This window comes from Glaesserella sp. (assembly GCF_041814905.1).
Classification (GTDB): domain Bacteria; phylum Pseudomonadota; class Gammaproteobacteria; order Enterobacterales; family Pasteurellaceae; genus Glaesserella.
The window spans coordinates 1-57671 of record NZ_JBGXYA010000021.1; the positions used below are offsets into that span (position 1 = coordinate 1).

Genomic DNA, 57671 nt, shown 5'->3' on the forward strand with positions numbered 1-57671 from the left:
CAAACTTAACCGTATTGGCAACTGCCATTACGAATACGACAACGCCGGGCGTTTAACTGAAAAAACCGAATACCGCGACGGCTTCCGCCACAAAACCACTTATTTCCACTGGAACGGCAACAATCAGCTGGAAAGTGTGACCAACGCACAGGGCGAAGTGTGGTACTATAAATACGACGCCCTCGGCAGACGAATTGAAAAAGCCTGCCCTGAACGCCATACGCGAACCGGTTACGTATGGGACGGCGACCAAATCGCTTACCAATACACGGAAAAGCAAGGTAAACGGGAAAGCCACCGCCACAGCGTGTTTAACGGTTGGGAGCTGATAGCCCAACAAGACGGTTACTTCAAACACGACCTGCGCACCAACGAAAAAACCTGGACGGAAGAAACCCATTACGCGGTCAGTCAGCCAAACGGACAAGTGCTGGCGCTATTTAACCCGCAGGGCAAACGCACCTGGCGCAAACAACCGACCAGCTTGTGGGGATTGCCGTTACTCAATCATTGGGAACGCAAACAAAGCGAGCCGATTAACCCGAATCTGCTGTTTGCGGGGCAATATTATGACGAAGAATCGAACCTAGCGTATAATCGTTTTCGTTATTACGACCCGCAGAGTGGAAACTACCTCACGTCAGACCCAATTGGGCTGAATGGGGGTGAAACGCCTTACGGGTATGTGCATAATCCGATGGGATGGGTGGATCCGTTTGGGTTGGCAAAATGTCCTTCTAAGTATAGTCATTTAACCAGAGAACAACGTCAAGCTAGAATCAATGAATTAGCGGAAGCCAATGCTCATAGACGATTACAAGAAATGCAAGCACAAAATCCAAGATCACATTTCTTAGATAGGCATGGTGCTCAGACCACATTGCAACAACAGCAAGTGAGAGCTCAAACGGGGCTTAATCCTGAAGGTAGTCAAGGTCGAGTACCTCCAGCAGCAACTAGATTCTTATCTCATAGAGATCAACTGAATGCTATTCAGAGAGCTCAGACTATTTATAGACAAACTGGTAAACCTGCTCCAAGTGTTCGTTTTACATCAGTTGTTGGTGAAGGCTATAGAGGTACGCAGTATTTTCAAACCCAACAGGCTAAAGTAGTCTTTAGAGGAAGTGAAAATGATATAATTACTGCATTTCCTGAGTGAATTAATTTATTTTGAGGAATATATGATGTTTAAAATAAATATTTTATTAGATGATATTGATGATTATACCAAATATAAGTTTTATAAAATAAAAGAAAGGAATAAGGATTTTAAATTGGAGTATATTATATTGGAAGATTTATTCGTTTATTTTGATATAAATGTGGTAGATGATGAGCTCGTAAGTAAATTAGATTGTGGTGAGTTGGATTTTAACAATCAAAGCGACATAAGGATAATTTTTGATGAATATATAAAAAATATTTTTTTATCTTTTGGTGCTAAAAGACAAAAATTAATAATTGGCTCTTTGAAAAATCTAGTTCAAGATGGGGATTTTAATTTTTTATTGCTTGATGAAAATAAAATTTTTTATAATGAGATAAATAATATAGAATTTTTTATTAAAGAGACTATCAATTTACTTGAAAAATATCAAGAGGAAGATCAAAAATCTGTGACAGATTAAATTTTACGAGATGGCGATTCCCAAACATTTCAAATGCTAAACAATATGCAGAACAAACAAAAGATTTCCTTCATAACTGACCATTTCAAAGGACTGCCCGCAACAACACCTTAGAATTGAATACCTGTGGGATGGCGACCAGCTTGCCTTTATCCAAACCTTCAAACAGGGTAAACTCCACAGCCATCGGCACAGTGTGTTCCATGGTTGGCAGTTGATTGCGCAACAGGATTACTACAGCGAATTCACTCAAAACTACTTCGGCAACCACACCGAATGGAAGCATGAAACCAGCTATGCCATCACCCAACCGAACGGGCAGGTACTAGCCCTGTTCAACCCACAGGGTAAAAAGGTTTGGGCAAAGGAAAAAGGCACTCTTTGGGGTTTGTTATTCCCGAATGACTACCGCAAAACCAGCCCACTGGACCCACAACTGCTGTTTTCAGGGCAGTATTATGACGATGAAAGTGGGTTGGCGTATAACCGCTTCCACTATTACGACCCGCAGAGTGGAAATTACCTGTCCAGCGACCCGATTGGGCTGAATGGGGGTGAAACGCCTTATGGGTATGTGCATAATCCGATGGGTTCAATAGATCCTTTTGGTTTAACTAGCTATACCCCACCAGGTAAAAAGTCTTCCTATTTTGCAACAAGTAGAAAAGAAGCTTTGAATAAAGCAAAACGAGATGCAGGTATTCCGAAAACTCAACATCCATATAAAGTTGAGAAAGTTAACCTAAAAGATGGTTATGGAGATTTTGTACGAAAAAATAATGGAGAAAAAGTTACAGCTAGACAATATTATTACAAGAATAGTAAAGGTGATGATATTGTTATACAAGAACATAGCTTAGGTCATGCTAAAGCAGCAGCAGGAAAGGGAAAAGAGCCGCATTTTAATGTGAGACCAATAGATAATCTTGATACTGGTTATTATTTGGGTACATACGGACATTATAATTTCTAATTATGAGGATACTTATGAAACTACTGGACATTATTGAAAATAATACATTTATAGATAAGTTATACCCATATGATATTAATACTTTTTTTATACCAAAGATAAATATAAGCACTTTTAACGCAGGACATACAACATTCTTTTTTCATATAAAGGAAAAGCCAGCAATAAAAATTAACAAAAAAGGAGATTGGGGAAATGACTACTCAGTAGTTGTTCTAGAATTATCTGCAAATTTAAATGAATTAAACATAACAAATATACGTAATTTTAAATATGAAAAAATACATATAGAGTTCAAAGATAATATATTACTTCTTACACAAGAAGGGGATAATTTCTCTTTCAACTGTAAAATTGATGGAAAATTTTATTTTCAAGGATTATCTACTTATATGGAATGATAGTCTCCTCCGATAGCGCAAATATCCACACTTGCGCTTGGTTTTTTAACGTTAAAATCCTCTTAACTCACTAAAATACAAGCGGTCTGTTTTCACCTGAAATTTGCAAATTTCCAAGTGAAACTGACCGCTTGTTATTGACACTAACAACGTAACATAACGGTTAGATTGGGAACGCAAACAAAGCGAGCCGATTAACCCGAATCTGCTCTTTACCGGACAATACCTTGACGACGAAAGCGGCTTGGCGTATAACCGCTTACGCTATTCCGACCTGGAAAGCGGGAATTACCTGACCAGCGACCCGATAGGGTTAAATGGGGGTGAAACGCCTTATGGGTATGTGCATAATCCGATGGGATGGGTAGATCCGTTTGGGTTGGCTATTTGTTCCGCACGCTATGGACGCTATAAGGATTTAAGAAAAATTGGATATTCTGCAAAAGATGCAGCAAGGTTGTCTCGTAGTGCGCCAGATCAACTATTAAAAAATGGTAAGATCGATTATACAGAACTCCAAGATTGGGCTAGAGTAAATGGATTACAAAATTCTTGGCATCCTAACCCACAAAAATTCCCAACTGGAGGATTTAAATATCAAACAGGGCAATATAGTGCTCATGGACATGGAGCCAACCCTACCGCACAAGTTCAATATCCAGGTTCAAATGCAGCCATGGGACCTACGGTTAGTATTAAAGGTCCCCAAGGTAATTTGCGCACTGATGGAACTTGGGGAACTTTTAGTTCTGATCCTAATGGTGCACATATTCCACTTATAAATTCACCATTCTAAATAGAGGAACATATGCTAATAGATTTTCTATATAAAAAATTAATAAATTTACCTACTATTATTAATATAAATGATGAGATTTTTTTTATTAATGAGCTTCAAAAAGCAAATATAGATGACATAAAGATTAATATGGATAAATTTATTTCTATATTAGAGTTATTACAAACTTCACATCAAGAAAATGGGATATTTGAGGTTACATCTGAAAATGTAGATATTTTTTTTAATTTTGTTTTTTGGATTAAAGAAATTCAGGCTAAAACTGGATTTAATATAGATAAATATACGGACGGCTTTGATACAAATTTTGATGGAAGCCTAAAAATTTAAATATATTTTTCCTTTAATGGTACGAGTGTCTCATTCGTACCCCAAAAGTGCTCAATTTACTCCCAAAATACAAGCGGTCTGTTTTCACCTGGAATTTGCAAATTTCAAGTTAAAACTAACTTTGCCGAGCTGAATCGTCGTTATCAGTATGACAAAGCACTGAATACCACCGCGATTAACGATAAACACGAACAGCTCCGGTTTGTGTTGAATAAAAATAACCAAATTACCGTGGTGCGCAATCAACACGGCGAGCAGGAGCGTTATTGATACGACGAATGCGGCTATTTGACTTATCAGGCGCAGGCGGAAAACGGCTTTGTGCGTGACCCGTTCAGCCACGGTTATCATGAGCAACGCATGGTCGAGCATGCGGATGTTTACCAAACGGGGCATAAGCTTAATCGGATTAACGACCATCACTACACTTATGACAACGCAGGGCGTTTAAGCGAAAGCACACTGATTCAGCACGGCTTCCGCCAAAAGACGACCTATTACCGCTGGAACGGCAACAACCAGTTAGAAAGCCTGACTAATGCGCAGGGCGAGGTGTGGTATTACAAATACGACGCACTCGGGCGGCGAATTTCAAAGGACTGCCCGCAACAGCACCTTAGAATTGAATACCTGTGGGACGGCGACCAGCTTGCCTTTACCCAAACCTTCAAACGGGGTAAACTCCACAGCCATCGGCACAGTGTGTTCCACGGTTGGCAGTTGATTGCGCAACAGGATTACTACAGCGAGTTCACTCAAAACCACTTCGGCAACCACACCGAATGGAAGCATGAAACCAGCTATGCCATCACCCAACCGAACGGGCAGGTGCTAGCCCTATTCAACCCACAGGGTAAAAAGGTTTGGACAAAGGAAAAAGGCACGCTTTGGGGCTTGTTATTCCCGAATGACTACCGCAAAACCAGCCCACTGGACCCACAACTGCTGTTCTCAGGGCAATATTATGACGATGAAAGCGGCTTGGCGTATAACCGCTTCCGCTATTACGACCCGCAGAGTGGAAATTACCTGTCCAGCGATCCGATTGGGCTGAATGGGGGTGAAACGCCTTATGGGTATGTATTAAATACATTAGATTGGGGAGACCCATTAGGACTTGCTAATTGTAGGATGCCAGATTGGATGCCAACAAAACGTGGTTATCAAAGACATCATATAGTTCCTTATTCTTTGAGAAACCATCCGGCATTTAAAAGAACTGGATTAGATATAAATTCTGCTTTAAATTTAATATATCTACCTGTAGCTAAAGGAATTCATCCAACTAAATCAATTCACAGTGGATGGTCTACAGCACATAAAATATATAACAATAAAGTTGGAAAAATGCTTGATATTGCAGAAAAGCAGAATTGGGGAGCAGACAAGATCTTAGAACAAATTAGAGAAATAAGAAAAGGATTAAATACTGGTACAATAGGAGATTTAATTTAATGCTTTATGAAATCGAAATGAAAACTAAATATGGTGATGGTTATTTATCAATTAAAAGTGATAGAAGCAATAACTATGAAATTGATCCTGAATATCCAAATTTATACAAGGCTATTGGAAGAACTGATGTTTTAAGAAATTTAAATGGTCATTTTCTTTTTTCCAAAAAATTGAAGGAGATTCTATCTCATAATAGTGCATTTGAGTTTAGTAGTGTAAATATATTTTATAAAGAGGAATTAATTTCTGGTGACTATTATTTAGTAAAAATATTAAATAAAATAGAATTAATTGATTATGAAAATAGCACTATTAATGGTAATCCATTCTTTGATACAGTTGTTTTTAAACTCAATAACATTGCATCTAATGATCTTGTTGTTATGGATAAAGATAATGAGTGCTATATTTATTACACAGATAAGTTTCATGATCTTGTTATATCTAATAATATTGATATAGATTTAATAGAAGTGTTATAAGCATAAATATTCAAATAAAGTATAGACGGAAATAGTTATATTTTATTCCAAAAACTAACAAGCGGTACGTTTCTTAAAGAAATTTGCAAAATTTTTGTTGAAACTGACCGCTTATTTTTATGACACAGCCAGCACCACAGCGTGTTTAACGGTTGGGAATTGATTGCCCAACAAGACGGTTACTTCAAACACGACCTGCGCACCAACGAAAAAACGTGGACGGAAGAAACCCATTACGCGGTCAGCCAGCCAAACGGACAAGTGCTTGCGCTATTTAACCCGCAGGGCAAACCAAAGTCTCTTGCATACAACTATTCACCTTTTTATAAAGAATTAAGCGGCTCTTCTTTAGATATTTTGAAAAGTGGACTTCCTAAGAAACTTGATAATAATTACATATATTTCGGTGATAAATTTATTCAAAAGATAGAGAGATATGGGAAAACAGGTAAGCTAGCAGGAATCGACTACATCATTGAAAAGAAGGACAAAAGAAAAATTATTTCCGTTGATAATTTTAATGATATAGAAAAATATATTAAAGTATTATTTAACAATGGAGTTCCAACAGAAAGTTATAAAATAGATGATTGTGAAAATGGTTCTGCGACCATATATATATACAATAAAGAAAAAATATCTAAATCGCTATCTTTTTCCATGATTGATGGGCTTTCAATTAAAAATGAAACAATATATAACTATGATAAAGATGGCGTTCTAGATAATATACTTTCAATAGTAAATGGTCACCAAGGAATTATATATCAGAAATAATCCCACTATAGCGTAATCACCCTCTCTCGTACTCGGTTTTCTAAAGAAATCCTCTTCACTCACTAAAATACAAGCGATCTGTTTTCACCTGAAATTTGCAAATTTTCAAGTGAAATTGACCGCTTGTTATACTTTTTAAAATTTATTGTAGTCAGTAAAAAACGCACTAAGCATTGATATTAATCCTTAGTGCGTTTTTGATATAAATTATTTTAGCTTGTCATTTAAGACAATTAATCTTTTTTCTCGAAGGTATAAGCAAAAATCATAAATGAAAGCCAAGCAATAAGACCGCCGCCAATACTGGTTACTTGAGTTGAACCGGTTACGGCGAAAAGAATCGTTGTTACAATAAGTAAAACAGCGACAGCAACCCCGATACCTTTAGCTAAATTTAGCTTAGGTGAAATAGCTTTTTGACAATGAGGGCAAGTGGTTAAGTTTCTTGCATTAAGTAAAGATAAAACCGGAAGCTTTTTTTGGCAGTGCGGGCAAGTTGGGAGCATGATTTTTCCTTATATATTAATAAATGGATAAAGGGAAATAATTAATTTTAACGAATAGGTCAAAATTAAATATCGTAAAATATACATTAAGTATAACAAAAACAAATAAATAAGCAATGCACAATAAGTTTAGCAAATAATTTAGCTAATGATGTGACGAAATATCGTGCAAATATTTTTAGACTTATTTTTTCAAAAACAGATTCTGCGTGTTTTGATGAAACAGGAGGCAGATTAATCCGTTTATGCTATCATTAACCCATTCTACCAACATTCAAACTTTCTTATTGAACAGGTTGTTACCACATTCACGAGTTAACCTTATGCAAAATAATATTTTAACGATTTCTCAGCTCAACTATTCTGTAAAAAATAGACTAGAAGCAGAATTTGGTCATGTTTGGTTAATTGGAGAAATTTCTAATTTTAGTCAACCGGTTTCAGGTCATTGGTACTTAACGTTGAAAGACGATAGGGCACAAGTGCGTTGTGCGATGTTCCGTATGAAGAATATGCGGGTTAATTTCCGTCCTCAAAACGGTATGCAAGTGTTAGTTCGAGCCAGTGTCAGTTTGTTTGAACCGCGTGGAGATTATCAGGTTATTATTGATAGTATGCAGCCTGCCGGTGACGGTTTGTTGCAACAGCAATTTGAACGGCTAAAAATGAAATTAGCAGAAGAAGGGCTGTTTGCTCAGGAGAAGAAGAAACCGATTCCCTCTTTTGTTAAACGTGTCGGAATCATGACTTCGTCAAGCGGTGCGGCGTTGCAAGATATCTTAAACATTCTAAAACGTCGAGATCCCAGTTTGCACATTGTTATCTATCCGACTTTAGTACAGGGAAAAGAAGCCGCACAGGATATTGTGAATATGTTGCGAATTGCGAACCTGCGCCGTGAATGTGATGTGCTGATTGTCGGTCGGGGGGGCGGATCGTTGGAAGATCTTTGGTGTTTTAATGAAGAGAGTGTTGCTCGTGCTATATTTGATTCTCAAATTCCGATTATCAGTGCCGTCGGTCATGAGACCGATGTGACTATTGCCGATTTTGTCGCAGATTTGCGTGCACCAACCCCATCTGCGGCGGCAGAGCTGGTCAGTCGTGATCAACGGGAGCTTTATCGTCAGCTACAACATCAGGCAGATAAGGCGAGCATGGCATTTGATCGTTTATGGAGTGAAAAAGTAAGCCGTTTTGAACGATTAAAGTTACGTTTAAACGCACAGCACCCGATGCGCCAAGTACAGCAAAGGCAACAGCAATTAAGCCACGCGCACCATCGTATTGGGCAGGTTGTGGCGAATATGCTGTTTTACCGTACTCAGAAGCTGTTACAGCTCAAGCAGCGATTGCAGACACAGCATCCACAGCGTAATTTAACAAGACAACAACAGCAGCTAACGCTATTTCATAAGCGAATTATCCATCAGTTTGAGCAGCTTATGTTGCGTAAAACAGCGCATTGGGAAACCGTGGTGCAGCGTGTGGAACGTAATCCGTTGCCTCATTATTTGGCTCAGCACCGCCGTCGATGGGATAGTTTAGAACAACGTTTAACGTATTCGTTAGAGAAAAAAATGCAGCGGAGTCAGCAATCATTTCAGCAACTTTGTATGCAACTAGACAGTTTGAGTCCGCTTAAAGTCCTTTCAAGAGGGTATTCCGTCACACAAAATCAAGAAGGTAAAGCGTTGGTTTCCGTTGATAGGGTAGTGATCGGGGAATTGATCACCACCACCTTGGAAAAAGGGCGGTTAATTAGCCAAGTAATAGATAAACAGTCTTGATACAAGCGGTCTGTTTGCGCTAAAAATTTACAAATTTCTTTTCCTTTAAAAATAAATGCACTTGTTTCGTGAAAACAAGTGCATTTTTAGTTTCAAGCTGTTTATTACATTATAGTCGTCGGGGTATTATCTACCGGCAACGTGCTATTAACTGCAAGCGTTGTATATGATAATGAACCTACCGAGATATCGCTGAAGCCGGTATCTCCGCCCAATGAAAAGGTGGATGTGAGTACTTCTGCATAAGAAATATTGCTTGAGTCGTCATCCACATTCGGCTCTTTTAATTTTACTGCGTCAGAAACCTCATCTGGCATACTGGACGTTAAACTGTATTTGTTGGTTTTTAACGCATTTTTATCAACAATATTCACTCCTGCGTATCGACCGGTTAATAAAGCGATACTTGCTGGGTTTTGGTTTTGGTTATAAATCGTATTATTTTCAAGAATGAGATCCGATTTTTCTTTTCCTACCCCATTAATACGGAAAACTGCAGTATTAATTGAACCTTCTAACTCAAATACATTGTTTCGAATCGTATAGGTTTCTGCATTACCATAAACTTCAATCGCTTCCGCATCGTTGTTGGACGCTTGTTTCACCAAGACGATATTATCTTCAATATTGACAGAACCTCGAAGTGTCATTGCTTTATTTGGATCGACAACATTACGTTTGGTTGTTGCATTGTAGGTCATATACGCGGAATCTTGTACATAAATCGGTACACCGCCAGATACTTTATTTAGCACCGCCGTATTGTCGGAGACATTAATTGTGCCTGAGCCTAGTCCGCTAATACCATTGGTCTTAGTCGTATTATTTAATATACCGACAATGTAGCTTGCCGAATCGCTTTCTACAATCTGGTTATTACTAATGTCTAGTGTATAGTCGAGCAAGGCTTCTTGATTGCGGAACTCAATTCCGAAGGTTGCTGTTTTATATTTTGTGTTGACCAAACTTAAACCTTTGATGGTATTGTCGCTGATAATATAAGTTCCACCATCGGAAATTTTATGGCTATTCAGATTAATACCGTTGTTATTGGATGTAAGTTGGATAGCCGTATAGCTGTAATAATCACCACGAACCGAAGCCGCATTTCCTGCACCGAAGTCATCGACGGTTAAAACGAACGATGGATCTTGCACAATAGTGTTATTTTTAATCGTAACGTCATCCATAGTATAGTGGCGGTTATACACTGCGATACCGAATTGGCGGTCACCGATTGAGGTGTTCCCTTCTACGGTGATACGGTTTCCGTCATGGATATCTAATCCTTTACGATAGTTATGATCGGTGGTGTTATTGAGATATTTAATATCGTAGTTATAAGCTCCGGCACTGGCTGCAATACCATAACCTGTTCCGCCATCTTTAATGTGTCCGTTATAACTTGCAAGATTACCTTCTGCAGTAAAGTCTTTTTGATAGCCGAAGAGCAAACCGGCAACACGATTATCATGTAAATAACTATTAATTACTTTATTGCCTTCACCTAAAGGTAAATGCTGATAAGAGTCATCAATTTCGCCACTGCGGATAAGATTTACATAATTGTTGTTACCTGAGATATTTGGATCATCTTTAAGTGCATCACTGGATGTAAAATAGATACCGGCACGATTTGCTCCACTGACTTCAACACGTTGAATGGTAATATGATCAGAATCAGTTACAACGATTCCGTTGATTTTACCAAAATAACTGGAATTTTGGTCACTGTTAGCATAGAAACGGTAAAAGTCGCTTGCTTTTTTATGCAAATATTCTACTGATAAGTCACCAATAATTTTATCTTTCTGCCCTTTAATCAATATACCGGCATATTTGTCAACATTGTCCGTATTGGTATTTGAGTTAAAGATGTCATTCATTGCTTGCTCTTTATAGAACGTAATCAATGTTTTCGCAACAGTTTGTCCGTTGCTTGGGGCATCGGTTCCGTTAATCCGTCCATTTCCTTCCCCGAAAAGAGCCGTTACATTTGCATAGGTATTATCCCATACAATTTGATCGCTGATATATAGCTGTCCGCTTAATTTAACGGCGACACCTAGCTCATTAGCTTTGGATAAAGCGGCTTTAATTGCGGCAAGGCTATCTGTTTTACCTGTAGGATCCGTTCCAAAATCACTGGCTTTGATAAATTTTCCGTATTCGGAATGCAGGTAAATTGCCGGCGTTGAACCTGACGCTTTGCTAAAGACTACTTCGGTAGATATTTTGGCAGTAGTTGATGATTGTGAATTAAGTGAGGCAGTATCAAGGACAATAGCTGATTGAGGAATATCGCTACTTGCCACTTCTTCAGTTAATGAATCTACAGATGATACTTCTTCGTTAGGAACAAATATTTCGCTGTTCGTATTAATTGCGGGCATTTCTCCTACAGATGGCATTGTGCTAGTTTCTGAAGATGTTGCCACACTATCTAAAACCACGAATTCTTCCGCTTTTGCCTCAATGGAAGAGAAGGATATTGATGTCGCTTCTTCATCCTTAGCGACAGTTATTTCGTTGTCGATCAGATCAGAGGATAAGGGCGCCGATTCGCTTGCAGCAACACTATCAGTAATGTTGTCTGTTGCGTTCTCGGTTTTTGCCGTATTAGAAAGGATTAATTCACTGTTGGACTTATCTGCAGCAAATGTTGCTACTAAATTATCGCTATCCGCCGTTTTGGTTAGTGTTGTACCCGCAGCAGATGAACTACCACCACCTCCGGCAGATGCGCCTGCAATTAAGCCTAAACCAGCGATACCGCCTAATACTTTAAATAATGTGCTACCCATAAACCCACTGTCTGTTTCGGTTGCAGTTGCAACAGCAACTTGATCCGCTGTTAGTATATCACTTACTGATTTAACGGTAGATACCTGTAAGTCGTTAATAGTTCCGTGATGAAGATAATATTCTTCAATAACGATGTCCGGTTGCGGGGTATTGTTGTCTTTTGTGCTAATGTAAAGATCATCTCCAACACGTTGAAAGGTGAGATCTTCGATTTTTTCGCCTGTTTCTAAATCCGTTAACTGATAATTAACGTCTTTTAGTGCTTTTAAACGTAACGCATTTCTTGCAGTTTTAGGCTGTGTGTAACTACTCATCTGGGGTGCACCATTCGTGGTTGAATTGGCAGCAACACTAATTCCATATTTTTCCATATGTTTGTCTCCTTTTAAAAGTTTTGTAGTAGTTAATGGTCATTGTGAAAGATTTTTGATAGTTTTTAACGATTAATAATAATTATTTGCTATAAATTTATTGTGATTTACGCTTCTTATGTGAATATTGGTAATTAAGCGTAAATTTAAATCAATTGTTGACAAATTAACTTACAAAAAATTTACTAAAAATTGTATACGATTGCAAATTTTTTATGTATTCTTGACATTGTTTTCAATAAAAAAGTGCATGGAGGTCATTTTTTATGCAAAATTTACATTATATCAAGTTGTTAGCTCTTGTTTTTACGTTTTTTAGTGGTTTTGTAAATGCAAATTCTCTTAAATCACTTTTACAAAGTACTTTACAGACAGCTCCTGAAATTTTAGAAGCAGAAGCCAATGTTGACGCTTCTTCAAACCGGACTGAGCAAGCAAAGGCTGGACATTGGCCAATTGTTTCAGTAACCGGAAATAGCATTCTTAATCAGTACCACAGAAACAGCTCTGACAGTAAAAGTAGATTTACTCCGGGGGTTAAGGCTGAGATGAATTTATATGCTTTCGGAGCAATTGATAAAGAAATCGAAAGAAATGTGAAGGAAGAGGAGTTCTATCAACAAAAATACGTTTCAACTCAAGAAGAGTTGGCGTATACGGTTTCTCAACTTTATTTACAAGCATTAAATCTTAAAAATGCGATTAAAGTGATGAAAGACAGTTTAGCCAGACATAAAAGTATTCTAGGTAGTATTGATGTCATCATTGACAATGATGGTGGTCGTTTGTCGGAGTATGTGCAAGTTGAAGCGCGTATGCTCGCGGTTGAACAAAATATCAATCGCTATAACAAACAGTTAGCGACTACGTTAAATTCATTATCAAAGTACAGTAACAGTAAAATTACAGAAAAAAGCTTGAAAGATCCTTTTCTGGGCTTAACCGATAATTTGCTACAGCAAAAATATACCAATAAAGATAAATCGCAAAATCCATCATATAAAGCACAACAAGCAGAGCTTGAAGCTAAGCGTTTAGCTGTCGAAGCGCAGAGTAAAAAAGATTTACCTAAAGTTAATTTGGTCGGTTATGCCACCAGAGATGATCATTATATCGGTGTCGAGGTTTCGTGGGATATTGTTAATAGAGGCAGTCGTTACTCGGTACAAGAAAAAGAAATTGAAGCCTATGCGGCGCGTCAACGTTTAGATCGCCTATCACGTGATATTGACGAAATTTCACAACAGTCTCTGATTAACATTAAAGAAAGCCGTGCACAGCTTAAGACATTGAAATCACAGATCAAAGCATCTGCGAAAGTTGTTGATTTTTATCAAATGCAATTTGATATTGCTCGTCGTACTTTACTGGATGTTCTTAATGCCGAACGTGATTTAGCTGAAGTTGAGTTGGCTCATGTTAATGCCGAATCGGATCTTTCAATGGGCATTTTAGACTACTTATATTCACAAGGTGCGATAGCGACTTGGTTAAACAGTAAATAGTAAATAAAAGGATGTAACAGACTATGAAACTGATTATTGAACATTTATCAACAATGACCCGACTGCTCGGGGCACATCTCCCTAGCGCAACATTAACCGCACATGCAACACGGACGGATAGTATGGGGATTAATTTTCGTTCATTATCTGAATATTTACAGAGTGAAGGATTTAGTAACACCCTATCTAAACGTGCATTAAACGAAATTCCGCAGCTATCGGTTCCGGTATTACTCTTCTTAAAGAATGAAGAAGCGGCATTGATTACTGAAATTCAAACCGATGAAAACGGACTACGCCAGTATAAATTGCATCATCCGGATAATGTTACCCAATGGGTGAGCGCAGAAGAGTTAAGTAAGACTTACTTAGGTACTTGCTGGTTTGTTAAACCGCGTGAAAGTATAGATACCCGTTCTGAATTACCGGAATATCAAATGCCGAAAGCGTGGTTTTTTAAGGTGATTTGGCGCTTTAAGAAATACTACTACCAAGTTATTCTTTCAACCTTTGTCATTAACTTTTTGGCTTTAGTCAGCTCATTATATGTAATGAATGTGTATGACCGTGTTATTCCGAACAAAGCGTATCAAACACTTTGGGTACTAAGCATAGGTGTCGTTTTGGCGATTATATTTGAGTTTATTGCCAAAATGATGCGGGCTTATTTAACGGATATTGCCGGTAAAAAAGCAGATTTAATCATCAGTTCTGCACTATTTCGACGGGTAATGGGATTGAAATTACAAGAACGCCCGGCATCATCTGGTTCTTATGCCAATAATTTGCGTGATTTTGAGTCGGTACGTGAATTTATGACGAGTGCAAGTTTATTAACTTTAGTGGATTTACCTTTTTTATTGCTGTTTGTGACGGTAATTTGGATGATTGGCGGTCCGTTAGCTTGGGTGCCGATGTTGATTATTCCAACCGTATTGATCGTTAGCTTAGCAGCACAAATTCCACTTTCCCGTTATATCAATGAGTCGATGCGTGAATCTTCACAACGTCAAGGTTTGGCGGTTGAAGCTATTGAGGGGATTGAAACCTTAAAAACCAATAATGCAATGAGTTGGGCGCAAAAGCGTTGGGATTTTTTCACTGCTAAATCGTCCGCTTCGTCAATTAAAGTGAAAAATATGAGTAACTTTGTGACGAATTTTACAACAGCAATGCAACAACTCAACACGGTATTTCTTGTCGTTGTGGGGACCTATCTGATTCACAGCGAATCACCGGAGAACAAAATTACGATGGGGGCGCTAATTGCATCGGTCATTTTATCAGGTAGAGCCTTAGCACCTTTAGGGCAAATTGCCGGTTTGGCGGTACGTTTCCAACAAGCTTGGTTAGCACTGAAAGGGGTAAATGGCATTATTGCACGTCCGATAGAGCGTGATACGGAACGTCGTTACATTAATTTAACCGATGTAAAAGGGCTGCTTCAATTTGAGAACACGGCGTTCTCTTATAGCAAAGAAAAAGAATTTATTCGTAATTTGAATATCACCATCAGACCGGGTGAAAAAGTCGGCATTTTAGGCAAAATCGGTAGCGGAAAATCCACGATCTTAAAGTTAGCTTCCGGCCTATATGAACCACTTAACGGCAATGTTACATTGGATAATATCGATTTACGCCAAATTGATCCGACATTGCTGCGTAATCAGGTACTTATGTTTGAACAAAATCCTCGTTTATTTCTCGGCACATTGCGTGAAAATCTGGAATTGTCTCAGATGGATAATTTTGCCGATGATCATGTTTTACTAGAGGCATTAACCCGTTTTGATTTGCTGGAATTAATTCGCAAACATCCGCGTGGTTTGGATATGCCGTTAGGGGAGAATGGGCTTGGTTTATCCGGTGGTCAAAAACAGATTATCGCACTTGCCAGAATGACAATGCGTTCACCTAAAGTGGCGTTATTGGATGAACCGACAACCGGTTTAGATACTGTCACTGAAAATCGTGCATTAAAAGCGATTGCAGGGTGGGCAAAGGACAAAACGCTTGTGGTAGTCACTCATAGACCACAAGTTTTACAAATTGTAGAGCGAATTATTGTGATGGATAACGGTAATGTCGTCATGGATGGTCCGCGGGATGAAGTGATCAAACGATTGTCCCAAAATGATAAATCTAAAAAAGCAGAATAAATCATCATGGAGGTAATAAAATGGAGACAAAAATGAGCGACGCTAAGATAGGAATGGTTGAACGCGTGAAAAATAAAGACTTAAAACTGTTAACGGATCTAAACGCAGCATTACAACAAGAGAGTCACAAATCGATATTTTTTAATATCACTTTGCTTTTTACCTTACTTGTTGCTTTCGTCGTTTGGGCTTATCACAGCCCAATCGAAGAAGTAACCAGAGGGCAAGGCAGTATCATCCCAAATAGCCGCGAACAAGTTATTCAAAGCTTGGATCCGGGGATTTTAAGTGAAATGTTAGTCAAAGAGGGCGATGTCGTTGAAAAAGGGCAGGTTTTATTAAAGTTGGACGATACCAGGAGTACCGCCATTTTACGTGAAAGCCAAGCCAAGGTAGAAAACCTGACTGCACAAGTGACACGTTTAAAAGCAGAAGCCTATGGTTTACCGTTGGAATTTCCGAATGAAGTTGCCGAGGAGCTACAAAAACGCGAAACAGCCATTTATCAAAGCAGAAAACAAGCAATGGAGCAATCGATTCAAGGTTTGGTTAGAAGCAAAAATCTACTGGAAAAGGAAGTCCGTATTGTTACACCTGTCGTTGCCAGAGGCGCGATGTCTGAAGTTGAGTTGCTCAAAATTAAACGACAAATCAGCGATTTGCAGTTACAAATTGTGGAGCGCCAAAATAAATATATCACGGATGCCAGTTTAGAGCTTACCAAGCTTGAAGCGGAATTATTCCAAGCCAGAGAAAATATGGCAATGCGAGCGGATCCGGTAGAACGTGCTTTTATCCGCTCACCGCTAAAAGGTATTGTTAAAAACATCCGAATTAATACTATCGGTGGGGTTATTAATGCCGGACAGGATATTATGGAGATCGTTCCGGTTGAAGATGCATTATTGGTTGAAGCTTATATCAGCCCAAGTGATGTCGCCTATGTGACACCGGGAATGCCGGCAGTGGTAAAATTAACGGCTTACGATTATGCTATTTACGGCGGTTTGAATGGGGTTGTCACATTACTCAGCCCGGACACGTTACAGGATAAAAAACGTGCGAGCGATTTAAAATTAAATGCCAACGAAGCTTTTTATCGTGTTTTGGTTCGTACGGATTCTAATAATTTAACGGATAAAAACGGAAAATCATTACCGATTATTCCGGGCATGATCGCTTCAGTCGATATTAAAACCGGCGAGAAAACGGTTTTTCAATATTTAGTTAAGCCAATTACCCGAATGAAGCAAGCGTTGCATGAACGTTAATTTGCAAATTTTCGGCTAAAACAGACCGCTTGTAACAAGCTTCACCTAACTGAGGAGTGGGTTAGGAAGAAGAGATACAAGCGGTCTGTTTGCGCAATAAATTTGCAAATCGATTATTCCGGACGCATACCTAATGTGTGGCAAATCGCATAGCTCAATTCGGAACGATTAAGCGTATAGAAATGGAAATCTTTTACTCCTTCTTTTGAAAGAATTTTCACCATATCCATCGCGATGCTTGCCCCCACGAGGTTACGTGTCGTTTGATCATCATCTAAACCTTGATACATTTTAGTCATCCAGCCTGGAATTTTCACATTGGTAATTTGGGCCATTTTTTCGAGTTGCTTGAAGTTGGAAACAGGCAGGATACCCGGCACAATTTCCACATCAATGCCGATAGTAGCACAGCGGTCACGGAAACGTAAGTAACTGTCGATATCAAAGAAAAACTGAGTAATAGCGCGGTTTGCTCCGGCATCAATTTTTTGCTTAAGATAAAGCAGATCCGATTGCGCTGATTTTGCTTCAGGATGAACTTCCGGATACGCAGCGACAGAAATTTCAAAATCCGCCACGTCTTTTAATAACGTGACCAAGTCTGAGGCATAAAACGGCTTTTTATCATAACCTGGCGGTTCATCACCACGTAACGCAACAATATGACGGATTCCGCTATCCCAATAATCTTTCGCAATCTGACGCAATTCATCCGGAGTTGCATCAATTCCGGTTAAATGAGGAGCGGCAATAATACCGGTTTCTTGTTGAATACTTTTCACAATCGAGTGAGTACGATTACGTTCACCTGAATTAGCGCCATAAGTGACAGAAACAAATTTCGGTTTGAGTACTTTAAGTCGGTGGATAGAATCCCACAATAAGGTTTCCATTTTTTCGTTTTTAGGCGGGAAAAATTCAAAAGAAACATTAATTTTGCCATTTAAGTCGGCAACACTTTGATTTAAAAGATCGATTTCTTTGGCGTAACTCATGGAGTCCTCTAGCATATTCGAATTTATGATTTTTGTGATGTTTAATTTGCACACTGCGCGTCTTTTTAGACGTTTAGATGGCTAAACTTTAAAGAGGAACGAATATGATGTCAATGATAATATTTTCATTTTTATATGAATTGCTTTAATACTTCTGTAAACAAAGCCGATCATAATCAATGCGACTGGGCTGGTAAGAGATCGTGCTAACTCGATGATTTTCACGATATTCGGTTGTACAATCACTTGCCTATCCTGTATTTTGAGCGTATTTTTAATATTCAGCAGCTATAGAGAAGAGAATTTTGTGATATTGTTAACAAATTGTAAAAATTTATAATGGTGTTGCTTGTTGTTTTTTTCTTCTTTGTTATGATTACCACCTACTTTTAACATTTATACCTATTATTTTTTTGAAGCGGAGATTGTTATTATGTCATTTCTAGCAGAATACCGAGCACTGGTTGAAGAACGTGCAAAACAAGGTATCGTGCCATTGCCATTAAATGCCGAGCAAACAGCGCAGCTCGTTGAATTACTGAAATCCCCACCACCTGATGAAGCACAATTCTTATTAGACTTGTTTGAAAACAGAATCCCAGCAGGTGTTGATGAAGCGGCTTATGTAAAAGCTTCATTCTTATCGGCTTTAGTGAAAGGTGATGTAGTCTCTCCGCTGGTTTCTCCACAATATGCAGTGAAGTTATTAGGAACAATGCAAGGAGGCTACAATATCGAACCGCTACTCAATGCGTTAGATAATCCGAACCTTGCTCCGCTCGCTGTTGAAGCGCTTTCCTATACACTATTAATGTTCGATAACTTTCACGATGTTACCGAAAAAGCCCAAAAAGGTAATCCTTACGCTAAACAAATTTTAGAATCCTGGGCAAATGCCGATTGGTTCTTATCCCGCCCTAAACTTGCCGAAAAAATTACCTTAACCGTGTTTAAAGTGACCGGTGAAACCAATACCGACGATCTCTCACCGGCACAAGATGCTTGGTCTCGCCCCGATATTCCATTGCATGTACTTGCGATGTTGAAAAATGAACGTGAAGGAATTGTACCTGACGAACCCGGAGTAATTGGTCCGATGAAACAAATTGAAAGCTTGAAAGAGAAAGGTTTTCCGCTTGTTTATGTAGGGGATGTTGTCGGTACGGGATCTTCACGTAAATCGGCAACGAACTCGGTGCTTTGGTTAATGGGTGATGACATTCCTTATATCCCGAATAAACGGGGTGGCGGTGTCGTTTTAGGCGGTAAAATTGCGCCGATTTTCTTTAATACGATGGAAGATGCGGGCTCATTACCGATTGAAGTGGATGTCAGTAAATTAGCAATGGGCGATGTTATTGACCTTTATCCTTATGCAGGCAAAATTTGTAAACATGGCACAGACGAAGTATTGGCAGAATTTAGTTTAAAAACCGATGTATTATTGGACGAAGTTCGTGCAGGTGGTCGTATCCCATTGATTATCGGTCGTGGTTTAACTCATAAGGCTCGTGTTGAACTCGGTTTACCTGAAAGTGAGGTGTTCGTAAAACCACAATCAGAAGTCGTTACAAGTAAAGGTTATACCCTTGCTCAAAAAATGGTGGGTAGAGCTTGTGGTGTAGAAGGCATCCGTCCGGGGCAATACTGCGAACCGCGTATGACGAGTGTAGGTTCACAGGATACAACCGGTCCGATGACCCGTGATGAGTTGAAAGATTTGGCTTGTTTAGGTTTCTCTTCAGATTTGGTTATGCAATCATTCTGCCACACCGCAGCTTATCCAAAGCCGGTTGATGTGGTTACACACCATACATTACCGGACTTTATTATGAATCGTGGTGGTGTTTCATTACGTCCGGGGGACGGTGTAATTCACTCATGGTTAAACCGTATGCTATTACCGGATACAGTTGGTACCGGCGGTGACTCTCATACCCGTTTCCCGATAGGTATTTCTTTTCCTGCCGGTTCTGGTTTAGTTGCATTTGCCGCAGCGACAGGAGTTATGCCACTCGATATGCCTGAATCGGTACTGGTTCGCTTTAAAGGTGAATTACAACCGGGTATTACCTTACGTGATTTAGTTCATGCTATTCCGTATTATGCAATTCAACAAGGTTTGTTAACGGTTGAAAAAGCAGGTAAGAAAAATATCTTCTCAGGTCGTATTTTAGAAATTGAAGGCTTAGAACATTTGAAAGTAGAGCAGGCGTTTGAGCTTTCAGATGCTTCCGCAGAACGTTCTGCAGCGGCTTGTTCAATTAAATTGGATAAAGAACCGGTAATTGAATATCTCAAGTCTAATATTGTTTTACTTAAATGGATGATTTCTGAAGGTTATGGTGATGTCCGCACCTTAGAACGTCGAATTCGTGCGATGGAAGCGTGGTTAGAGGATCCACAGCTGCTTGAAGCAGACGCTGATGCAGAGTATGCAGCAATAATTGAAATTGATTTAGCTGAGATTAAAGAACCTATTGTTTGTGCGCCGAATGATCCTGATGATGCTCGTAAACTATCTGAAGTACAAGGCGATAAAGTTGACGAAGTCTTTATCGGTTCTTGCATGACAAATATCGGTCATTTCCGCGCAGCAGGCAAATTGTTAAATCAAAGCCAAAGCATGATTCCAACCCGTTTATGGATTGCGCCGCCAACAAAAATGGATGCTTCTTTATTAACTGAAGAAGGCTATTACAGTATTTATGGTAAGAGCGGTGCGAGAATCGAAGTACCGGGATGTTCACTCTGTATGGGTAACCAAGCTCGTGTGGCAGACGGTGCGACAGTTGTTTCAACTTCGACACGAAACTTCCCTAACCGTATGGGTAAAGGTGCGTTCGTTTACCTTGCTTCCGCCGAACTTTCAGCGGTTTGTGCTTTATTAGGAAGAATACCGAGTCCGGAAGAATATCTACAATATGTCCATAGTTTAGATAATGATAAAGATGACACTTATCGTTATATGAACTTTAATGAAATTAACAGTTATACAGAGAAAGCGGACAGTTTAATTTTCAAAACTGTAGCGTGATCAGCGAGACAAGTTTCACATAATACAAATATACAGGAGAAAGCTCTCTATGCCAAAACTACACCCAACACTCACTGCGGAATTACAACTGAGCGATGGTCGTAAATTTAAATTACCGGTTTATCAAAGTAATCTTGGTTACGATGCGATTGGTGTTGAAGCGTTACAGAAGGAACATCTGTTTACTTATGACCAAGGTCTGACATCAACGGCATTATGCGAATCAAGTATTACTTATATCGATGGAGAACAAGGTATTTTGCTACACCGTGGTTATCCGATTGATGAGTTAGCCCGTAAAAAAACTTACTTAGATACCGCCTATTTATTGCTTGAAGGTGAGCTACCGACACCGGAACAACGTGCGGAATTCAAAAAAGAGATTACTGCACACTATATGGTGAATGAGCAGTTTACTCGTTTATTCCAAGGTTTCCGTCGCGATTCCCATCCAATGGCAATTATGGCGGCGGCAAGTAGCGCATTAGCAGCATTCTATAATGACTTAGATAGCGATAACCACGAACATCGTCAGAAAACAGCGATTCGTTTATTAGCTAAAATGCCGACTTTAGCGGCAATGTGCTACAAATATAATATTGGTCGTCCGTTTATGTACCCGCAAAATAATCTATCTTATGCGGGGAACTTCCTCTATATGATGTTTGCAACGCCATGTGAACCATATGTGGTAAACCCTGTGGTTGAACGTGCAATGGACAGAATTTTTACCTTACACGCAGACCATGAACAAAATGCTTCAACGTCTGCCGTACGCGGCGTTGCTTCATCCGGACCTAATCCGTTCGCGTGTATTGCAGCGGGGATTGCTTCCCTTTGGGGACCGGCACACGGTGGTGCGAATGAAGCTTGTATCAAAATGCTACAAGAAATCGGTTCCGTTGATCGTATTCCTGAATATATTGCACGTGCTAAAGACAAAAACGACCCGTTCCGTTTAATGGGCTTTGGACACCGTGTTTATAAGAACTACGATCCGCGTGCTAAAGTGATGAGAGAAACTTGTCACGAAGTATTAAAAGAACTGGGGGTAAACACTCCATTATTAGAAGTAGCAATGGAATTGGAACGCATTGCATTAAGTGACCCATACTTCATTGAACGCAAACTATACCCGAATGTAGATTTCTACTCTGGTATTATCTTACAAGCGGTAGGAATTCCGACTTCTATGTTTACTGTTATCTTTGCTCTTGCACGTACAGTAGGCTGGATTGCAAACTGGAAAGAGTTATACGAAGAAAGTCTGAAAATTGTTCGTCCGCGCCAAATCTATACAGGTTATACGGAAAGACATATTGAAGATTAATCCCGCATAAACAGATGTAAAAAGGAATAGCCGATAAGCTATTCCTTTTGTTTTAACAGTACATCAGTATTAAGCCGGGTTATCAATATCAATAAATTCAACGGCTAAGCCGTATTCTTGCGCCAGCCACTCCCCCAGTGCTTTTATACCGTCCCGTTCCGTTGCATGGTGTCCGCAGGCGAAATAATAGATACCTTGTTCTCGTGCGGAATGGGTGGTTTGTTCAGAGATTTCACCGCTAATAAAAGCATCACAGCCTTTTTGATAAGCTAAGTCAATATAACCTTGACCACCGCCGGTGCAGATACCAACGCGCTTAATTAATTTTTGGGGATATTCATCCGTAAATTCATCACATAAAATAACGTGGCGACGTAACGCTTTTTCTAACCTTTGCTGAAGATCTTGGGCGGAAATCGGTGTATCTAATTCGCCAAACACAGGGATAGAATTCGGATGATCTTCCAAACCCTGTAGCGAGGTGATGCCAATATGTTTGGCTAATAGCGCGTTATTGCCCAGCTCAGGGTGCATATCAAGTGGAAGATGGTATCCATATAAATTGATATCGTTAATTAACAATTGTTTGATGCGTTTACCTTTCATTCCGCGAATGCACGGATTTTCATTTTTCCAAAAATAGCCGTGATGCACAATTATTGCATCTGCCTGCTTGGCGATAGCTTGTTCGATAAGCGGACGCGTTGCGGTCACGCCGGTGATAATTTTACGAATTTGTTGACGCCCCTCAACCTGTAGGCCATTCGGTGCATAGTCTGAAACTGCTTTGCTATTCAGTTTTTCATCTAAAATATGTTCAAGTGCTAAGTTAGTTAACATTGTGGGTTCCTTTGATTACAAGCGGTGTGTTTTCGGCAGAAATTTGCAAAATTTCCCTGGAAACTCACCGCTTGTCTGTATAAATATTTGTATTATTCTTGGGCTAACGCAGTAATCGGATTGAGCTGAGAGGCATTGCGGGCCGGAATATAGCCGAAAATGATACCGATAAGCGTAGAGCAAAGTACGGCAATGATCACCGATGACATCGATAGCACCATTTTAAAGTCCGTTCCCCAATAGTTAAAGCTCAAAATAATAGCGGTAGCCAGCAGAATACCGATTATACCGCCGAGTAAACAAATCAAAATGGCTTCAATCAGAAATTGTTGCAAAATGTTGTACTGTTTTGCACCGATTGCCATTCGTACACCGATCTCTTTGGTACGTTCCGTCACGGAAACCAACATAATATTCATGACTCCAATACCGCCGACAATCAACGAAATCAGCGCAATAGAAGAGATGAGCAGTGTCATTGTATTTGTGGTGCTTTCAATCGTTTGTTTGATGGTATCGGTATTCATCACGAAGAAATCTTTTTTGCCGTGGCGGGCGGTTAAAAGTTCAGTCAAGCTTTTTTCTGCGGTTTGACTTTCTACATCGCTTTTGATTTTTACCGTAATCGAGTCGATTTTCTTTTCACCGGAAATCCGCTGCATCAGCGTTGTATAAGGTATCCACAAATTCAGGTTAGACTGCATTGTATTTTGCTGTTCGGCGATTCCGATGATTTCCAGCGGCTTTTTATCCACTAAAATCACTTCACCGATAGGTGATTCCAAGCCTAAACCTTTTTGTGTATTCGGATCAATCACAGCAACTTGAGCGGCATTTCTTACTTCTTCTGCCGTAAATAAACGACCTGAAAGTAGGGTTACCCCCCGTACATCAAAATATTGTTCACCCACACCACTGACTTGCCCGGTGACGGCGGTATTTCCGAAAATAACGGTGCCGCTATGAGAGCTATTTGGTGTTGCACTTTCGACATAGCTTTGCTGTGCAAGGGTCTCAACATCACTGATGGTTAGATTTTTGGTTAAATTTGCCCGTCGATCACCAAAGCCGGTACCGTTATATATACTCATCGTATTGGTACCCAAATTATTGATATTAGAAAGAATTTGTTCTTGAGAACCTTTACCGAGCGCGACGACCGAAATCACGGAAGTAATACCGATAATAATCCCGAGCATCGTTAATAACGCCCTCAATTTATGCGCCATAATCGCACTAATCGCCATTTTGAAGGATTCATAGAGTTGGTCTAGGAAACGCGGCTTTTTGCTTTCTCTGTTGAGCGTATTACTTTTATCCGAAAGCGGTTTTTGTCGTTCATCACGGATAATTTCACCGTCTTTGATCTCAATAATTCGCTGTGCGTGAGCGGCAATGTTCGGGTCGTGGGTAACTAAAATGAGCGTATGTCCTTCACGATGAAGATCTTGGAGAATTTGTAGCACGGTTTCACCGCTGTGAGAGTCTAATGCGCCGGTCGGTTCATCGGCAAGAATAATATCGCCGCCGTTCATTAATGCTCGGGCGATACTGACGCGTTGTTGTTGTCCGCCGGAAAGTTGGTTCGGTTTATTTTCTGTTTTATCGTTTAAACCTAACTTGTCCAATAATGTTTTGGCACGATCTAAACGGGCCGAGGTTTCAACACCGGCATAAATGGCAGGCAGCGCAACGTTTTCTACCGCAGAAAGGGTAGGCAAAAGATTATAACGCTGGAAAATAAAACCGAATTTGCGCTGACGGAGGTCAGAAAGTTGGTCTGAACTGAGGCTTTGGGTTTCCACTCCGTCTATTTTGTAGGAACCTGAACTAGCAGTATCTAAGCAACCCAGAATATTCATTAATGTGGATTTACCCGATCCGGAAGCTCCGATAATGGCGACAAAATCGCCTTGCTCTATCGTCAATTTGATATTTTTGAGAATATGGGCGGGTGATTCCGCACTGCCTACATATTTATTGAGATTTGAAATGTCGATCAGTTTCATAAGTTCGAGGTATGAGTAAAATTATGAGTGCGAAGATGGAATGTTGACATTGAAAAAACGCAAAAAGTTCAAAGCGGTCGTTTTTGCAAAATAAGTGCTGAAAACGACCGCTTGTATTCTAGGATTCAACCCATAAAGGTAACTGGATTTTGACCCGCAACCCACCGATTGGGCTTTTTTCTGCAGAAACCGAACCTTGGTGTTGTTGAACGGCATTGGCTACTATCGATAATCCCAATCCCGTTCCGCCGGTTTGCCTCGCTCTATCTTCGGCGACGCGATAGAATGGACGGAATATTTCATCGTATTGGTTATCCGGAATTCCTTCGCCATCGTCATCGATCAAAATAAAGAGATTATTTTTTTCAATGTAGGTCATGATCCTCACATTCTGTTTCGCATATTTTTTAGCATTACGCAGGACGTTTTCTACCGCGCTGGAAAGTAACATAACGTTGCCGTTTATGAAATGCGTTTCCGGTGAGTTGACCCTTTGACTCACGAATAAATGAAAGCCGCTTTCTTCCAACTCAAATTTTGCATCAGTCAATACATCTTCCCAAATTTTATTAATCGGGAAAATTTCACGTTTCATATGATGGTTTGCTTGTTTACGCGATAGCGCAAGCAAGTCATGAATCATCATATCCAGTTTTTGGATTTCACCCTCAATACGGCTAACTTCACTGGTTTCGCCATATCGACGTTTAAGTAACGATAATGCAAGTTGCATACGTGTTAAGGGTGTTTTTAATTCATGAGATACATCAGATAACAAACGCTGCTGATAAGTGGTTAAACGTTGTAGCGCCGTAATCATTTGGTTAAAACTTTTGCCTACTTCGCGCAGTTCATTAATTCCTTCCGTTTCAAGTTTGGGATTAATGCTCAAGTTACCGGTTGCGACTGAATTTGCCGTGAGACGCAATGCTTTCACCGGTTTGGCAATTCGGTAAGAAAGCCATAATAACAGCGGGGTACTGACAGCCAAAAGAATAAGTAACATCATCCAAGGCGAGTCAAACAAGTAGTTAATGAATTCTTTTTGCGGATTCACTTCTTTAATAAAGTATTGGAAGTAACTACGGGTATTCGATTTAACCAAAAAAGGTCCATATACCTCAAGTGTTCCAAAACGACGTTGTAACGGCGCATAATGGTTATTGGCACGAAATATGAATGCTTGTAATGCACTACGTTTGTTATCGTCAATGCCTACAAGACGATTTGTAGTTCTTTCCAACAAGATAACATCGTAACCGTTTGTGGTAGAAACGGTTAAACCTCTCCCAAAAATTTCATCCAAATTATACTCTTCTTGAGTGTAATGACTTTCGTTTTGGAAAAAAGCGCGTGCAGAATCTTCTATCGGATTAAATGCCCGAGCATCAAAATTAGGTAAGGCTAATGCTACAGCGAGAATAATCGCGATTGTCGTGATAAATGACGCAAAGATTTGATACGCTAAATAATTATGTAACGTTTTAATTTTATTGATGAAATCAAACATAAATCAAAGTGTGAATGGTTTACGAAAAAATCCCCCAACAAAAAGTGGGGGACTTTATAAAGGTTATTATTTTTCAGTAACGAGTAGATAACCACGCCCGCGTAATGTTTTAAACCATGGTAAATCATCATTACGTTCAGGAAGTTTTTTGCGTAAATTAGAAATGTGCATATCGATAGCACGATCATAAGGTGTTAAACGTTTTCCGAGAATCTCGAGGCTTAACAATTCGCGGGAAAGAATTTGTCCCGGGTTACGCATTAAAATTTGCAATAGAGCAAATTCAGTACCGGTTAGGTCAAGATCACGACCTTCAAACATGGCTTGTTGACGTCCCGGATGTAACTCTACACCACCGAATTGGAGGAGTTTACGGTCATCTTCACTGTGTTCTAACGGGCTGTCACCGGCAGTTTTGACCACACTGGTACGACGTAAAATCGCTTTAATTCGAGCAACGAGTTCACGGTCGTTAAAAGGTTTCGGGAGGTAATCATCTGCCCCCAGTTCTAATCCAAGTACACGGTCGATTTCATCATCTCTTGCACTTAACATTAATACGGGGGTAACGTATTTTTGGCGAATTTGTTTCAGGGTTTCGATACCGTTTAACACCGGCATCATCACATCCAATAAAACTAATTCATAACTTTGTAGTTCAAGTTCATCAAGTGCTTCTTGCCCGTTATGTACGGTGTGAACATCAAATCCCTCGAGAGAAAGAAGTTCAGCGAGAAGTTCTGTTAAATCTACATCATCGTCAACAAGTAAGATTTTCGGCATAGCACTATATTCCTGTTTTATTTATGAGTATTTAAGATATTACTTTATTGTGTTTCTTTACACAAAAAGTAAATGCCGTTACTTTACAGAATTTTGTCAATTTATTCCATAGTTTTTATTTCATTCCACAGAAAATCTAATTCATTAAGTGAACAATCGTTCGGAGATTTTCCCTGAACTTTCAATAATTTCTCCATTTTCTTAAAACGGTTTTCAAATTTGACATTGGCATGGCGCAAGCTGGTTTCGGCATCTACGTTATGGTGGCGACATAGATTAACCGTTGCAAATAAAAGGTCTCCCAGTTCTTCAGCTAATTTTTCTTGCACTTGCGGAACACGTTTTATTTCATCTTGAACCTCTTGTAATTCCTCTTCAACTTTTAAAAATACTTGATGAGGATCATCCCAATCAAATCCGACTTTAGCACAACGTTTTTGCAGTTTATTGGCTCGAGTGAGTGCAGGAAGAGCAAACGGAAGGTCATCTAAGATAGAGTCATGTTGTGTTTTTTGTTTTTTTTCTTCCGCTTTACGGGCATCCCAATTTTTCAATGCGTCATCGGCATTATTGGCGGTCGTATTACCAAAAACATGAGGATGTCGATAAATTAATTTGTTATGAAGATCCGTCACTACATCTTCAAAAGTAAAAGATCCTTCTTCTTTTGCCAATTGGCTTAGAAATACCACTTGGAGTAATAAATCCCCTAGTTCTTCGCGGAGAGAAGCCCGATCGTTCGTATGAATTGCCTCTGCCGTTTCATAAGTTTCTTCGAGCAGACAAGGCACCATAGAGTCAAAGGTTTGCTGAATATCCCAAGGACAACCTGTTTTAGGATCACGTAATTGCTTAACAACTTCTAACAGCTGTTCAATCAGAGTCATTTTTTCCCTCACTACTGAATATACCCATTTAAACATTGTGACCTAACCAACTAGGTAATGTCTATTAAATTTATCTGTTTATTTAGTGAGTTACATAAATCATGGTAAAATTCCCAGAAATATCAATGAAAAAGGAAATATCAATGGATCTCACCTACCTTCAAAAACTACCTCACGCGGAATTTACTACTCGTCGCCAACGTCTGTTTGAGCAAATGCAAGATAACTCAGCACTGATCGTGTTTACTGAAACGGAAAAACGCCGTAACAACGACTGTGATTATCTGTTTCGTCCTGATAGCTACTTTTGGTATCTCACGGGCTTTGCAGAGCCGAAATCGGCGTTGGTCCTCATTAAAAAAGCAGGGCAGTGTGAGAGCTTGATTTTTTTGCGGAAAAAAGATCCGTTGATGGAAACGTGGAACGGTCGCCGTTTGGGGATTGAACTTGCACCGCAAACATTAAACGTTAATGAAGCTTACGATATTGAAGATATTCGTTCCGTTTTTGCAAAAAAAATAGAAAATCTGACCGCTTGTTACTACGCCCGAGGCATACAGGCATGGGGTGATGACATTGTATTTAGTGCATTTGATGCCGTTAAAGCAAATCGTCAGCAACCACCGACGATACTTATTGATTGGCAGCCAATGTTGTCAGAAATGCGTCTATTCAAATCCGAAGCAGAAATCGCCTTGTTGCAACAGGCGTGTCAGATTTCTGCTTTTGGGCATATTCGAGCGATGAAACAAACTCGACCGAACCGTTACGAGATGGAAATTGAGGGGGAAATTCAGTACGAATTTTCCCGCTTTGGTTCACGTTTTGCGTCTTACAATCAAATTGTTGCCAGTGGCGATAACGCCTGTATTTTGCACTACAACGAAAACGACCAAGTGTTGAAAGACGGCGATTTACTACTGATTGACTCTGGGGCAGAATTTGCGATGTACGCAGGCGATATTACTCGAACTATTCCAATTAACGGCAAATTTTCACCTGCACAACGAGATGTGTATGAAATTGTGCTGAAAGCTCTGAAAGAAGCAACCAAATTGCTTGTGCCACAAAGCTCTATCAAATTGGCGAATGATAAAGCCGTCCGTATTATGACGGAGGGGTTGGTGCGTTTAGGTATTCTTAAAGGCAATGTTGATGAACTGATTGAAAACAAAGCCTATAAACCATTCTATATGCACGGCTTAGGGCATTGGCTCGGCTTAGATGTTCATGATGTAGGTAACTACGGCAATGAGCGTGATCGTCCGTTGGAAATCGGTATGGCACTAACCGTCGAACCGGGTTTATATATTCCGAAAGAGGCTGACGTGCCAGAGCAATACAAAGGGATCGGTATTCGCATTGAAGATAATCTATTGATAACCGAATATGGCAATAAAAACTTGACTTCGGGTGTGCCGAAAGAGATTGATGAGATTGAGGCGATGATGGCTAATCATGTTTGATACCTTGAATAACCTATCAAAAAAGACTAGACTAACTTATCGGACTAAGTTTAGGAGGTGGTTATGCCAAATCAACCTTTAGAAAGTGTGAATATTCACGAGGCAAAAACCAATTTTTCACGGATTGTAGAAGAAGTAAAACGTTTTGGTAAGCCGATTGTGATTGCGAAATCGGGCAAACCACAGGTTAAAATTGTGCCGTTAGATAATGTACAACAAGGCAGTCGTTTTGGCTTTATGAAAAAGCAACCTATTCAAATTCCTGAAGATTTTGATCGCTTGTATCAAGATGAAATTGTGGTGATGTTTGAAGGAAAAAGCGAATGAAACTGCTATTGGATAGCCATGTTCTACTTTGGCTTGCGTGGGATAAAAAAGCCTATTTATCTCCCCAAGCTATCGATTTATTGGACGATCCCCATAACGAACTTTACTTTAGTTTGGCTAGTTTATGGGAAATCGCGATCAAATCTAGCCTAGGTAAACCTGATTTTGAGATTGATGTGGAAGCTTTAGAACAAGGTTTAATTGAGATAGGGTGTCGAGCCGTTGCGATTGATGTGCTACACATCTTAAAACAAGCACAACTGCCGCTTATTCACCGAGATCTCTTTGATCGCTTACTTATGGCTCAAGCCGAAATCGAAAATCTGTTTTTTATGACGGCAGATACGATGATTTTAAAATATCAAAAACCTTATCTTATAGATGTTCGGGCAAGCTAGGAATAGATTTTGACACACCTTGCATTTTCGTTAGAATGCGATACCACATTATTTTTTATAAGAGGCAAACACAATGACACAAGTTTATAATTTCAGTGCAGGACCGGCAATGATGCCAACAGCCGTTTTAGAAAAAGCACAAGCAGAATTGCTTAACTGGCAAAATCAGCACACATCGGTAATGGAAGTGAGCCACCGTGGTAAATTGTTTATGGAGATGATCGCTGAGTGCGAAAAAGATTTTCGTGAGCTATACTATATACCAAGTAACTACAAAATTCTCTTTTTACAAGGCGGAGCGAGAGGGCAGTTTGCGGCGATCCCGATGAATTTGATTGGCGAAAAAGGCAAAGCACTCTATCTCACCAGCGGACACTGGTCGGCAACGGCGGCAAAAGAAGCACGCAATTTCTGCGAAATTGATGAGATCAACATTTTAGAACAAGGCGATGAACTGAAAGTCGGCAACCTTGATTTTAGCAACATTGCCGATCAGTACGACTATATTCACTACTGCCCAAATGAAACCATTAGCGGTGTGGAAATTTTCGATTTGCCAAAGGTCGGCAATGCGGTGCTTGTGGCAGATATGTCGTCTAACATTCTTTCTCGTGAAATCGATATCAGCAAATTCGGTATTATTTACGCAGGGGCGCAAAAGAACTTAGGTCCAGCAGGGATTACCATTGTGATTGTGCGTGAGGATTTAATCGGCAAAGCACGCAAAGACACCCCGTCGATTTGGAACTACGAAACTCAAGCTAACAACGACTCGATGATCAACACACCACCAACCTTTGCGTGGTATCTCTGTTCATTGGTCTTTAAACATCTACTTGAATTGGGCGGACTATCCGCAATGGAAAAACGCAACCAAGCCAAAGCCGAGTTGCTTTACAACTACCTTGACCAAAGTGCTTTCTATCGCAATACCGTAGCAAAAAACAACCGCTCTTTAATGAACGTAACTTTCACCACAGGCAACGATGAATTAAATGCAAAATTTGTCGCAGAAGCGACCGCTTGCGGTTTACAAGCCCTAAAAGGACATAAAGTACTAGGCGGAATGCGTGCATCAATCTATAACGCCATGCCGATTGAAGGCGTGCAAGCGTTGGTTGCGTTTATGCAGAAGTTTGAGGCGGAGAATAAATGAGTTATCAAAGCAAATCTCTTTGTCGAATAAGAGCGATAACTCTATTTCTTTCGTTAAATACCGATCAGCAAACTTGGGCAGACAGACTAAAACTTGCCAAACAAGAATTTGATCTACTTGTACCTGCAATTCAAGGTAAAGGCTATAAAGTACAATCAATACGTATTGTGACTAATCCTTTTGGTGAATATCTGGATTTAACTTCCATTGAACAAGCGAAAGCAGGGCTTGCGTATTTAAAATCTCTACTTCTTGAACTTAACGACAGCGGACTACGTATTCGCTTTGCGATCGGGGAGGCGAAAACAGCTCAAGAAATTTCGATGTTGCCTGAATTGATCGCCGATTATGGGGATCTATGCAATGCGTGCGTCAATGTGGAATTAGATAAAAATGGTATTTTGGATAATACGCTCATTATGCAGTCTGCTGCGACAGTCAAACGTATTGCAGAAATTACTCCTCGGGGTGAAGGCAATTTTAACTTTACCGTTAATTTTAATTGTAAGCCGTTTATCCCTTATTTCCCCGCAGGTTATCATCTCAGTGATGTGCCGAATAGTTTTGTGATTGGGTTTGAAACACCTGATTTATTGGTCAAAGTGTTAAAAAATGTACCTAAATCAGATCATAATTCATATTTCAATACGTGTTATCACGCAATGTCACAAGCCTTGCAATACCATGTTGATGAAGTTTTGGCGGCGGTGAATGGTATTCAATTAACAGGTAATTTTCAATTTGCAGGCATTGATAGCTCGGCAGCGCCGTCTAAAAATTGTGCATCAATAACTGAACTCTATGAAGTAATGGGGGTACCCTTCTTTGGTGCTGCAGGAACAGTGGAAGTGTCGGCATTACTTACTCGTGTGTTTAAATCCATTCAAAATGTACCGCTTGTTGGCTTTTCGGGTCTGATGCTAGCCGTCGTGGAAGATTTGGGGCTTGCTAAAGGCTCGGAATCATATCAATACGATGTTCGTGCGTTATTAACCAACAGTGCTGTATGTGGAATTGGATTAGATACGGTGCCTATTCCGGGTAATGTAACGGCGGAACAAATTGCTGCGTTGATGAGAGATTCTGGCACCATGGCGTTCCGCTTAAATAAACCGTTAACCGTAAGACTTTTCCCTGTGCCAAACCGTGAAGCAGGTGAAATGACTTACTTTGAAAGTGATGATCTCTGTAATAGCCGAATTTTAGCTGTGATATAACGAAAATAGGAAAATTATGCAATTTATCAACATCGCCAACGAAGGCGTTAAAACGTTAGCCCCGTATCAAGCAGGCAAACCGATTGAAGAGCTTGAACGTGAATTGGGGATTTCAAACATTGTCAAACTTGCGTCAAATGAAAACCCCTTTGGTTTTCCTGAAAGTGCGAAACAAGCGATTTTAAAGCAGTTAAATGATTTAACTCGCTATCCTGATGCGAATGGTTTTGAGCTGAAAGCGACCATTGCGAAAAAGTTTGGGGTACAGCCTAATCAAATTACGCTAGGAAATGGTTCAAATGATCTGCTTGAGCTGTTTGCCCATACGTTTGCCAGTGAAAAAGATGAGATTATCTATTCGCAATATGCGTTTATTGTCTATCCGCTTGTCACCAAAGCGATCAATGCGGTAGCACGTGAAATTCCAGCGAAAGATTGGGGACACGATTTAGCGGCGTTTGAACAAGCGATTAATGACAAAACCAAGCTGATTTATATCGCAAACCCGAATAACCCGACGGGCAATTTTTTATCTGAAAGGGAAGTTGATGCCTTTCTTGCCAAAGTACCAAGCAATGTGATTGTGGTATTAGACGAGGCTTATACGGAATTTACCGATCCAAAAGAGCGGTTAAATTCCTTTGCATTAGTGCAAAAATACCCGAATTTGATTGTCTCTCGCTCGCTTTCTAAAGCTTACGGTTTGGCAGGTTTACGAATTGGCTATGCGGTATCGCATCCTGAAATCGCCGATTTGCTCAACCGTGTGCGTCAGCCGTTTAACTGCAATAGTCTTGCATTAGCCGCTGCCATTGCAGTAATGCAAGATGATGCTTTTATTGAGAAAGTCGCTGAAAATAACCGCAATGAAATGCAACGTTATGAAGATTTTTTCAAAGCAAATCAGTTGGGCTATATTCGTTCTAAAGGCAATTTTATTACGGTGGATTTAAAACAACCAGCCCAACCGATTTACCAAGCCTTGCTACATGAGGGAGTAATCGTTCGCCCAATTACAGGTTACGGAATGCCGAATCATTTGCGAATCAGCATTGGGTTGCCTGAAGAGAATAATAAATTTTTTACTGCTTTTTCTAAGGTCTTTGGGCTATAACAAGCGGTCATTTTTAAGAAAAATTTTGCAAATTTTCGGACACAACATGGAAAAACTCACACTACAACCTATCGCCCGTGTCGAAGGTGAAATCAATTTACCCGGCTCAAAAAGCCTATCAAATCGTGCTTTATTATTAGCAGCTCTCGCACAAGGCACAACCCAAGTGACTAACTTGCTTGATAGCGACGATATTCGTCATATGCTCAATGCGTTAAAAGCATTAGGCGTAAATTACCAACTTTCAGAAGATAAAACCGTTTGTATCGTGGAAGGCGTTGGCGGTGCGTTTCAGTGGCAAAACGGCTTGTCGCTCTTTTTAGGTAATGCGGGGACGGCAATGCGCCCACTCACAGCAGCACTTTGCCTAAAAGGCAAACAAGATGCGGAAGTGATTTTAACGGGGGAGCCACGCATGAAAGAGCGTCCGATTAAGCATCTGGTTGATGCGTTACGTCAAGCGGGGGCTTCGGTTCAATATCTTGAAAATGAAGGCTATCCGCCGATTGCCATTCGCAATACAGGGATTCAAGGGGGAAAAATTCAAATTGACGGTTCGATTTCTTCTCAGTTTCTCACCGCATTATTGATGTCTGCACCTTTAGCCTCAGAGGATATGGAAATTGAGATTATCGGTGAATTGGTATCTAAACCTTATATCGACATCACGCTTGCGATGATGAAAGACTTTGGCGTGACAGTGTCTCACTCAAATTATCAAACCTTCTTTGTTAAAGGCCATCAATGCTATGTGTCGCCACAAAAATATTTGGTAGAAGGTGATGCCTCTTCAGCCTCTTATTTCTTAGCCGCAGGGGCGATCAAGGGGAAAGTCAAAGTCACAGGCATTGGTAAAAATTCGATCCAAGGTGACCGCTTGTTTGCTGACGTACTAGAAAAAATGGGCGCAAAAATTACTTGGGGTGATGATTTTATCCAAGCGGAGCAGGGGGAACTTAAAGGCATTGATATGGATATGAACCATATTCCAGACGCAGCCATGACCATTGCCACCACGGCACTTTTTGCCGAAGGTGAAACCGTTATTCGCAATATCTACAACTGGCGAGTCAAAGAAACTGACCGTTTAACAGCGATGGCAACCGAGTTACGCAAAGTCGGTGCTGAGGTGGAAGAAGGGGAAGATTTTATCCGAATCCAACCGCTTGCATTAGACCAATTCCAACACGCTGAAATTGCGACCTACAACGATCACCGAATGGCAATGTGCTTTGCGTTAGTTGCATTATCTAATACTCCGGTAACGATTCAAGATCCTAAATGTACGGCAAAAACCTTCCCAACATTTTTTATCGAATTTGATAAGATAAGTGTAAGATAAATATAAAGAAACCTTCGTTTGTACAGTAATGAAGGTTTTTTTATTTTTTGAGAAAATATTTTCAAATTTGAGAGCTACTTCAAATTTTCGATAAATGGACTGTGGTAGTATGTAGTCCGAAATGTGGGAAACAACACAACAAGGAGCTTATTATGTACAAACACATTCTGGTTGCAGTTGACCTTTCTGAAGAAAGTCTGGTGTTACTCCGTAAAGGCGCAAGTCTTGCGGAAAAATGCAATGCAAAATTATCAGTAATTCATGTTGATGTGAATTTTTCAGACCTTTATACCGGATTAATTGATATTAATATGTCTTCTGTACAAGATTCTGTATCAGCAGAAACGGTTAAAGCCCTTGATGAATTAGCCGGAAAAGTAAATTACCCGGTGACCGAACGTCTTAATGGTAGTGGTGACTTTAGTCAGGTGCTTGAAGAAGCTGTTGAAAAATATCAAGTCGATCTACTGATTACTGGTCATCACCAAGATTTCTGGAGTAAATTCATGTCTTCTACTCGTCAAGTTATGAATAATGTTTCTGTGGATATGTTAGTTGTACCTCTAGTCGATGAGTAAATAAAATATGTACGGAAATAGGGATATTTCAGACTAAAAACCGCTTACGCAACTTATAATTTGTGCAGGCGGTTTGTTTTTTTAATAAATTTTTTGTTTCTTCTTTGATTACATAGCAATAAACATAAAAAAATGTGTAGAATAGTAAGGTTAACCACAAAGAAAGATGTTAACTCAATTTTTTTGTTTATTAGAGTAATGTTCAATGAAAACAACTTCACAAATTAGACAATCCTTTTTGGATTTTTTTCATTCAAAAGGGCATACGATTGTCCCAAGTAGCTCATTAGTGCCGGAAAATGATCCGACATTGTTATTCACTAATGCAGGGATGAATCAATTTAAAGATGTATTTTTAGGCTTAGAAAAGCGTCCTTATGTTCGGGCAGCAACAGCACAACGCTGTGTTCGTGCGGGCGGAAAACATAATGATTTAGAAAATGTAGGCTATACTGCTCGTCATCATACCTTTTTTGAAATGATGGGTAATTTCAGTTTTGGTGATTATTTCAAACAAGATGCAATCAAATTTGGTTGGGAGTTTTTAACTTCACCACAATGGTTAGGTTTACCGAAAGAGAAATTATATGTAACGGTATATGAAACCGATGACGAAGCTTATGAGATTTGGAACAAAGAAATTGGTGTTCCGACAGATCATATTATTCGTATCGGTGATAATAAGGGGGCACCTTATGCATCAGATAACTTTTGGGCAATGGGTGATACGGGGCCTTGTGGTCCATGTACCGAAATTTTTTATGATCATGGTGAACAACATTGGGGCGGTCTACCTGGATCTGCAGAAGAAGACGGTGATCGCTATATTGAGGTTTGGAATATTGTTTTTATGCAATTCAACCGTCAAGCAGACGGAACGATGGAAAAATTGCCGAAACCGTCAGTAGATACCGGAATGGGATTAGAGCGTATGACTGCAGTCATGCAGCATGTTAACTCTAACTATGAAATTGATATTTTTCAAACATTGATTAAAGAAGTCGCTACTCTTTTAAATGTGGCTGACTTAGATAATAAATCATTACGGGTTATTGCAGACCATATTCGTGCATGCTCGTATTTAATTGCAGACGGTGTTATACCCTCCAATGAGGGGCGCGGATATGTATTACGTCGTATTATTCGTAGAGCCGTACGACATGGTAATATTCTTGGTGCAAAATCTGCATTTTTCTACAAACTTGTTCCAACTCTTGCACAAGCAATGGGACAAGCAGGTGAAATTATTACTCAAAAACAAGTCCATATCGAAAAAACATTAAAAGCAGAAGAAGAACAATTCGCCCGTACTTTGGAACGTGGTCTTACTTTATTAGAGGATGCTTTATCCAAAGTTGAAGATAATCTTCTTTCCGGAGAAATTGTATTTAAACTTTACGACACTTATGGATTCCCATTTGATTTGACTGCAGATGTTTGTCGTGAGCGTGGTATAACTGTTGATGCGGACGGTTTTGAGCGTGAAATGCAGGCACAACGCGCTCGAGCACAGGCAAGTAGCAATTTTGGTACTGATTACAATAATGTCATTAAGGTAGATGATTCAACAGAATTTAAGGGATATGAATCAACCGATATTGATGCAACTGTTGTCGCATTATTCAGTAACGGGAAATCGGTCGATTCAATTCAGTCAGGCGAAAATGCAGTAGTTGTTTTAGATCGTACGGTATTTTACGGAGAATCAGGTGGTCAAATTGGTGATAGCGGTCTAATTTCATCAGAAATTTGCAATTTTAAAGTTCAGGATACCCAAAAGTATGGTCAAGTATTCGGTCATATCGGACAGCTTGTATCTGGTTTATTATCGATAGGTGATAAAGTCAAAACTGAAGTTGATACGACACGTCGTCACGCTATTACCTTAAATCATAGTGCAACTCACTTATTACATTCGGCACTTCGTCAAATTCTAGGTGAACATGTTGCACAAAAAGGTTCTCTGGTTTCAGAAAATTCATTACGTTTTGACTTTTCTCAACCGGAAGCTATTTCTAAAGCAGATTTAGACAAAATAGAGCGTATTATTAACCGTAAAATTCGCGAAAATATTACAGTTACCACCGAAGTTATGGATATTGAGTCAGCAAAACGAAAAGGGGCAATGGCTTTATTCGGTGAAAAATATGGTGATCAGGTACGAGTTGTTGGAATGGATGATTTTTCCATTGAACTTTGTGGCGGAACACATGTTAAAAAGACAGGTGAGATTGGGCTGTTTAAATTTATTTCTGAAGGTGCTGTTGCAGCGGGAATTCGTCGTGTCGAAGCAGTAACAGGGGAAACAGCAATCTCACATTTACACCAACAGCAACAAATTTTGCAACAATGTTCGGAATTATTAAAAACGGATAGTCATAATTTGGTTGAAAAAATTCAACATTTGCAAGATAAAGCTAAAAAAGCGGAAAAAGAATTGCAGCAATTTAAAGATAAATTTGCAACTCAAACCGGTGGTGAATTAGCTAAACAAGCACAACAAATAAATGGAGTAAATGTTGTTGTTCAGCGTTTAGATAATATTGATGTTAAAGCACTGAGAACAATGGTTGATGATTTAAAAAATCAATTAGGTTCGGCGGTTATTGCTTTTGCAACGCAATCAGATGACAAAGTGAATTTAGTTGTTGGAGTGACGAAAGATTTAAGCACGAAGCTTAATGCCGGGGAACTTGTTGGCTTAATGGCTCAGCAAGTTGGCGGCAAAGGTGGCGGAAGAGCGGATATGGCAATGGCAGGGGGAAATCAACCTCAAAACATTAGTCAAGCTCTTCATGTTGCAATAGAATGGATTCAAGCAAAACTTTAATAATTAAATAGGCTGAAACGATTTCAGCTTATTCTTATAAAAACATAAATATTAAAATTAAAGGAGACAGTGATGCTTATTCTAACTCGAAAAATCGGGGAAAGCTTATTAATTGGAGATGAAGTGGAGATTACCGTACTAAGTATTAGAGGTAGTCAGGTCAAATTGGGTGTAAAAGCACCGAAAGAGATTTCCGTTCATCGTGAAGAAATATATCAGCGAATCAAAGCTTTAGCAGAGGATGCAAAACAAGAAGAATAATTGAGGATCTGCAAGATTTTAAACTCAACAACATAAGGAAACTACTATGGGTAAATTAACTTGTTTCAAAGCTTACGATATTCGTGGTCAATTAGGAACAGAACTTAATGTTGATATTGCATATCGCATTGGTCGTGCTTTCGGGCAATTCTTAAAACCTAAAAATATTGTTGTCGGTGGTGATGTCCGTTTGACAAGTAACGAACTTAAAAGTGCTGTTACGAACGGTTTATTAGATTCCGGCGTCGATGTGATTGATCTTGGCCAAACGGGAACAGAAGAAGTGTATTTTGCTACTTCATTCTTGAACACAGATGGTGGGATCGAGGTTACAGCAAGCCATAATCCAATGGACTATAACGGCATGAAGTTAGTTCGCGCAGGTTCTCGCCCTATTAGTGCAGATACCGGCTTAGCTGATATTCAACGGCTAGCGGAAGAAAACGACTTTCCGCCGGTTACTAAACGTGGCACTTATACACAAAAAAGTGTGTTAGGTGAATATGTTGAACACTTATTGTCTTATATTGATCTTAATAAATTAACACCGAAAACGTTAGTTATCAATTCAGGTAACGGTGCGGCAGGTAAGGTGATTGATGCTATTGAAGCTCAATTTAAAGCACATAATGTACCGGTCAAATTTGTCAAAGTACATAATAATCCGGATGGTAATTTCCCTAATGGCATCCCAAACCCGATTTTGCATGAAAACCGCCAAGACTCAATCAATGCGGTATTAGCAAATAAAGCCGATATGGGAATTGCCTTTGACGGTGACTTCGACCGTTGTTTCTTATTTGATGAGAAAGCAGGATTTATCGAAGGTTACTATGTTGTTGGTTTACTATCACAGGCGTTTTTACAGAAAAATCGAGGAGCAAAAGTAATTTATGATCCTCGTTTAATCTGGAATACGGAAGAATTAGTTGCAGAAGCAGGCGGCGAAGCTGTGATGTCTAAGTCCGGTCACTCATTTATTAAAGAAAAAATGCGTGAAGTGGATGCCATTTACGGCGGAGAAATGAGTGCACACCACTACTTCCGTGATTTCTTCTACTGTGACAGTGGTATGATTCCTTGGTTATTAACCTTAGAGTTACTCTGCACTACAGGTAAAACATTGAGCGAATTAGTGGGTTCTCGCATAAATAAATTCCCGTCACCGGGTGAAATTAACAGCAAATTGGCCGATGCTAAAGTATCTATTGAGCGTGTGTTGAATACTTATAAAGGTTCAGCTAAATCAGTAGAAACACTTGACGGTATCAGTATTGAATTTGAAAATTGGCGGTTCAATTTAAGAAGTTCTAATACGGAACCGGTTGTTCGCTTAAACCTTGAAACAAAAGGTGATAAGCAGTTAATGCAAGAAAAAACAGATGAAGTTTTAGCGTTACTTCGTCAATAATTTGCAAAATTTTTATATAAACAGACCGCTTGCTGATAAGGTGGGCGGTTTCCTTTTATTCTTTTTAATGTAAGGACTCAAAATGAAGGTAATCATTCCTGTTGCAGGTCTGGGTACTCGTATGTTGCCGGCGACCAAAGCTATTCCGAAAGAAATGTTAACTATCGCCGATAAACCATTAATTCAATATATCGTGAATGAATGTGTTGCGGCAGGGATTAAAGAAATCGTACTTGTTACACATTCATCGAAAAATGCGATCGAAAACCACTTTGACACCTCTTTTGAACTTGAAACCATGCTTGAAAAACGCGTAAAACGTCAATTGTTAGATGAAGTGCGTTCTATTGTGCCAAAAGATGTCACTATTATGCATGTTCGCCAAGGTCAAGCAAAAGGTTTAGGTCATGCAGTTTTATGTGGCAGAGCATTGGTTGGTAATGAGCCGTTTGCGGTCGTTTTACCGGATGTTTTATTGGCGGATTTCACTGCGAATCAGAAGAAAGAGAATCTTTCTGCAATGATCAAACGTTTTAAAGAAACCGGAAACAGCCAAATTATGGTTGCTCCAGTTCCAATTGAAGATGTGAGTAACTATGGTATTGTGGATTGCCAAGGCGTAGAACTACCACCTGCAGGCACAGCAAAAATTGTGAATATTGTTGAAAAACCGAAAGTAGAAGACGCTCCGTCTAATTTTTCCGTTGTAGGTCGTTATGTGTTTTCAGCCGAGATTTGGGATTTATTAGAAAGAACTCCGGTTGGCGTAGGAGATGAAATTCAATTAACCGATGCGATTGATATGTTAATTGAAGAGCAAGATGTTGAGGCATTTCATATGACAGGGAAATCGTTTGACTGCGGCGATAAACTCGGCTATATGGAAGCATTTGTAGAATACAGTTTAAATCATGATAAATGCGGCAGTAAATTTAAAGATTATTTAAAAGATTTAGTAAAATCTTTATAATCTCTACAAAGTAAAAAGGTAAAAAGACGCTAATGCGTCTTTTTACTCTCTAGGGCTAGAGGTTTGATTAAATTATGATAAAAAAAATAGTACAAGCGGTTGGATTCGGTCTGTTTTGTGCAGGATTAATTCTTTATGTCGCACCTTTGGTTAATAAACAAGGTAAGAGTACCTTATTACCTAACAATGAAATTATAAGCTATCATTCGGCAGTAAAAATAGCTTCCCCGGCAGTTGTTAATGTATATAACCAGGCTTTTGATTCTACAACACCCCAAAACGGTACAGAGTTACAGGTTAATAATTTAGGTTCCGGGGTGATCATGACCTCATCAGGCTATATCTTAACCAATAAGCATGTTATTCAAAATGCGGATCAAATTATTGTGGCTTTACAATCAGGCACGATCTACAGTGCAGTTTTAATTGGTTCTGATACGCTGACTGATTTAGCTGTTTTAAAAATTCAGTCAGAAAATTTACCTACAATTCCTCAAAATGAAAAACGAGTCGCTCAAATCGGTGACGTTGTTTTAGCTATCGGTAACCCATTGAATTTAGGACAAAGTATTACCCAAGGTATCATCAGTGCAACCGGTAGAAATGCCTTGTCTGAAATGGGGCGCCAAAATTTCATCCAAACGGATGCTTCTATCAATAAAGGGAATTCCGGGGGGGCGTTGGTTAATTCTGCGGGAGAATTGATCGGGATTAATACTTTAAGCTTAGGAAAAAATAGTGATGATTTAGCTGAAGGGCTCAATTTTGCAATTCCAATCAGTTTGGCAAATAAAGTTATGGATAAGATCATTAAAGATGGTCGTGTGATTCGCGGTTACTTTGGTGTAAACAGTTCATTATTCTATTCGGCTAAACAGTTAGGTGTAGGTGAAAAAGGTGTACTTATTACAGGTGTTGCTGAAAACGGTCCGGCAGAAGCAGCAGGTATTGAAACCGGAGATTTAATTCTGACTATTAATAATATCGATGCGGAAACACCATCACAAATGATGGAGATGATTGCAGACATGAAACCGAATACACGTGTTAATGTGTTGGTTTCTCGTCAAGGAAAATTACTTGAATTTCAAGTTGTGATTGGTGAATTTCCGGAAATGTAATATGGGTAACGTATGAATAAAATTGTAATTACTGTAGATGGTCCGAGTGGGGTCGGTAAAGGTACACTATGTCAGGCATTAGCGGACACATTAGGTTTTGATTTTTTAGATTCTGGAGCAATTTATCGTATTTTGGCATTAGCCGCGTTGAAACAAAATATCAGTTTTGAAAATGAAGAAAAACTGGCCGAATTAGGTCGCAATTTAGACGTAAAATTTGTGCTACAAAACGGTGAAATGAGTGTAATTTTAAATGGTGAGAACGTCGGCGACCAAATTCGTACTGCACAAGCGGGTCAAAACGCCTCAAAAATTGCAATTTATCCAAAAGTACGAGAAGCTTTATTACAACGCCAACGGGATTTCAGTACTGAAAAAGGATTGATTGCCGATGGGAGAGATATGGGAACAATAGTATTCCCTAATGCAAAAATTAAATTTTTTTTAGACGCAAGTGCTGAGGAACGTGCAAAAAGACGTGTAAAACAGTTGCAAGAAAAGGGATTTAATGCTAATTTTGGTGAGATTTTAGCCGAGATAAGAGAGCGTGATTTTCGTGATAGAAATCGCACTGTTGCGCCTCTAATCCCGGCTAAAGATGCGTTGGTCTTGGATTCAACGCATTTGTCTATTGATGAGGTAATTAAACAAGCGTTAGTACATATTCATCAATATCTTTAGTTCGTATACTTAATAAAGGATTATTAGGTTTTTATTATCAACCCCATTTAGATGGATGCTAAATGGACGTTCTATTTTATTTAAGAAGATTAATTATGACTGAATCTTTTGCTCAACTATTTGAAGAATCACTAAAAGGTCAAGAAACCCGTTTAGGTTCAATTGTTAAAGGTACTGTGGTTAAAATCCAAAAAGGCCTAGTATTCGTAGATGCTGGTTTAAAATCAGAATCAGCAATTCCTGCGGAAGAGTTCTACAACACACAAGGTGAATTAGAAGTTCAAGTTGGTGATGTTGTTGATGTAGCGCTTGATGCTGTTGAAGACGGTTTCGGTGAGACTAAACTTTCTCGTGAAAAAGCTAAACGTAACGAGTCTTGGGCTGCGTTAGAAAAAGCATTCGAAGAACAAGCAACTGTTATTGGTTTAGTGAACGGTAAAGTGAAAGGTGGCTTCACTGTTGAGTTAAACGGTGTTCGTGCATTTTTACCGGGTTCATTAGTTGATACTCGTCCGGTTCGCGATTCTTTAAACCTTGAAGGTAAAGAATTAGAATTTAAAGTTATCAAACTTGACCAAAAACGTAACAATGTTGTTGTATCACGTCGTGCAGTAATTGAATCTGAAAGCAGCCAAGACCGCGAAGAAGTATTAGCGAATTTAGTTGAAGGCTCAGAAGTTAAAGGTACTGTTAAAAACTTAACCGACTACGGTGCATTCGTAGACTTAGGTGGCGTTGACGGTTTACTTCATATTACCGATATGGCTTGGAAACGCGTTAAGCATCCAAGTGAAGTAGTGAATGTAGGTGATGAAGTTACCGTTAAAGTATTGAAATTCGACAAAGATCGCACTCGCGTATCTTTAGGTTTAAAACAATTAGGTCAAGATCCTTGGGCTGCAATCGCTCAAAATCACCCGGTAAACAGCAAGTTAACAGGTAAAGTAACTAACTTAACCGACTACGGCTGTTTCGTTGAAATTTTAGACGGTGTTGAAGGTTTAGTTCATGTTTCAGAAATGGACTGGACAAATAAAAATATCCACCCATCTAAAGTGGTTAACGTAGGTGATGTAGTTGAAGTGATGGTTCTTGAAGTTGACGAAGAACGTCGTCGTATCTCTTTAGGCTTAAAACAATGCAAAGCTAATCCTTGGGAACATTTCGCAGAAACACATAACAAAAACGATAAAGTGAAAGGTAAAATCAAATCAATCACTGATTTTGGTATCTTTATCGGTTTAGAAGGTGGGATTGACGGTTTAGTTCACTTATCGGATATTTCTTGGAATGTATCTGGTGAAGATGCTGTTCGTAACTACAAGAAAGGTGATGAAGTTGAAGCTGTTGTGTTACAAGTTGATGCAGTGAAAGAGCGTATCTCTTTAGGTATCAAACAATTAGAATCAGACCCATTCACTAACTTCGTTGACGCTACCAAAAAAGGTGCGGTTGTAACAGGTAAAGTAGTTGAAGTTGATGCTAAAGGTGTTAAAGTCGAATTAGAAGACGGAGTTGAAGGTTATATCCGTGCAGCAGAAGCAACACGTGATCGCGTAGACGATATCACTACTGTTATCAGTGTAGGTGATTCAATCGAGGCGAAATACACTGGTGTTGATCGTAAAGCTCGTATTGTGAATCTTTCAGTTCGTGCTAAAGACGAAGCTGAAGAGTCTGCGGCAATTGCACAAGTGAATAAGCAAGAAGAAGCTATTCCAAATGCATTCGCAGAGGCTTTCAAAGCAGCAAAAGGTGAGTAATTAGCTCTCAAAGCGGATATACTTTATTTATGTATATCCGCTTATCTCATAACTTAAGGAGAAAATTATGACTAAATCGGAATTAATTGAAAATTTAGTAGCGAAAAATCCTTCATTGCAAATCAAATCCGTAGATGAATGTGTAAAAGAAATCTTGGAACAAGTTATGCGTTCCCTTGAAAATGGTGAACGTATTGAAGTAAGAGGATTTGGAAGCTTTTCTCTTCACTATCGACAACCACGTGTTGGACGCAATCCTAAAACGGGAGAAAGCGTTAAATTAGGCGCTAAATACGTACCTCACTTTAAAGCGGGTAAAGAGCTTAAAGAGCGCGTTGATCTTATCTAATTTTATTACCACAAAATGATATACATCATTTTAAGTTATCTAATAATGTAATAACGGAGACACTTCATGAAATATATCTTTGGAATCGTTATCACGCTTGCGGTTATTATTGTTGCAATTACTGTTGGTGCTAATAACGATCAACTTATTACATTTAATTATATTATTGCCAAGAGCGAACTACGCTTATCAACTTTAGTTGCTATTTTATTTGGTTTTGGCTTAATCCTTGGTTGGTTAATCACAGGTTTCTTCTACCTTAAAATTAAAGTACAAAATATTGCTTTAAACCGTCGAGTAAAACGCCAAGCACAACAAATTGATGAATTGACTCTCCCTAAGGCTGAATAATGCTTGAATTGTTGTTCCTTTTGTTACCTATAGCAGCATTATATGGCTGGTACATGGGGCAGCGTAGCGCAAAGAAGGATCAAGAAACAGTCAATAATAAATTTTCTCGTGACTATGTAACGGGTTTAAATTTTCTTTTATCTAATCAGCAGGAAAAGGCCGTTGACCTTTTCCTTTCAATGCTACAAAAGCAAGAAACCGAAAATCAAATTACCACTGAATCGCAGTTTGAAGCCGAGCTTACTCTTGGTAATTTATTTCGTTCTCGTGGAGAAGTAGACCGAGCTTTACGTATTCATCAGGCAATAGAAAATAGTCCTGATTATTCTTTTGAACAAAAATTACTCGCTAAACAACAGTTGGCTAAAGATTTTATGGCAGCCGGTTTTTATGATCGAGCAGAAAATTACTATATCGTCTTACTGGATGAGCCGGAATTTGCAGTGAATTCACTCATGCAGTTAACGGTAATTTATCAAAAGACCAAAGAATGGAAAAAAGCGATTAATGTTGCGGAAAAACTCTTAAAAATTGCACCAGATACCGATAAAACACCATTATCACATTACTACTGTGAGTTGGCACAATCATTGAAAGCAGAGGATGAAAAAGCGTTTATCCAATCAATAAATAAAGCACTTGAATATTCCGGCGATTGTGTAAGAGCCTCTATTTTATTAGGTGACTACCATTTGGAAAAAGAGCAATATTCTCAGGCATTAACGCATTATGAATATATTTTGGAGCAAGATCCCAGCTATATCAGTGAAGTATTAAATAAAATCAAACAATGTTATATAGCCCAAAATCAGCTAGCTGATTTTGAATTGTTTTTAATAAAAGCGACTCAAACCAAGCACAATAGTAGTGTAGATTTGGCATTGGCGGAATTAATTGAACAAAAAGACGGAATTGAGTCTGCGCAATCAAAACTGTACCAGCAATTAAAGCAATTTCCGAATTTAATTACGTTTCATCGCTTTATTCATTACCAAGTCAATGAAGCAGAAGAGGGAAGAGGAAAAGAAAGTTTAATTTTGCTGCATAAAATGGTAGGAGATCGTATTCAAAAAGGCTTCCATTACCGTTGTTTAAATTGTGGTTATCAAAGTTATCGTTTAACATGGTATTGTCCGTCTTGCCGAAAATGGGAAAGTGTTAAACCTATGCAAAGTATTGTGGAAGTCATTTAAAAATATTTAAGGAGATCCAGATATGGATAATAAAATTATTGTTGCCCTCGATTATGAAACAGAGAACGAAGCATTAAGTTTTGTTGATCAGGTTGATCCTTCACTTTGTCGTTTAAAGGTGGGAAAAGAAATGTTTACCACTTTGGGGACTCATTTTGTGAAACAGCTTCAAGATCGTCAATTTGATGTTTTTTTAGATCTAAAATATCACGATATTCCAAATACGGTAGCTCGTGCAGTTCGTTCTGCCGCGGATTTAGGTGTATGGATGGTAGATTTACATGCCTCCGGCGGTCTACGTATGATGGAAACGGCCAAACAGATACTCGAACCTTACGGTAAAGATGCGCCGCTATTAATTGGGGTAACGGTATTGACCAGCATGGAAGATTTGGATTTACTCCAAATTGGCATTAATGCATCGCCAATGGAACAAGTTATTCGCCTTGCGCACTTATGTCAACGTGCAGGTTTGGATGGTGTAGTTTGTTCTCCTCAAGAAGTTGAAGTGTTACGTACTCATTGTGGTAAAGATTTCAAATTAATCACACCGGGAATTCGTCCTGAAGGCAGTGATGTTGGTGACCAACGTCGTGTAATGACACCGAAACAAGCAATTGAAACCGGTTCGGATTATCTTGTAATCGGTCGTCCGATTACTCAAGCTCAAGATCCGTTGGCTGTATTAAAATCTATTAATCAGTCTATCGTTTAACAAGCGGTCTGTTTTTAAGAGAAATTTGCAAATGAGCTTAGTTTATTCCACAGAAATCGGGCGCATCACACAAGAAAAACCGAAAGTAGAGCGACCGAAGGGAGATGGCATTGTACGAATTCAATGGCAAACAAGCGGGCGTAAAGGCAAAGGAGTTTGTGTCATTACAGGGCTTGAACTTGATGATAAAGCACTAATGTCTTTAGCTTCCGAATTAAAACGTAAAAGTGGCTGTGGAGGCTCGGTGAAAGACGGTGCGATTGAAATTCAAGGCGATAACCGAGATCAACTTAAACAGATGCTAGAGCAGAAAGGATTTCAGGTTAAACTTTCCGGCGGCTGATAATCTGCACTGAAATAAGGTTTATTTTCCTAACCTGTTTTCGGTGCAGATTTTTATGATTAACACAACTCAAATTGCAGCCAATTATTGGTTCATCATGATTTATAGGGTAGTGAAATGCCCTTTTTTATTTCCGAAAATAGCTTAATAAGGGCTCAGGATTTTGAATATACTGCGATAATTCTTTTTTATCCGGATGACCGATATAAGGAATTTGTCCTAAAAGCGGAGCATTAATTTTCTGAGAAAGCAATTCAATGAGTCCTGCGTAATGGCGTAATCCGGGATTTACTCGATTGGCAACCCATCCAACCAATTCAACCCCTTCTTGTTGAATAGCATTTGCGGTTAAAAGAGCATGGTTAACGCAACCTTCCTTAATTCCAACAACCAATACTACCGGCATACGGTTTTTTCTTACCCAATCGGCAAAACTCAGATCTTTATTAATCGGTGTTAACCAACCATTCGTTCCTTCGACAACCACATTGCTATAAGTATTTCTTAAGCGTACCAAATCTTTATTGAGTTTATTTACAGAAATATGGCATACCGCATCTAAAGCGGCAAAAATCGGTGTGCTGGAATGAATAAATGAATAACTATTAATTTCGCGATATTTTACAGGGGTAGGGCAACTGTTTTGAATAATTAATACATCACTGTTATCTTCACAAGCATAATCATCCTGATTTGGCTCTGTTGGTAGGGAGTCATCACCGCCACAAGCAATGGGTTTATATCCGATAACAGGAATGCCATATTGAGAAAGCAATTGCAGCAACGCTCTGGTAACTATCGTTTTCCCGACATCCGTATCGGTTCCTGCAATAAATAGACATGACATAATTAATTCCAATTCCTAAAAGTTACTAAATGGGCTTTAGTTTAATTAAAAAGTTATAATAGAAACCTGTTCTTAATCAAAAAAAACCAATAAATAGGAAGAATTTACAACATAATTGTCATGATAGGCATGAAAATGATAGGTATAAAAAGAGCCTCATGGTTATCAATAGGCTCTTCAGCTTATAATTCAATGATGTTTTTAATCAAATTTCCTTCATAGATACTCAGCTTAATCGCAACCGATGGAATAAATGGGCTATCCCAGTCATATTGACTTGTCACAATATCTACATTGAGATCAGGCAGCAGGAGATTTTGAGATAATTTTGCATGAATTTTATCGAACAGCACTTGCTTAATTCGTAGTAGTGGCGAGTTCAGCATAATTTTTTCGGTAGAGAAAATGTTGATCAAATTCATCAACATATAAGCTAAGTTATCCGCAAGGTGTTCTAAAATCATAAGCGCCTTAGGATTGTGTTGTTCTACGGACTCACAGAACCACATTATTTTTTCTTGAGAACGTTCAAATTCATTCGGTAAATATTGATCAATGAGTCTGTTTAATGATGAAAAGGTTATCTGATTCGCTAATTGATAACGTTCAAGTTCATTTAAATGCGGTGCTATTTCATCGCTCAACGGACTAAATTTAGGCATAATCATTTTATCAACATTCATCCGTTTATGCTCGTCATGGTGAAGTAGGGCACCTTTTAGTAACACGCTTAGATTTACCGTATCGTCCAGTTGCAAAAAAATAACATTATCATGGCTAATTAAACTACCTAACGTTGATTCCGCTAAAAACCATAGTTGGAAATGTTCGTTCATCAAAATCGGCTGAGAAAATTCAGTTTGAAGCGTTTTGACTAATGGGCAATCCAAAGGATAATGGCTTAATTGAGTAATGATATGTTTTGTGGTGTCAATTTTCCCGATAACACTAATTGATATCGCGAGTAATTTTTCATCATCAAAAGGATAGTGACGTGCAAAATTTTGCAGGCTATTTAGAATATAATCGGCTAAAGACGGATATTCTTCCGGAGTGAAGGTATAATCTAATTGATGAATCGGTTTACCGTTTAACTCGCATAATGAAATCGCTAATTTAGTCGGTGAGATCGTTAAACAAAGAAAATGCCAATAAAAAGGAGAAACCGCGAGCCCGACGGCAGGTCGTCCGCGGGAAAGTAAGTTTTGCGATGTTCTTTCTAAAATAAATTTATTATCAATCAGAGCTTTGGTCAACACCGTCATAGAGGCAGGAGCGAACCCCGACAATTTGGCCAAATCTGTACGAGAAATTAGCTCAAACTGCTCAACTAAACGGTAAACAGTACCTAGATGCTGATACTTATAGTCAGAAGAAGTTATTTTCATACATAATCCTTAAAAGTTCATTTGCTCCATAAGATAATTTCTTTATTTTGCAATCTTTATTTGGAATGGCAAACTTTTTAACTCAATTATGCGAGAGAGTTCACAAAATTATTTTATTTATTAAATTAAATGGGTAAAAATCAATCATTTTGAAAATTTGCAAAAAATGAACGAAAAAAGACCGCTTGTAACAGGTATTTATAATGAATAAACCAACAAATTATCAATGGATCAATAACAATTCAACATTAGCTGAGATGTGTCTGCGTTCTCGCCAACAGTCGGTTATTGCACTAGACACCGAGTTCGTCCGTACTCGTTCCTATTATCCCAAATTAGGGTTGATCCAACTTTTTGACGGAAAAGAAAGTTATTTAATTGACCCTTTATCTATCACGGATTTTTCCCCTTTTATTGCGTTATTAGCCGATAAAAAGGTGTTAAAAGTGCTGCATGCCTGCGGTGAGGATTTGGAGGTTTTTCAACACTATTTTCAACAATTACCGGAACCGATGTTAGATACTCAAATCATGGCAGGATTTGCAGGAGTGGGCGTTTCGCTTGGATTTGCTAAACTGGTTGCGTACTTTTTGCACATTGAATTAGACAAAGGTGCATCACGTACGGATTGGCTTGCCCGCCCGTTGACTGAAACGCAGCTACAATATGCGATTGCCGATGTATGGTATTTGTTACCTGTTTATCACAAACTCGCGGAATTATTAGCTTCGACGCCTTGGCAAGAGGCGGTAGAGCAAGAATGTGCTGCCTTATTAACCAAAAAATGTATCGAAGAAGATCCGGATAAAGCTTATAAAGAAATCAGCAATGCATGGGCGTTAAATCCACAACAATTAGCCGTGCTAAAAGTACTGGCTAAATGGCGATTAGAAGAAGCCAAAAAACGTGACTTGGCATTAAATTTTATTGTTAAGGAGCAAAGCTTATGGCAATTAGCTAAAATTCAACCGAAACACACATCCGCATTATTAGATTTTATGCATCCGAACGAAGTGAGGATTCATGGGAAAAAACTACTTTGGTTGGTAGAACAAGGTAGGGCTACAGAGGCGAATAATTATCCCGAACCTATTACTCGTTTAATTGACGAACCGGGTTATAAACAGTCACTAAAAGTATTACAGAAAAAAATTACTGAAATTCAACCGATTGGTTTAGAGACAGAGCTTCTCGCAAGTAAACGGCAGTTAAATCAGTTATTTTTATGGCATAAAAAGGGGGAAGACTCAAACCGATTGCCGGAATTACTATTAGGTTGGCGAGCTGAATTTGGACAGCAATTATTGAATAGTTGCTTAAAACCTTATGATAAATAGTTTACAAGCGGTCTTTTTGAATAAAATTTTTGCAAAAAGTAATAATTACAACGATTTAGAGAACTATTTTTAATAGACAATAGTCTAAGAAGCGCTTTTACCATTTATGAGTCGGTAAAGCATTCAACAAACGAGGTAACTATGAAATTTACAGTTGGAAAAATCGTTCTTATTACAACAATGTGTATTTCGCTCACCGCTTGTGTGGGTGATAGATCGGATCGTCGAGTGGCAACAGGCGCAGCCATTGGTGCCGCGACCGGTTATGTATTAAGTGACGGTGATACCGCTATAACTCTTGGTAGTGCTGCGCTTGGCGGTTTATTAGGTAATCAATACGATAAACATAGAGAACGTAGTTCAAATCGTGATTACGATGATGACCGAGGAGACAGAGAAGAATATCGAGACAAGTATGCTAGACAGCATAAAGGAAAGCATAAACCTAGATATAAACATGATGACGATTAAACAGTGAATTTATATTAAAGCGGCAAAAATTGCCGCTTTTTTATTTGACTAAACAAATTAAAGAGACAACGTCACGCTTTGATTGGTTAGAGAATGTTATTGTTCTTTCATCCTTAAGTAAAAAAGAATAATTGAATTATTAAGTGTTGCTGAAATATTTATTATTGCTGGATTTACTTTAAACATATCGAAAAATGATGGTTGATAAAACGGTTTTATGACTTGTTTTTGTTTCTTGAATTAATTTCGCATAACGTAGATTATGTTAAATAAAATAGTGAAATGTGCAAAAAATCAAACTTTAGCTATTTTTCCCTTCTTTCATTTTAGATAAGAATTTATTTTCAATGGTTAAAAGTGTATCCTAATGCTGTGCCACGTTTACTTTTAAACGTGTTCTTTTTTCTTATCAATAGGTGTTTCGTCTATGTCAAAAAATCTTATCCTTATTCTTAACTGTGGTAGCTCATCATTAAAATTTGCTATCTTAGACCCTGTTACCGGCGATGAAAAATTATCTGGTTTAGCTGAAGCATTTCATCTTGATGATGCTCGGATTAAATGGAAGCTACATGGTGAAAAAGGTAATGCTGATTTAGGTGCTGGTGCTGCACATAGTGAAGCATTAAATTTTATGGCTAATCATATTTTTACATTAGACCCATCGTTAAAAGAAAGCATTGGTGCAATTGGTCACCGAATTGTTCATGGTGGTGAAAAATTTACGTCTTCTGCGGTAATTACAGATGAAGTTATCAAAGGTATTGAATATGCTGTGCAATTCGCACCACTACACAACCCTGCTCACTTAATCGGTATTCAAGAAGCATTCCGAATTTTCCCTGAACTGAAAGAACGCAATGTGGCAGTATTTGATACTGCATTCCACCAAACTATGCCGGAAGAAGCATACTTATATGCTCTACCGTACTCTTTATATAAAGAACATGGTGTTCGCCGTTACGGTGCACACGGTACAAGCCATTATTATGTTAGCCGTGAAGTGGCGAAACAATTAAATATTGCAGAAAATAAAATCAATGTGATTACTTGTCATTTAGGTAACGGTGCCTCTGTCGCAGTTATCCGTGACGGTAAATGTATTGATACATCTATGGGGCTAACGCCTTTAGAAGGTCTTGTGATGGGAACTCGTTCCGGTGACTTAGATCCTGCAATTATCTTCTATATGTATGATACTTTAGGTATGAGTATGCAAGAAATTAACACTACTCTAACTAAAAAATCAGGTCTGCTTGGTTTAACGGAAGTTACCAGCGATTGCCGTTATTCAGAAGAAAACTATGCTAAGAAAACCGAGGCAAAACGTGCATTGGATGTATTCTGCTACCGTTTAGCGAAATATATTGGTTCTTATATGGCAGCACTCGGCGATGATCATCTTGATGCAATTGTCTTCACCGGCGGTATCGGTGAAAACTCCGCACCTGTTCGCGAGTTAACTTTAAAACATTTAAAATTATTCGGTATTAAAGTTGATCAAGAGAGAAATCTTGCTGCTCGTTTTGGTGGTGAAGGTGAAATTACTGCGGATGATTCAGCATTTCATGCTTATGTCATTCCGACTAATGAAGAGCTTGTCATTGCACAAGATACTGCTCGCTTAGCGTTATAATACCAAAACCTGCCAATCGGCAGGTTTTATCATTTACTTGAAAGCGAGTTTGTGATTTGCAAAAAAACATCCGAATCCGACCGCTTGCTTATTAATTTTGGAAGCACATTATGTCTAGAACAATAATTCTTATCCCAATTAGTACCGGTGTTGGTTTAACTAGTGTGAGCTTAGGTCTAGTTCATTCTCTAGAGCAAAAAGGAGCCAAAGTCGGGTTCCTAAAACCGATTGCTCAGCCTATCAGTGGTGAAGATACGTTAGACCGCTCAACTACGATTATCCGTGCATCTCAATCAACCGAAGTCGGTGATCCGATTATGTTAAGCGTTGCAGAAGCATTGATCAGCCAAAATCAAACGGATGTATTACTTGAAAGAGTTGTTGAAGCCCATCAACAGCTTTCTAAAAATTGTGATATTACAATCATTGAAGGTTTAATCCCAACACGTAAAAATTCTTACGCAAACAGCATTAATTACGAAATTGCACAAACCTTAGATGCAGAAATTATTCTGGTCGCTGCACCGGCTGCAGATTCGCCGGCGCAATTAAAAGAGCGCGTCGATGCGGCAGCTTCTCAATTTGGCGGTCGTGATAACCCTAATCTACTTGGCACAATCATTAATAAATTCAATGCACCGGTTGATGATTCAGGACGTACTCGTCCGGATTTAACCGAAATTTTTGATTCATTCCAACACAGTGCGAATAACATCATTGAAGTTGAAAATCTGTTCAAAAAAGGTCCTATCAAACTGTTGGCTTGCATTCCTTGGAAATCGGATTTAATCGCAACACGTGTAATTGATTTGGTGAAACACTTAGGGGCCGCAATTATTAACGAAGGTGATGTAGCGAAGCGCCGTATCCGCTCTATTACATTCTGTGCTCGTAGCTTGCCAAACATGGTAGAACATTTTAAAGCCGGTAGCTTATTGGTTACTTCTGCAGATCGTCCCGATGTCATAGTCGCGGCTGCGTTAGCCTCAATGAATGGTGTTGAACTTGGTGCTGTGTTGTTAACCGGTGGATATAAAATTGATAACCAAATTATGAAGCTTTGTCAGCATGCATTTGGTACCGGTTTACCGATTTTTCGTATTGAAGGTAATACATGGCAAACAGCATTAAGCTTACAAAGTTTTAGCCTTGAAGTACCGGTAGACGATAAAGAGCGTATTGAAGCCATTAAACAGTATGTTTCCGATCAATTTGATGCCGGTTTTATCGAAGGTATTTCAAAAGGTGCGGTGCGGGCACGCCGTTTATCTCCGGCAGCATTCCGTTACCAATTAACCGAACTGGCTCGTGCTGCGAAAAAACGTATTGTACTTCCGGAAGGCGATGAGCCACGTACGATTAAAGCGGCAGTATTATGTGCAGAACGTGGTATTGCGGAATGTATTTTGCTTGCCAATCCTGCCGAAGTACAACGTATTGCTGAAGTGCAAGGTGTCAAATTAGGCCCGGGCATTACGATTATCAATCCGAAAGATGTTCGTGAAAATTACGTTGAACGTTTAGTAGAGTTACGTAAAAACAAAGGTATGACGGAAGTCGTTGCTCGTGAACAGTTATTAGATAACGTTGTTCTCGGTACTATGATGTTAGAAGCTAACGAAGTAGACGGACTCGTTTCCGGCGCGGTGCATACAACAGCAAATACGATTCGCCCACCAATGCAAATCATTAAAACCGCACCGGGTAACTCCATTATTTCTTCAGTATTCTTCATGTTATTACCAGATCAAGTTCTTGTTTATGGTGACTGTGCGGTTAATCCTGATCCTAATGCAGAACAATTAGCTGAAATCGCCATTCAATCTGCGGATTCAGCCAAATCCTTCGGTGTCGATCCGCGCGTTGCAATGATCTCCTACTCTACCGGTACGTCAGGAAGCGGTGCGGATGTAGAAAAAGTCGCGGAAGCAACCCGTATTGCGAAAGAAAAGCGTCCGGATCTCATCATTGATGGGCCATTACAGTACGATGCTGCAATTATGGAAGATGTAGCACGTTCTAAGGCACCGAACTCCCCTGTTGCCGGTAAAGCTACGGTATTTATCTTCCCGGATCTGAATACCGGTAATACGACTTATAAAGCGGTGCAGCGTTCTGCAGATTTAGTTTCAATCGGTCCAATGCTTCAAGGTATGCGTAAACCGGTTAACGACCTGTCTCGCGGTGCGTTAGTTGATGATATTGTCTACACCATTGCATTAACGGCAATTCAAGCAACACAATAAATAATCACCTAATCAATAAAAAGCCCTCGAATCACGAGGGCTTTTTTACTTTATAAAAATCCAATCGAAATACCACCTAATATCACCACTAACCATACAGGGATATTCCAATAGACTAATGCACTGAATGCCAATAGTACAAACGAGAAATCACGCGGAGTAAATACGGCACTTGTCCAGACCGGATCGTATAACGCAGCGAGAAGTAATCCGACAACTGCTGCATTAATTCCTTGTAATGCAGTTTGAATATAGTTATTTTTTTGTAACTGAGACCAAAACGGAAGTACTCCGGCAATTAATAAAAAGGATGGGATAAAAATAGCAATGAGCGCAATCATTCCACCGAAAATACCATTGGGTGGAGAGACTGCAACAGAACCAAGAAAAGCCGCAAAGGTGAATAACGGTCCCGGTACTGCTTGAGCAGCTCCGTAGCCCGCTAAAAACGTATCATGACTGACCAAACCGGTTGACACAATTTCTGTTTTCAGTAGTGGTAAAACAACGTGTCCCCCACCAAAAACAAGTGAACCTGCACGATAAAAACTATCGTTCATCATCCAAAATTGACTGGACGACACAGAATGGATATAAGGCAAGACCATTAACAGCATTGCAAATATAATAAGCCAAATAGCCCCGGAACGGCGACTGATTGAAACACTAAAAGCTGAATTATCACTTTTTAAGCTATTTTTAAACAGAATAACCCCGAGAATACCGGCAATGACAATAACAACAGGTTGAATCCAAATTTGTGGAACAAGCGATACGATAACGGCTGCAATTATCATAATGCTTACTTTTTGAATACCTTGACACAATTTTGTTGCCATTGTCCAAACAGCCTGTGCAACGACGGCTACTGCTACAATTTTTAGTCCGTGTAAAACCTGTGCAGATAATATTTCGGAATAATTTTGAATACCTAATGCAAAAAGAATCAGCATAATTGCAGAAGGCAGCGTAAATCCGACCCAAGCAAGAAAAGCACCTAAATACCCTGCTTTTGACAGTCCGATAGCCATTCCTACTTGGCTACTCGCAGGTCCCGGTAAGAATTGACAGAGTGCAACAAGATCAGCATAAGCTTGTTCGGAATACCACCCTCTTTTTTTGACGAATTCTTCATGAAAATACGCCAAATGTGCAACCGGTCCACCAAAAGAAGTAAAGCCTAAACGTAGAAAAATCAGGAAAATATGTAATGGCGTGACGGATTTCATATTTAACTCCATTTCATACCCGAGGTGAGTTTATATAAAGGCGCAATATAAAAGCAGTCGATCTCGCCTCAAAATTTGCAAATTTTAAGACGAAACTGACCGCTTGTATTAACTTATTTATTCCCCGAACCCTTTTAATCCGACAACGTGAACGTACTCTTGATTGTTGGCGATTTTACGTACCAGTTTATAGGTTGTACCACGTTCTGGACTTATATTCTCCGGTGCGGCGATAAGCAGTTGCATATCTAAACGTTCGCAAAGTTCAAAGAGCGTATTGATTGA

General features: G+C 39.2%; 51 protein-coding genes (1 of these 51 running past the window's edge). 39 read left to right on the forward strand and 12 right to left on the reverse strand.

The window, feature by feature from the left end; translation table 11 throughout:
• The 9 genes from ACEYJ7_RS03065 to ACEYJ7_RS03105 form a co-directional block, all read left to right on the forward strand.
• A partial coding sequence (locus ACEYJ7_RS03065; RefSeq protein ID WP_373777551.1) for an RHS repeat domain-containing protein occupies positions 1-1162 on the forward strand: 1162 nt, incomplete at its 5' end.
• Between the two features lie 22 nt (positions 1163-1184).
• Complete coding sequence (locus ACEYJ7_RS03070) at positions 1185-1631, forward strand: hypothetical protein (RefSeq protein WP_373777552.1); 447 nt, start codon at positions 1185-1187, stop codon at positions 1629-1631.
• Between the two features lie 196 nt (positions 1632-1827).
• Positions 1828-2604 carry an HNH/endonuclease VII fold putative polymorphic toxin gene (locus ACEYJ7_RS03075; protein WP_373777553.1) on the forward strand — a complete coding sequence of 259 codons (777 nt, stop codon included), beginning with the start codon at positions 1828-1830 and terminating at the stop codon, positions 2602-2604.
• Positions 2605-2618: 14 nt separating this feature from the next.
• Positions 2619-3005 carry a hypothetical protein gene (locus ACEYJ7_RS03080; RefSeq protein WP_373777554.1) on the forward strand — a complete coding sequence of 129 codons (387 nt, stop codon included), beginning with the start codon at positions 2619-2621 and terminating at the stop codon, positions 3003-3005.
• Between the two features lie 205 nt (positions 3006-3210).
• Positions 3211-3801 carry an RHS repeat-associated core domain-containing protein gene (locus ACEYJ7_RS03085; RefSeq protein WP_373777646.1) on the forward strand — a complete coding sequence of 197 codons (591 nt, stop codon included), beginning with the start codon at positions 3211-3213 and terminating at the stop codon, positions 3799-3801.
• Between the two features lie 12 nt (positions 3802-3813).
• Positions 3814-4134 carry a hypothetical protein gene (locus ACEYJ7_RS03090; protein ID WP_373777555.1) on the forward strand — a complete coding sequence of 107 codons (321 nt, stop codon included), beginning with the start codon at positions 3814-3816 and terminating at the stop codon, positions 4132-4134.
• 288 nt (positions 4135-4422) lie between these two features.
• Entirely contained in the window at positions 4423-5589 is a 1167-nt protein-coding gene (locus ACEYJ7_RS03095; protein WP_373777556.1) for an RHS repeat-associated core domain-containing protein, read from the forward strand.
• Positions 5589-6071 carry an imm11 family protein gene (locus ACEYJ7_RS03100; protein ID WP_373777557.1) on the forward strand — a complete coding sequence of 161 codons (483 nt, stop codon included), beginning with the start codon at positions 5589-5591 and terminating at the stop codon, positions 6069-6071. The genes ACEYJ7_RS03095 and ACEYJ7_RS03100 overlap by 1 nt, the downstream gene beginning before the upstream one ends.
• A 141-nt stretch (positions 6072-6212) precedes the next feature.
• Positions 6213-6848 (forward strand): hypothetical protein, encoded by a 636-nt coding sequence (locus tag ACEYJ7_RS03105; RefSeq protein ID WP_373777558.1) that lies wholly within the window; start codon positions 6213-6215, stop codon positions 6846-6848.
• Positions 6849-7081: 233 nt separating this feature from the next.
• On the opposite strand, the gene ACEYJ7_RS03110 is transcribed toward ACEYJ7_RS03105, so the two are convergent.
• The gene (locus tag ACEYJ7_RS03110) at positions 7082-7354 is read right to left on the reverse strand and encodes a hypothetical protein (RefSeq protein WP_373777559.1); all 273 of its coding nucleotides are present in this window, start codon (positions 7352-7354) and stop codon (positions 7082-7084) included.
• A gap of 323 nt (positions 7355-7677) precedes the next feature.
• On the opposite strand from ACEYJ7_RS03110, the gene xseA reads away from it, so the two are divergent.
• Positions 7678-9144 (forward strand): exodeoxyribonuclease VII large subunit, encoded by a 1467-nt coding sequence (gene xseA / locus ACEYJ7_RS03115; RefSeq protein WP_373777560.1) that lies wholly within the window; start codon positions 7678-7680, stop codon positions 9142-9144.
• 104 nt (positions 9145-9248) lie between these two features.
• Here xseA and ACEYJ7_RS03120 read toward each other — a convergent pair whose 3' ends face one another.
• Positions 9249-12263, reverse strand: a complete 3015-nt coding sequence (locus ACEYJ7_RS03120) for a right-handed parallel beta-helix repeat-containing protein (protein WP_373777561.1) — start codon at positions 12261-12263, stop codon at positions 9249-9251.
• Positions 12264-12586: 323 nt separating this feature from the next.
• Here ACEYJ7_RS03120 and ACEYJ7_RS03125 point away from each other — a divergent pair, with 323 nt between their 5' ends.
• From ACEYJ7_RS03125 to ACEYJ7_RS03135, 3 genes are read left to right on the forward strand one after another with little or no spacing between them, the layout of a single operon-like run.
• Positions 12587-13825: a TolC family protein gene (locus tag ACEYJ7_RS03125; RefSeq protein WP_373777562.1), complete on the forward strand. Its 1239-nt coding sequence runs from the start codon at positions 12587-12589 to the stop codon at positions 13823-13825.
• A gap of 23 nt (positions 13826-13848) precedes the next feature.
• Positions 13849-15984, forward strand: coding sequence for a type I secretion system permease/ATPase (locus ACEYJ7_RS03130; protein ID WP_373777563.1), 2136 nt, complete (start codon positions 13849-13851; stop codon positions 15982-15984).
• 32 nt (positions 15985-16016) lie between these two features.
• Entirely contained in the window at positions 16017-17255 is a 1239-nt protein-coding gene (locus ACEYJ7_RS03135) for an HlyD family type I secretion periplasmic adaptor subunit (protein ID WP_373777564.1), read from the forward strand.
• 113 nt (positions 17256-17368) lie between these two features.
• Here the strand turns inward: ACEYJ7_RS03135 and metF are convergent, their stop codons facing one another.
• Entirely contained in the window at positions 17369-18250 is an 882-nt protein-coding gene (gene metF, locus ACEYJ7_RS03140; protein WP_373777565.1) for a methylenetetrahydrofolate reductase, read from the reverse strand.
• A 433-nt stretch (positions 18251-18683) separates the two neighbouring features.
• Between metF and acnB the strand changes: the two genes are divergently transcribed.
• Together acnB and ACEYJ7_RS03150 are read left to right on the forward strand one after the other, a co-directional pair.
• Positions 18684-21287 (forward strand): bifunctional aconitate hydratase 2/2-methylisocitrate dehydratase, encoded by a 2604-nt coding sequence (acnB, locus tag ACEYJ7_RS03145; protein WP_373777566.1) that lies wholly within the window; start codon positions 18684-18686, stop codon positions 21285-21287.
• Positions 21288-21336: 49 nt separating this feature from the next.
• Positions 21337-22617 (forward strand): citrate synthase, encoded by a 1281-nt coding sequence (locus ACEYJ7_RS03150; RefSeq protein ID WP_373777567.1) that lies wholly within the window; start codon positions 21337-21339, stop codon positions 22615-22617.
• 69 nt (positions 22618-22686) lie between these two features.
• Here the strand turns inward: ACEYJ7_RS03150 and ACEYJ7_RS03155 are convergent, their stop codons facing one another.
• The 5 genes from ACEYJ7_RS03155 to mazG form a co-directional block, all read right to left on the reverse strand.
• Positions 22687-23457 carry a Nif3-like dinuclear metal center hexameric protein gene (locus ACEYJ7_RS03155; RefSeq protein ID WP_373777568.1) on the reverse strand — a complete coding sequence of 257 codons (771 nt, stop codon included), beginning with the start codon at positions 23455-23457 and terminating at the stop codon, positions 22687-22689.
• A 92-nt stretch (positions 23458-23549) separates the two neighbouring features.
• Positions 23550-25466 carry a MacB family efflux pump subunit gene (locus tag ACEYJ7_RS03160; protein WP_373777569.1) on the reverse strand — a complete coding sequence of 639 codons (1917 nt, stop codon included), beginning with the start codon at positions 25464-25466 and terminating at the stop codon, positions 23550-23552.
• Positions 25467-25584: 118 nt separating this feature from the next.
• Positions 25585-26976, reverse strand: coding sequence for an envelope stress sensor histidine kinase CpxA (cpxA, locus tag ACEYJ7_RS03165; RefSeq protein ID WP_373777570.1), 1392 nt, complete (start codon positions 26974-26976; stop codon positions 25585-25587).
• Between the two features lie 66 nt (positions 26977-27042).
• A complete protein-coding gene (locus ACEYJ7_RS03170; RefSeq protein WP_373777571.1) occupies positions 27043-27759 on the reverse strand; it encodes a response regulator in 717 nt (238 codons plus the stop codon).
• A 101-nt stretch (positions 27760-27860) separates the two neighbouring features.
• Complete coding sequence (gene mazG / locus ACEYJ7_RS03175; protein WP_373777572.1) at positions 27861-28646, reverse strand: nucleoside triphosphate pyrophosphohydrolase; 786 nt, start codon at positions 28644-28646, stop codon at positions 27861-27863.
• Positions 28647-28789: 143 nt separating this feature from the next.
• On the opposite strand from mazG, the gene pepP reads away from it, so the two are divergent.
• The 20 genes from pepP to yciH all read left to right on the forward strand — a co-directional run bounded on the left by pepP (position 28790) and on the right by yciH (position 48232).
• A complete protein-coding gene (pepP, locus tag ACEYJ7_RS03180; protein ID WP_373777573.1) occupies positions 28790-30112 on the forward strand; it encodes a Xaa-Pro aminopeptidase in 1323 nt (440 codons plus the stop codon).
• A gap of 63 nt (positions 30113-30175) precedes the next feature.
• Positions 30176-30439, forward strand: coding sequence for a type II toxin-antitoxin system Phd/YefM family antitoxin (locus ACEYJ7_RS03185; RefSeq protein ID WP_373777574.1), 264 nt, complete (start codon positions 30176-30178; stop codon positions 30437-30439).
• Positions 30436-30837: a type II toxin-antitoxin system VapC family toxin gene (locus tag ACEYJ7_RS03190; protein WP_373777575.1), complete on the forward strand. Its 402-nt coding sequence runs from the start codon at positions 30436-30438 to the stop codon at positions 30835-30837. The genes ACEYJ7_RS03185 and ACEYJ7_RS03190 overlap by 4 nt, the downstream gene beginning before the upstream one ends.
• 73 nt (positions 30838-30910) lie before the next feature.
• Entirely contained in the window at positions 30911-31993 is a 1083-nt protein-coding gene (gene serC, locus ACEYJ7_RS03195; protein WP_373777576.1) for a 3-phosphoserine/phosphohydroxythreonine transaminase, read from the forward strand.
• Complete coding sequence (locus ACEYJ7_RS03200) at positions 31990-33210, forward strand: DUF711 family protein (RefSeq protein ID WP_373777577.1); 1221 nt, start codon at positions 31990-31992, stop codon at positions 33208-33210. The genes serC and ACEYJ7_RS03200 overlap by 4 nt, the downstream gene beginning before the upstream one ends.
• A gap of 16 nt (positions 33211-33226) precedes the next feature.
• Positions 33227-34324 carry a histidinol-phosphate transaminase gene (hisC, locus tag ACEYJ7_RS03205; RefSeq protein WP_373777578.1) on the forward strand — a complete coding sequence of 366 codons (1098 nt, stop codon included), beginning with the start codon at positions 33227-33229 and terminating at the stop codon, positions 34322-34324.
• 46 nt (positions 34325-34370) lie between these two features.
• Positions 34371-35666, forward strand: a complete 1296-nt coding sequence (gene aroA, locus ACEYJ7_RS03210) for a 3-phosphoshikimate 1-carboxyvinyltransferase (RefSeq protein WP_373777579.1) — start codon at positions 34371-34373, stop codon at positions 35664-35666.
• A gap of 152 nt (positions 35667-35818) precedes the next feature.
• Positions 35819-36244: a universal stress protein UspA gene (gene uspA / locus ACEYJ7_RS03215; RefSeq protein WP_373777580.1), complete on the forward strand. Its 426-nt coding sequence runs from the start codon at positions 35819-35821 to the stop codon at positions 36242-36244.
• A gap of 205 nt (positions 36245-36449) precedes the next feature.
• Positions 36450-39074, forward strand: a complete 2625-nt coding sequence (gene alaS, locus ACEYJ7_RS03220; RefSeq protein ID WP_373777581.1) for an alanine--tRNA ligase — start codon at positions 36450-36452, stop codon at positions 39072-39074.
• Between the two features lie 72 nt (positions 39075-39146).
• Entirely contained in the window at positions 39147-39335 is a 189-nt protein-coding gene (gene csrA, locus ACEYJ7_RS03225; protein ID WP_373777582.1) for a carbon storage regulator CsrA, read from the forward strand.
• Between the two features lie 46 nt (positions 39336-39381).
• Entirely contained in the window at positions 39382-40746 is a 1365-nt protein-coding gene (locus ACEYJ7_RS03230; RefSeq protein WP_373777583.1) for a phosphomannomutase CpsG, read from the forward strand.
• 82 nt (positions 40747-40828) lie between these two features.
• Positions 40829-41716: a UTP--glucose-1-phosphate uridylyltransferase GalU gene (gene galU / locus ACEYJ7_RS03235; protein ID WP_373777584.1), complete on the forward strand. Its 888-nt coding sequence runs from the start codon at positions 40829-40831 to the stop codon at positions 41714-41716.
• Positions 41717-41790: 74 nt separating this feature from the next.
• Positions 41791-42837, forward strand: a complete 1047-nt coding sequence (gene degS / locus ACEYJ7_RS03240; RefSeq protein WP_373777585.1) for an outer membrane-stress sensor serine endopeptidase DegS — start codon at positions 41791-41793, stop codon at positions 42835-42837.
• Positions 42838-42849: 12 nt separating this feature from the next.
• Entirely contained in the window at positions 42850-43518 is a 669-nt protein-coding gene (cmk, locus tag ACEYJ7_RS03245; RefSeq protein WP_373777586.1) for a (d)CMP kinase, read from the forward strand.
• A gap of 95 nt (positions 43519-43613) precedes the next feature.
• On the forward strand, positions 43614-45281 hold the full coding sequence (gene rpsA / locus ACEYJ7_RS03250) for a 30S ribosomal protein S1 (protein ID WP_373777587.1): 1668 nt from the start codon (positions 43614-43616) through the stop codon (positions 45279-45281).
• Between the two features lie 67 nt (positions 45282-45348).
• Complete coding sequence (locus ACEYJ7_RS03255) at positions 45349-45630, forward strand: integration host factor subunit beta (RefSeq protein WP_373777588.1); 282 nt, start codon at positions 45349-45351, stop codon at positions 45628-45630.
• Between the two features lie 66 nt (positions 45631-45696).
• On the forward strand, positions 45697-45981 hold the full coding sequence (locus ACEYJ7_RS03260; RefSeq protein ID WP_373777589.1) for a LapA family protein: 285 nt from the start codon (positions 45697-45699) through the stop codon (positions 45979-45981).
• Entirely contained in the window at positions 45981-47174 is a 1194-nt protein-coding gene (lapB, locus tag ACEYJ7_RS03265; protein WP_373777590.1) for a lipopolysaccharide assembly protein LapB, read from the forward strand. Before ACEYJ7_RS03260 ends, lapB begins: the two co-directional genes overlap by 1 nt.
• 22 nt (positions 47175-47196) lie before the next feature.
• Positions 47197-47889 carry an orotidine-5'-phosphate decarboxylase gene (gene pyrF, locus ACEYJ7_RS03270; RefSeq protein WP_373777591.1) on the forward strand — a complete coding sequence of 231 codons (693 nt, stop codon included), beginning with the start codon at positions 47197-47199 and terminating at the stop codon, positions 47887-47889.
• Positions 47890-47920: 31 nt separating this feature from the next.
• Entirely contained in the window at positions 47921-48232 is a 312-nt protein-coding gene (gene yciH, locus ACEYJ7_RS03275) for a stress response translation initiation inhibitor YciH (protein WP_373777592.1), read from the forward strand.
• A 127-nt stretch (positions 48233-48359) separates the two neighbouring features.
• Here the strand turns inward: yciH and bioD are convergent, their stop codons facing one another.
• Together bioD and ACEYJ7_RS03285 are read right to left on the reverse strand one after the other, a co-directional pair.
• Entirely contained in the window at positions 48360-49079 is a 720-nt protein-coding gene (gene bioD, locus ACEYJ7_RS03280; RefSeq protein WP_373777593.1) for a dethiobiotin synthase, read from the reverse strand.
• Between the two features lie 182 nt (positions 49080-49261).
• Entirely contained in the window at positions 49262-50467 is a 1206-nt protein-coding gene (locus ACEYJ7_RS03285; protein WP_373777594.1) for an ROK family protein, read from the reverse strand.
• Between the two features lie 203 nt (positions 50468-50670).
• On the opposite strand from ACEYJ7_RS03285, the gene rnd reads away from it, so the two are divergent.
• The 4 genes from rnd (at position 50671) to pta (ending at position 56157) form a co-directional block, all read left to right on the forward strand.
• Positions 50671-51804 (forward strand): ribonuclease D, encoded by a 1134-nt coding sequence (gene rnd, locus ACEYJ7_RS03290; protein WP_373777595.1) that lies wholly within the window; start codon positions 50671-50673, stop codon positions 51802-51804.
• A gap of 204 nt (positions 51805-52008) precedes the next feature.
• Entirely contained in the window at positions 52009-52275 is a 267-nt protein-coding gene (locus tag ACEYJ7_RS03295; protein ID WP_373777596.1) for a hypothetical protein, read from the forward strand.
• A gap of 427 nt (positions 52276-52702) precedes the next feature.
• Positions 52703-53911, forward strand: a complete 1209-nt coding sequence (locus ACEYJ7_RS03300; protein WP_373777597.1) for an acetate kinase — start codon at positions 52703-52705, stop codon at positions 53909-53911.
• A 110-nt stretch (positions 53912-54021) separates the two neighbouring features.
• On the forward strand, positions 54022-56157 hold the full coding sequence (pta, locus tag ACEYJ7_RS03305) for a phosphate acetyltransferase (RefSeq protein WP_373777598.1): 2136 nt from the start codon (positions 54022-54024) through the stop codon (positions 56155-56157).
• 50 nt (positions 56158-56207) lie between these two features.
• On the opposite strand, the gene chrA is transcribed toward pta, so the two are convergent.
• On the reverse strand, positions 56208-57386 hold the full coding sequence (gene chrA, locus ACEYJ7_RS03310) for a chromate efflux transporter (protein WP_373777599.1): 1179 nt from the start codon (positions 57384-57386) through the stop codon (positions 56208-56210).
• 117 nt (positions 57387-57503) lie between these two features.
• On the reverse strand, positions 57504-57671 hold the final stretch of the coding sequence (gene mukB / locus ACEYJ7_RS03315; protein ID WP_373777600.1) for a chromosome partition protein MukB. It continues 4302 nt past the right edge of the window; only the last 168 of its 4470 coding nucleotides appear in the window; its start codon lies off the right edge, out of view — the gene reads right to left on this strand; its stop codon occupies positions 57504-57506.

Excerpts from the sequence above, each read along its gene's own strand:
- ACEYJ7_RS03190 (WP_373777575.1), top strand. The coding sequence starts at position 30,436 with ATGAAACTGCTATTGGATAGCCATGTTCTACTTTGGCTTGCGTGGGAT.
- ACEYJ7_RS03170 (WP_373777571.1), bottom strand. The coding sequence starts at position 27,759 with ATGCCGAAAATCTTACTTGTTGACGATGATGTAGATTTAACAGAACTT.
- degS (WP_373777585.1), top strand. The coding sequence starts at position 41,791 with ATGATAAAAAAAATAGTACAAGCGGTTGGATTCGGTCTGTTTTGTGCA.
- rnd (WP_373777595.1), top strand. The coding sequence starts at position 50,671 with ATGAATAAACCAACAAATTATCAATGGATCAATAACAATTCAACATTA.
- ACEYJ7_RS03110 (WP_373777559.1), bottom strand. The coding sequence starts at position 7,354 with ATGCTCCCAACTTGCCCGCACTGCCAAAAAAAGCTTCCGGTTTTATCT.
- csrA (WP_373777582.1), top strand. The coding sequence starts at position 39,147 with ATGCTTATTCTAACTCGAAAAATCGGGGAAAGCTTATTAATTGGAGAT.
- mazG (WP_373777572.1), bottom strand. The coding sequence starts at position 28,646 with ATGACTCTGATTGAACAGCTGTTAGAAGTTGTTAAGCAATTACGTGAT.
- rpsA (WP_373777587.1), top strand. The coding sequence starts at position 43,614 with ATGACTGAATCTTTTGCTCAACTATTTGAAGAATCACTAAAAGGTCAA.
- ACEYJ7_RS03285 (WP_373777594.1), bottom strand. The coding sequence starts at position 50,467 with ATGAAAATAACTTCTTCTGACTATAAGTATCAGCATCTAGGTACTGTT.
- cpxA (WP_373777570.1), bottom strand. The coding sequence starts at position 26,976 with ATGTTTGATTTCATCAATAAAATTAAAACGTTACATAATTATTTAGCG.
- metF (WP_373777565.1), bottom strand. The coding sequence starts at position 18,250 with ATGAGTTACGCCAAAGAAATCGATCTTTTAAATCAAAGTGTTGCCGAC.
- ACEYJ7_RS03125 (WP_373777562.1), top strand. The coding sequence starts at position 12,587 with ATGCAAAATTTACATTATATCAAGTTGTTAGCTCTTGTTTTTACGTTT.
- galU (WP_373777584.1), top strand. The coding sequence starts at position 40,829 with ATGAAGGTAATCATTCCTGTTGCAGGTCTGGGTACTCGTATGTTGCCG.
- pyrF (WP_373777591.1), top strand. The coding sequence starts at position 47,197 with ATGGATAATAAAATTATTGTTGCCCTCGATTATGAAACAGAGAACGAA.
- serC (WP_373777576.1), top strand. The coding sequence starts at position 30,911 with ATGACACAAGTTTATAATTTCAGTGCAGGACCGGCAATGATGCCAACA.
- ACEYJ7_RS03200 (WP_373777577.1), top strand. The coding sequence starts at position 31,990 with ATGAGTTATCAAAGCAAATCTCTTTGTCGAATAAGAGCGATAACTCTA.
- ACEYJ7_RS03100 (WP_373777557.1), top strand. The coding sequence starts at position 5,589 with ATGCTTTATGAAATCGAAATGAAAACTAAATATGGTGATGGTTATTTA.
- aroA (WP_373777579.1), top strand. The coding sequence starts at position 34,371 with ATGGAAAAACTCACACTACAACCTATCGCCCGTGTCGAAGGTGAAATC.
- uspA (WP_373777580.1), top strand. The coding sequence starts at position 35,819 with ATGTACAAACACATTCTGGTTGCAGTTGACCTTTCTGAAGAAAGTCTG.
- ACEYJ7_RS03090 (WP_373777555.1), top strand. The coding sequence starts at position 3,814 with ATGCTAATAGATTTTCTATATAAAAAATTAATAAATTTACCTACTATT.
- ACEYJ7_RS03230 (WP_373777583.1), top strand. The coding sequence starts at position 39,382 with ATGGGTAAATTAACTTGTTTCAAAGCTTACGATATTCGTGGTCAATTA.
- ACEYJ7_RS03185 (WP_373777574.1), top strand. The coding sequence starts at position 30,176 with ATGCCAAATCAACCTTTAGAAAGTGTGAATATTCACGAGGCAAAAACC.
- alaS (WP_373777581.1), top strand. The coding sequence starts at position 36,450 with ATGAAAACAACTTCACAAATTAGACAATCCTTTTTGGATTTTTTTCAT.
- cmk (WP_373777586.1), top strand. The coding sequence starts at position 42,850 with ATGAATAAAATTGTAATTACTGTAGATGGTCCGAGTGGGGTCGGTAAA.
- lapB (WP_373777590.1), top strand. The coding sequence starts at position 45,981 with ATGCTTGAATTGTTGTTCCTTTTGTTACCTATAGCAGCATTATATGGC.
- pta (WP_373777598.1), top strand. The coding sequence starts at position 54,022 with ATGTCTAGAACAATAATTCTTATCCCAATTAGTACCGGTGTTGGTTTA.
- ACEYJ7_RS03300 (WP_373777597.1), top strand. The coding sequence starts at position 52,703 with ATGTCAAAAAATCTTATCCTTATTCTTAACTGTGGTAGCTCATCATTA.
- pepP (WP_373777573.1), top strand. The coding sequence starts at position 28,790 with ATGGATCTCACCTACCTTCAAAAACTACCTCACGCGGAATTTACTACT.
- acnB (WP_373777566.1), top strand. The coding sequence starts at position 18,684 with ATGTCATTTCTAGCAGAATACCGAGCACTGGTTGAAGAACGTGCAAAA.
- ACEYJ7_RS03255 (WP_373777588.1), top strand. The coding sequence starts at position 45,349 with ATGACTAAATCGGAATTAATTGAAAATTTAGTAGCGAAAAATCCTTCA.
- ACEYJ7_RS03070 (WP_373777552.1), top strand. The coding sequence starts at position 1,185 with ATGATGTTTAAAATAAATATTTTATTAGATGATATTGATGATTATACC.
- ACEYJ7_RS03130 (WP_373777563.1), top strand. The coding sequence starts at position 13,849 with ATGAAACTGATTATTGAACATTTATCAACAATGACCCGACTGCTCGGG.
- ACEYJ7_RS03120 (WP_373777561.1), bottom strand. The coding sequence starts at position 12,263 with ATGAGTAGTTACACACAGCCTAAAACTGCAAGAAATGCGTTACGTTTA.
- bioD (WP_373777593.1), bottom strand. The coding sequence starts at position 49,079 with ATGTCATGTCTATTTATTGCAGGAACCGATACGGATGTCGGGAAAACG.
- ACEYJ7_RS03160 (WP_373777569.1), bottom strand. The coding sequence starts at position 25,466 with ATGAAACTGATCGACATTTCAAATCTCAATAAATATGTAGGCAGTGCG.
- ACEYJ7_RS03135 (WP_373777564.1), top strand. The coding sequence starts at position 16,017 with ATGAGCGACGCTAAGATAGGAATGGTTGAACGCGTGAAAAATAAAGAC.
- xseA (WP_373777560.1), top strand. The coding sequence starts at position 7,678 with ATGCAAAATAATATTTTAACGATTTCTCAGCTCAACTATTCTGTAAAA.
- ACEYJ7_RS03155 (WP_373777568.1), bottom strand. The coding sequence starts at position 23,457 with ATGTTAACTAACTTAGCACTTGAACATATTTTAGATGAAAAACTGAAT.
- ACEYJ7_RS03150 (WP_373777567.1), top strand. The coding sequence starts at position 21,337 with ATGCCAAAACTACACCCAACACTCACTGCGGAATTACAACTGAGCGAT.
- hisC (WP_373777578.1), top strand. The coding sequence starts at position 33,227 with ATGCAATTTATCAACATCGCCAACGAAGGCGTTAAAACGTTAGCCCCG.
- yciH (WP_373777592.1), top strand. The coding sequence starts at position 47,921 with ATGAGCTTAGTTTATTCCACAGAAATCGGGCGCATCACACAAGAAAAA.
- ACEYJ7_RS03260 (WP_373777589.1), top strand. The coding sequence starts at position 45,697 with ATGAAATATATCTTTGGAATCGTTATCACGCTTGCGGTTATTATTGTT.
- ACEYJ7_RS03080 (WP_373777554.1), top strand. The coding sequence starts at position 2,619 with ATGAAACTACTGGACATTATTGAAAATAATACATTTATAGATAAGTTA.
- chrA (WP_373777599.1), bottom strand. The coding sequence starts at position 57,386 with ATGAAATCCGTCACGCCATTACATATTTTCCTGATTTTTCTACGTTTA.